This window comes from Enterococcus sp. AZ071 (genome assembly GCF_050499065.1).
Taxonomy (GTDB): Bacteria; Bacillota; Bacilli; order Lactobacillales; family Enterococcaceae; genus Enterococcus_A; species Enterococcus_A ferrettii.
Genome location: NZ_JBIPAS010000002.1, coordinates 115343 through 173013 on the forward strand (window position 1 = coordinate 115343; position 57671 = coordinate 173013).

General features: G+C 39.6%; 47 protein-coding genes (1 of these 47 cut by a window edge). 11 read left to right on the top strand and 36 right to left on the bottom strand.

Features of this window, described 5'->3' with window-relative positions; translation table 11 throughout:
- On the bottom strand, nt 1–187 hold the 5' portion of the coding sequence (locus tag IGI49_RS19185; RefSeq protein ID WP_207701722.1) for a PadR family transcriptional regulator. Its footprint begins 140 nt before the window's first position; only the first 187 of its 327 coding nucleotides appear in the window; it begins with the start codon at nt 185–187; its stop codon lies off the left edge, out of view.
- A gap of 146 nt (nt 188–333) precedes the next feature.
- Between IGI49_RS19185 and IGI49_RS19190 the strand changes: the two genes are divergently transcribed.
- Entirely contained in the window at nt 334–1431 is a 1098-nt protein-coding gene (locus IGI49_RS19190) for an NAD(P)/FAD-dependent oxidoreductase (protein ID WP_429965964.1), read from the top strand.
- Nucleotides 1432–1693: 262 nt separating this feature from the next.
- On the opposite strand, the gene IGI49_RS19195 is transcribed toward IGI49_RS19190, so the two are convergent.
- Both IGI49_RS19195 and IGI49_RS19200 read right to left on the bottom strand, forming a co-directional pair.
- Nucleotides 1694–2329: a DUF421 domain-containing protein gene (locus tag IGI49_RS19195; RefSeq protein WP_429965963.1), complete on the bottom strand. Its 636-nt coding sequence runs from the start codon at nt 2327–2329 to the stop codon at nt 1694–1696.
- Nucleotides 2330–2340: 11 nt separating this feature from the next.
- Complete coding sequence (locus tag IGI49_RS19200) at nt 2341–2784, bottom strand: DUF3290 domain-containing protein (RefSeq protein WP_207701725.1); 444 nt, start codon at nt 2782–2784, stop codon at nt 2341–2343.
- Between the two features lie 133 nt (nt 2785–2917).
- Here IGI49_RS19200 and IGI49_RS19205 point away from each other — a divergent pair, with 133 nt between their 5' ends.
- Complete coding sequence (locus IGI49_RS19205; protein ID WP_429965962.1) at nt 2918–3439, top strand: dihydrofolate reductase family protein; 522 nt, start codon at nt 2918–2920, stop codon at nt 3437–3439.
- An 8-nt stretch (nt 3440–3447) separates the two neighbouring features.
- Here IGI49_RS19205 and IGI49_RS19210 read toward each other — a convergent pair whose 3' ends face one another.
- The 6 genes from IGI49_RS19210 to IGI49_RS19235 all read right to left on the bottom strand — a co-directional run bounded on the left by IGI49_RS19210 (nt 3448) and on the right by IGI49_RS19235 (nt 8830).
- On the bottom strand, nt 3448–4095 hold the full coding sequence (locus IGI49_RS19210) for an HAD family hydrolase (protein ID WP_429965961.1): 648 nt from the start codon (nt 4093–4095) through the stop codon (nt 3448–3450).
- Between the two features lie 151 nt (nt 4096–4246).
- Nucleotides 4247–5278, bottom strand: coding sequence for an ABC transporter ATP-binding protein (locus tag IGI49_RS19215; RefSeq protein ID WP_429965960.1), 1032 nt, complete (start codon nt 5276–5278; stop codon nt 4247–4249).
- Nucleotides 5259–6116 (bottom strand): ABC transporter permease, encoded by an 858-nt coding sequence (locus IGI49_RS19220; protein ID WP_429965959.1) that lies wholly within the window; start codon nt 6114–6116, stop codon nt 5259–5261. The genes IGI49_RS19215 and IGI49_RS19220 overlap by 20 nt, the downstream gene beginning before the upstream one ends.
- Nucleotides 6113–6919 (bottom strand): ABC transporter permease, encoded by an 807-nt coding sequence (locus tag IGI49_RS19225; RefSeq protein WP_207701730.1) that lies wholly within the window; start codon nt 6917–6919, stop codon nt 6113–6115. Before IGI49_RS19225 ends, IGI49_RS19220 begins: the two co-directional genes overlap by 4 nt.
- 5 nt (nt 6920–6924) lie before the next feature.
- Nucleotides 6925–7749, bottom strand: coding sequence for an alkaline phosphatase family protein (locus IGI49_RS19230; RefSeq protein ID WP_429965958.1), 825 nt, complete (start codon nt 7747–7749; stop codon nt 6925–6927).
- Entirely contained in the window at nt 7739–8830 is a 1092-nt protein-coding gene (locus tag IGI49_RS19235; protein ID WP_429965957.1) for an ABC transporter substrate-binding protein, read from the bottom strand. Before IGI49_RS19235 ends, IGI49_RS19230 begins: the two co-directional genes overlap by 11 nt.
- A 174-nt stretch (nt 8831–9004) precedes the next feature.
- On the opposite strand from IGI49_RS19235, the gene IGI49_RS19240 reads away from it, so the two are divergent.
- On the top strand, nt 9005–9790 hold the full coding sequence (locus IGI49_RS19240; RefSeq protein ID WP_207701733.1) for a PHP domain-containing protein: 786 nt from the start codon (nt 9005–9007) through the stop codon (nt 9788–9790).
- A gap of 32 nt (nt 9791–9822) precedes the next feature.
- Entirely contained in the window at nt 9823–10809 is a 987-nt protein-coding gene (locus tag IGI49_RS19245) for a peptidylprolyl isomerase (protein ID WP_429965956.1), read from the top strand.
- A gap of 80 nt (nt 10810–10889) precedes the next feature.
- Here the strand turns inward: IGI49_RS19245 and IGI49_RS19250 are convergent, their stop codons facing one another.
- The 5 genes from IGI49_RS19250 to IGI49_RS19270 form a co-directional block, all read right to left on the bottom strand.
- On the bottom strand, nt 10890–11663 hold the full coding sequence (locus IGI49_RS19250) for a glycyl-radical enzyme activating protein (RefSeq protein WP_429965955.1): 774 nt from the start codon (nt 11661–11663) through the stop codon (nt 10890–10892).
- Nucleotides 11645–14044, bottom strand: coding sequence for a glycyl radical protein (locus tag IGI49_RS19255; RefSeq protein WP_429965954.1), 2400 nt, complete (start codon nt 14042–14044; stop codon nt 11645–11647). The genes IGI49_RS19250 and IGI49_RS19255 overlap by 19 nt, the downstream gene beginning before the upstream one ends.
- A 393-nt stretch (nt 14045–14437) precedes the next feature.
- Nucleotides 14438–16459: a CocE/NonD family hydrolase gene (locus IGI49_RS19260; protein WP_429965953.1), complete on the bottom strand. Its 2022-nt coding sequence runs from the start codon at nt 16457–16459 to the stop codon at nt 14438–14440.
- Between the two features lie 13 nt (nt 16460–16472).
- Nucleotides 16473–17765 (bottom strand): MFS transporter, encoded by a 1293-nt coding sequence (locus IGI49_RS19265; protein ID WP_429965952.1) that lies wholly within the window; start codon nt 17763–17765, stop codon nt 16473–16475.
- 230 nt (nt 17766–17995) lie between these two features.
- On the bottom strand, nt 17996–18901 hold the full coding sequence (locus IGI49_RS19270; protein WP_429965951.1) for a helix-turn-helix domain-containing protein: 906 nt from the start codon (nt 18899–18901) through the stop codon (nt 17996–17998).
- Between the two features lie 165 nt (nt 18902–19066).
- Between IGI49_RS19270 and IGI49_RS19275 the strand changes: the two genes are divergently transcribed.
- The 4 genes from IGI49_RS19275 to rarD all read left to right on the top strand — a co-directional run bounded on the left by IGI49_RS19275 (nt 19067) and on the right by rarD (nt 23942).
- Nucleotides 19067–20110 (top strand): galactose-1-epimerase, encoded by a 1044-nt coding sequence (locus tag IGI49_RS19275; protein WP_429965950.1) that lies wholly within the window; start codon nt 19067–19069, stop codon nt 20108–20110.
- A 2-nt stretch (nt 20111–20112) separates the two neighbouring features.
- Entirely contained in the window at nt 20113–21282 is a 1170-nt protein-coding gene (locus IGI49_RS19280; RefSeq protein ID WP_429965949.1) for a galactokinase, read from the top strand.
- A gap of 192 nt (nt 21283–21474) precedes the next feature.
- Nucleotides 21475–22923: an alanine/glycine:cation symporter family protein gene (locus IGI49_RS19285; protein WP_429965948.1), complete on the top strand. Its 1449-nt coding sequence runs from the start codon at nt 21475–21477 to the stop codon at nt 22921–22923.
- 116 nt (nt 22924–23039) lie between these two features.
- A complete protein-coding gene (gene rarD, locus IGI49_RS19290) occupies nt 23040–23942 on the top strand; it encodes an EamA family transporter RarD (protein WP_429965947.1) in 903 nt (300 codons plus the stop codon).
- 355 nt (nt 23943–24297) lie between these two features.
- Here rarD and IGI49_RS19295 read toward each other — a convergent pair whose 3' ends face one another.
- The gene (locus tag IGI49_RS19295) at nt 24298–25035 is read right to left on the bottom strand and encodes a hypothetical protein (RefSeq protein WP_429965946.1); all 738 of its coding nucleotides are present in this window, start codon (nt 25033–25035) and stop codon (nt 24298–24300) included.
- 111 nt (nt 25036–25146) lie between these two features.
- Entirely contained in the window at nt 25147–26919 is a 1773-nt protein-coding gene (locus tag IGI49_RS19300; protein WP_429965944.1) for an oleate hydratase, read from the bottom strand.
- A 400-nt stretch (nt 26920–27319) separates the two neighbouring features.
- Between IGI49_RS19300 and IGI49_RS19305 the strand changes: the two genes are divergently transcribed.
- Complete coding sequence (locus tag IGI49_RS19305; protein WP_429965943.1) at nt 27320–28198, top strand: MurR/RpiR family transcriptional regulator; 879 nt, start codon at nt 27320–27322, stop codon at nt 28196–28198.
- 236 nt (nt 28199–28434) lie between these two features.
- Here the strand turns inward: IGI49_RS19305 and tnpB are convergent, their stop codons facing one another.
- Nucleotides 28435–29577 (bottom strand): IS200/IS605 family element RNA-guided endonuclease TnpB, encoded by a 1143-nt coding sequence (tnpB, locus tag IGI49_RS19310; RefSeq protein ID WP_429965942.1) that lies wholly within the window; start codon nt 29575–29577, stop codon nt 28435–28437.
- A gap of 438 nt (nt 29578–30015) precedes the next feature.
- On the bottom strand, nt 30016–30690 hold the full coding sequence (locus tag IGI49_RS19315; RefSeq protein ID WP_429965941.1) for a Crp/Fnr family transcriptional regulator: 675 nt from the start codon (nt 30688–30690) through the stop codon (nt 30016–30018).
- An 89-nt stretch (nt 30691–30779) separates the two neighbouring features.
- Between IGI49_RS19315 and IGI49_RS19320 the strand changes: the two genes are divergently transcribed.
- Both IGI49_RS19320 and proC read left to right on the top strand, forming a co-directional pair.
- Nucleotides 30780–31007 carry a hypothetical protein gene (locus IGI49_RS19320; RefSeq protein WP_429965940.1) on the top strand — a complete coding sequence of 76 codons (228 nt, stop codon included), beginning with the start codon at nt 30780–30782 and terminating at the stop codon, nt 31005–31007.
- 97 nt (nt 31008–31104) lie between these two features.
- On the top strand, nt 31105–31884 hold the full coding sequence (proC, locus tag IGI49_RS19325; RefSeq protein ID WP_429965939.1) for a pyrroline-5-carboxylate reductase: 780 nt from the start codon (nt 31105–31107) through the stop codon (nt 31882–31884).
- Between the two features lie 104 nt (nt 31885–31988).
- Here the strand turns inward: proC and alsE are convergent, their stop codons facing one another.
- The 18 genes from alsE to IGI49_RS19415 form a co-directional block, all read right to left on the bottom strand.
- Nucleotides 31989–32660, bottom strand: coding sequence for a D-allulose 6-phosphate 3-epimerase (gene alsE / locus IGI49_RS19330; RefSeq protein WP_429965938.1), 672 nt, complete (start codon nt 32658–32660; stop codon nt 31989–31991).
- 16 nt (nt 32661–32676) lie between these two features.
- A complete protein-coding gene (locus IGI49_RS19335) occupies nt 32677–33414 on the bottom strand; it encodes an SDR family NAD(P)-dependent oxidoreductase (RefSeq protein WP_429965937.1) in 738 nt (245 codons plus the stop codon).
- A gap of 11 nt (nt 33415–33425) precedes the next feature.
- On the bottom strand, nt 33426–33980 hold the full coding sequence (gene hxlB / locus IGI49_RS19340) for a 6-phospho-3-hexuloisomerase (RefSeq protein ID WP_429965936.1): 555 nt from the start codon (nt 33978–33980) through the stop codon (nt 33426–33428).
- Nucleotides 33964–35016, bottom strand: a complete 1053-nt coding sequence (locus IGI49_RS19345) for a galactitol-1-phosphate 5-dehydrogenase (protein ID WP_429965935.1) — start codon at nt 35014–35016, stop codon at nt 33964–33966. Before IGI49_RS19345 ends, hxlB begins: the two co-directional genes overlap by 17 nt.
- A gap of 12 nt (nt 35017–35028) precedes the next feature.
- Nucleotides 35029–35859 carry a PTS system mannose/fructose/sorbose family transporter subunit IID gene (locus tag IGI49_RS19350; RefSeq protein WP_242704324.1) on the bottom strand — a complete coding sequence of 277 codons (831 nt, stop codon included), beginning with the start codon at nt 35857–35859 and terminating at the stop codon, nt 35029–35031.
- On the bottom strand, nt 35860–36618 hold the full coding sequence (locus IGI49_RS19355; protein ID WP_242704325.1) for a PTS mannose/fructose/sorbose/N-acetylgalactosamine transporter subunit IIC: 759 nt from the start codon (nt 36616–36618) through the stop codon (nt 35860–35862). It lies immediately after the preceding gene.
- A 32-nt stretch (nt 36619–36650) separates the two neighbouring features.
- Complete coding sequence (locus tag IGI49_RS19360; protein WP_429965934.1) at nt 36651–37127, bottom strand: PTS system mannose/fructose/N-acetylgalactosamine-transporter subunit IIB; 477 nt, start codon at nt 37125–37127, stop codon at nt 36651–36653.
- On the bottom strand, nt 37120–37545 hold the full coding sequence (locus IGI49_RS19365; protein ID WP_429965933.1) for a PTS sugar transporter subunit IIA: 426 nt from the start codon (nt 37543–37545) through the stop codon (nt 37120–37122). Before IGI49_RS19365 ends, IGI49_RS19360 begins: the two co-directional genes overlap by 8 nt.
- Nucleotides 37546–37729: 184 nt before the next feature.
- Nucleotides 37730–40255, bottom strand: coding sequence for a sigma-54-dependent transcriptional regulator (locus tag IGI49_RS19370; protein ID WP_429965932.1), 2526 nt, complete (start codon nt 40253–40255; stop codon nt 37730–37732).
- A 134-nt stretch (nt 40256–40389) separates the two neighbouring features.
- Entirely contained in the window at nt 40390–40953 is a 564-nt protein-coding gene (locus tag IGI49_RS19375) for a helix-turn-helix domain-containing protein (RefSeq protein WP_429965931.1), read from the bottom strand.
- Nucleotides 40954–41177: 224 nt separating this feature from the next.
- Nucleotides 41178–43298, bottom strand: coding sequence for a glycoside hydrolase family 65 protein (locus IGI49_RS19380; RefSeq protein WP_429965930.1), 2121 nt, complete (start codon nt 43296–43298; stop codon nt 41178–41180).
- 69 nt (nt 43299–43367) lie between these two features.
- On the bottom strand, nt 43368–44783 hold the full coding sequence (locus IGI49_RS19385; protein ID WP_429965929.1) for a PTS transporter subunit EIIC: 1416 nt from the start codon (nt 44781–44783) through the stop codon (nt 43368–43370).
- Between the two features lie 15 nt (nt 44784–44798).
- A complete protein-coding gene (locus tag IGI49_RS19390) occupies nt 44799–46232 on the bottom strand; it encodes a glycoside hydrolase family 1 protein (protein ID WP_429965928.1) in 1434 nt (477 codons plus the stop codon).
- A gap of 146 nt (nt 46233–46378) precedes the next feature.
- Nucleotides 46379–47233 (bottom strand): AraC family transcriptional regulator, encoded by an 855-nt coding sequence (locus IGI49_RS19395; protein WP_429965927.1) that lies wholly within the window; start codon nt 47231–47233, stop codon nt 46379–46381.
- A gap of 114 nt (nt 47234–47347) precedes the next feature.
- Complete coding sequence (locus tag IGI49_RS19400) at nt 47348–48874, bottom strand: ABC-F family ATP-binding cassette domain-containing protein (RefSeq protein ID WP_429965926.1); 1527 nt, start codon at nt 48872–48874, stop codon at nt 47348–47350.
- A gap of 426 nt (nt 48875–49300) precedes the next feature.
- Complete coding sequence (locus IGI49_RS19405; RefSeq protein ID WP_429965924.1) at nt 49301–51430, bottom strand: leucine-rich repeat protein; 2130 nt, start codon at nt 51428–51430, stop codon at nt 49301–49303.
- A gap of 53 nt (nt 51431–51483) precedes the next feature.
- Nucleotides 51484–54846 (bottom strand): MucBP domain-containing protein, encoded by a 3363-nt coding sequence (locus IGI49_RS19410; protein ID WP_429965923.1) that lies wholly within the window; start codon nt 54844–54846, stop codon nt 51484–51486.
- A gap of 79 nt (nt 54847–54925) precedes the next feature.
- Complete coding sequence (locus IGI49_RS19415; protein ID WP_429965921.1) at nt 54926–57571, bottom strand: LPXTG cell wall anchor domain-containing protein; 2646 nt, start codon at nt 57569–57571, stop codon at nt 54926–54928.
- Nucleotides 57572–57671 lie beyond the last annotated feature (100 nt).

Sequence of the window (57671 nt, forward strand, 5' to 3'; positions counted from 1 at the left end):
GTTGAATCAGTCCGTTCTTTTCTAGACGATTGAAGGCCGAATACAAAGTCGTCTCTTTGATTACATACAGCTCTTCAGTTACTTCACGAATACGTTTAGAAATCTCATAGCCATAAGAATCCCCTTCACTCAAGACCGACAAAATGATCACATCATTGTAACCGCGAATGCCATCGCTTGAAATCATTTTGCCACCTCCAAAAATTACTTCATCTGTCGTTGTAATCAGTATAGCGTAATTACTACGACAGGTAAAGTAAAAATACAAACTTTTTTCTGTTGTTTGTTTGATCAATTTATGCCAGAATGAATAATCAGAGAGAAGGGATTAATATGGAAAAAATTGCCATTATTGGGGGCGGCATTATTGGATTAACCCTAGCTAATTATTTGGACAATAAGAAATTTGACGTCACCCTCTATGATCAGTCCACCGGACAAGCAACTGGAGCTAGTGCCGGCATCATTTCTCCTTGGCTGTCCAAACGACGTAACAAGCAATGGTATGCCTTGGCCAAAGACGGAGCAAACTTTTTCCCACAGCTGATTCAAGACTTTGATCTGGATGACAGCATTTATCAGCGTTCCGGGACGCTGCTGCTGCGAAAGCAAAAGCAATTAGAAGAACTCTACGAATTGGCTAAAAAACGTCGAGAAGAAGCTGCAGCAATCGGCGAGATCCGTTTATTCACAGAAACAGAAACAGCTGAGCATCTTCCTTTATTAAAACCAACAGCTGCTTTGCATATTTCGGGTGGAGGACGTTTGGATGGTAAAGCCTACTTGCAGCGGTTACGTTCGCTGGCGAAAAATAAAGGTATTCGATTGGTTAACCAATCGGTAACACTAAAACAAACCGCTTCATTAGAAGTGGTAGTTGATAAGCAGACCGTAAACTATGATCGAATTATTTTAACACCTGGGCCTCATTTGAAAAATCTGCTAAAGCCCTTGGGTTATCACACGGACATTCGTCCCCAAAAAGGACAATTATTGACATTTCAAACAGATTATACTGAATCAGCCAACTGGCCGGTTGCCATGCTGGATGGTGAAGCAGATTTGATCCCCTTTGCTGAGGGGAAAATCTTATTGGGTGCTACTCATGAAAATGATGGCGGCTGGGATTTGACTGCTACCAAAGAAGCTTTTCAGCAATTGACCTGTGGGGCTTCTGAATTTTTAGCTGATCCAGCCAGGCTGTTTTCAACGCCTTATAATTATCGAATAGGAACTCGAGCCTATACTTCCGACTTTGCACCGTTCTTCGGTCTGCTTCGGAACGAGTTACTTGTCGCCAGCGGTTTAGGCTCTTCTGGATTAACTACTGGCCCTTATATTGGGTATCTAATAGCAAACTATTTGAACGGCGAAACAATAACTGACTGGTCTGCTTATCAGAAACCTTTAGAAAACTATATTCATCGATAAAAAGAGGGTATACAAAAAGTATTTAGTTTCTCATCCGAGAGGTAAGCCGAAAACAGCTTCAGATATTTTTATGATTATCCGGTCTATTTCTAAGGAATTGCCTCAGTTACACCGATTACTCATTAAAAAGGCTGCGACGTTTGTCACAGCCTTTTCAGTATAAAATTATCCGCTTGAACCACTCTTTTTTATGGAACAATAGCAACCAATTATTTACTTAATCAAAACATTCTACTCCTGCACGATAAGATCAGGTCAATAATTATTCTTTATATCCGCTCAAACGCAATTCTCCTGAAACATACTCCCCTAAATAAATGGCTGAAACACCTGCAAACTCCCGCTTCTTGACCTCCTCATCCAGCCAATTCTGATCCTTGCCAATTAATTCCAGCACATCCTCATTTGACTGACCATCCACAATAATTGGGTAACGAATGTTCTCATCACCGAACTCAATAATCGTCAGCTGACCATTTTGCTCCAAAATTGCCCGCTTAACCTTTTCTACTTCATAAATTCCGTTGCTGCGCAATTTAAACATCAATTCATTGGCAGAAATCCCGTGCTTTAAACATTCCTGAACATCTACTTGTCCGTTTTGAATCAAATTCACTGGCTTGCCATCGATCAATAATTTCACATAGCGATTATGCTCCTTCATAAATTTCAGCAGCATTACCAAAAATGTCCAAATGACTAGTACCAGTACAAATTGTAAAACCGTAATCGAGTCGTTGTAAATGACACCACCAATAATTCCACCGAGCACATAATTTTGTACCGCATCCATCGCTGAGGATGGCGCCAAGTTGCCTTTTCCCGAGATATTGATTTGAAAAATCAAACAAATGATACCTAATGCAAATTTTAAAATGACTGGATAATATGCTGCCATACTCTGCCCCCTTACTTACTAATCTCTACTTGTGTATTCATTAAATAGGTTTCGGTCAGTCGGTAGGAGCTTTGATCTGCACTCAAATTAACCGTGTAATAAGTATCTTGGATCTTCACTACTACCCCATCAGTTAGTTGAACCGAGTTTACCAAAACATCTTCTTGGTCAATGGCAAATTCATTGGCCACTTCTTTGACAAAGGCTACCATTTGCGACGACTGTGTATAGCGACTTTGATTTTGTGCATAATCGGAATATTGAACCCCCAGCATAAATACCAGCAGTAAGAATAGCATAATACTTAAATCCCGATACTTGGTTTGAATTCGATGACGCATGTACAAGCTGAAGGCCACAATCATAAAAATCAGCGCCAGAAAAATAATGCCATATTTAATGTAGTCGTTTAAACTCGTTTGGTTTTCGATGTAATTAATCCCATAAAAAGTCATCTGCCTTCCTCCTCTCCTTTATTTTAGCGGTTTTCGCTACTTTCAGCAAAAGACTGCTCTTTACTTTTAGGCAGAAAAAGACGAATGTACTAGATGCTTTGCTATACTTATAACTAGCAAAGGAGCGGATAATATGGGAAAACTTGTCTTTTATGGTGCTATTAGTTTAGATGGGTACTTGGCCGGAAAAAATGAAAATTTGGATTGGCTGCTGCAAACACAAGTAGGAGATCACACCAGCTATGAGGAATTTATAGAAACGATTGGAACCGTGGTTATGGGACGAATTACTTATGAAGAAGCCTTGCGGTTAAATGATAATCAGCCGCTGTACGCGGATCAAAAAATCGTTGTTTTCTCCCACAAGCACCAGACGGTTGATGGTCAACTCACCATTCACGAAGATCCCGTCAATTATGTACAACAGATGAAGGCACAAGAAAAGAACGATATTTGGCTAGTAGGTGGTGGTACGTTGTTGCATCCCTTATTAGAAGCTGATCTTATCGATGAATGGTTCATCCAAATCGCTCCAGTTTTGCTGGGTGAAGGTAAACAATTATTTGAGCCTCATGGTCTGGCTGCTCGATTGGAGTTTATAGAAACCCGTCAATTTGGCGAGCTGGTCGAACTGCATTATCGCAAAAAAGCTTGATCGATTGATCAAGCTTTTTTGTACTGGTGGTTAAATAATTCCTGAACTTGTCGAAACTCCCTTACCTCAGGCGGAAAAGTCATTTCTTTTGTCAGTTTATTGGGATAAACATAAGTCTCTAATCCGGCCGCTACTGCTGCCTGTGCCCCTACCGGACTATCCTCAATTACAACAGCGTGCTCAACCATTAATCGGTTTAAACAAAGTAAGTAGCCCTCAGGATCCGGTTTACCTAACTGTAGATCGTCAATTGTAACGAATACATCAATCTGCTTCTTAATCGTTGGATGTGAATCAAAGTAATAAGCTAATTCCAGCATTTCTGAATTCGAGACCACCCCGATTTTCCATTGCTGTTGACGAGCCAACTCTATTAACTCACCAATTCCTGGCCTTAGCTTAGCCTCGGCATAATTTCTTTTCTGATCTACGACAATTTGCTGAGCAAAGCTTTCATCATCTATCGGCTGACCAATATCTTGGCTAAGCCTTTCATAAAAAGAAAGCTCTGCCGCCGTACCAACTCCCTGCTGGTATTCTGCAAAAGGAATTTGGTAATGAAACTGTTCCATTAAATAATTATTGATGCTCTCGTAAAACAACCATTCACTGTCAATCATCGTTCCATCAAAATCAAAAATAAGTGCTTTTGTCATCTACTTCTCCTTTCACCAATTGTACAAACAACAGTGTTCATGCCTGCGTCACTTTTCAACTCTACAGCTTCAGCATAAAAATCACGACTTGAAAAGTCAATGGTAAAAGAAAGCTTTCTACAATAAAACAGTATTCATTATTCTTCTGGGACTAGCTCTGCTGAGCAAAATGCTGAGCATCAATCTCTACAGGAATAGCTAGAATGTCCTTCAGTTGGATATACAAGGCCTCACCAATTGTTTCTTCGTGATCATTCAAACGATCCACCAAAATTTCTTTGCCTTCCAGTGTCTGGAAAACATACCGTTGGATATTGCCTAAAATAAACGATTCCTTCAAATGAACCGGAATCTTAACCCCCTGAGGAATCGGTTCAAACTGAATTAGTTCTGGCCGTAAATAATAAATATAGCGGTTGCCCTTAGCAGAAAATTCACGGGTATACTGATCCAGCTCATACCATTCAAAACGATTATAGTTGCCAATAAATTCAGCCACAAATCGACTCTGAGGATTTTGATATAGCTCCTTCGAATTAGAAACCTGAGCCACCCGTCCGGCTTCCATCACAAAAATCCGGTCACTGATACGCATTGCTTCTTCTTGGTCATGAGTTACAAAAATCATGGTCATACCCAAAGACTGCTGTATGTTACGTAAATCCCGCTGCAACTGTTTTCTAATTCGTGCGTCTAAAGCACTTAAAGGCTCATCCAGCAGCAATACTTTAGGCTCGGTAACTAAAGAGCGGGCCAACGCGACTCGCTGCCGTTGACCTCCAGAAAGAAACTGGACATTTTTATCAGCATGTTCGGTCATATCAACCAAAGCCAGAATTTTTAGTACCTTTTCATGAATTGCTTCAGCACTCAGCTTCTTAACCTTTAAGCCAAAGGCAACATTCTCAAAAACCGTCATAGTAGGAAACAACGCGTAATTTTGAAAAACGAAACCAATGTTGCGATCCTTTGTAGGCTTGTCAGCAATATGCTCATTGTCCAACACAATCTCGCCGCTTTTTGGTTGTTCTAATCCAGTGATGCAGCGCAGTAGGGTTGATTTCCCGCAACCACTAGGTCCCAAAAGGGTTACCAGCTCACCTTTTTCAATCTGGATTTCGTTAATATCTAAAATTTGTTTTTCATCAAAAAACAGCTTAAGATCATGTATTTCTAAAAACATTTTCCGTCACGACTCCTTTAATATCTTCATTTCCAGACTGCTTCACCTCGGTGTTCTGTTTAACCGTTAACCGTTGCTTCTGTCGGTTGGTCAGCATAAAAGTGGTCAACGCAATTCCCACCATAAACAGCAAATATAAAACCATTACAGCACTTGCCAAATGGCCATTCTCGTTCATCCGCCGCAGCATGTAAATCCGCACTGTTTGAAAGCGACCCCCGATTAGCAGATTCGTCAGCATATACTCTCCGAAAACGGAAGAAAAAATCATCAAGGAAACTAACGTCGCCCCGATACGAATATTGGGAAAAAGCACACGGAAGACGATTGTGGATATTGGTGCACCTAAGGTTTCTGCTGCATCTACTAATTCCTTCAGATTGATCAAGCGCATTTGATTATTAAGACTCAGAAACACAATCGGCAAAGCCGTAACGAATAAGGCGCCCACCAGCACAACGAACATCGGGATTCCCGTTTTGGCATAAGTTCGCAGCAAGGCAGTCACCAAAATCACGCCTGGCAAAGCATACGGCAATAGTACCAGCTTTTCCAGCCAGCGGTTCAATCGAGGAAAATACAAATGAATCCAAATAATTGTAGGAATCATTAGCACTAAGATCGTTAACAACACCACTCCCGCCAGTAAAATCGAACGACCTACAGCAGCAATAAACTCCCCATCCGTCAGCAGCTGCTGGAACCACTTCAAGGTAAAATCACTGGGTAGAATCGTCTTTGACCATTTAGTGGAGCTGGCATATAAAATAGTGCCGATAATTGGCAGAAAATAATAAAGACCAAAGCAGGCCAAAATCGGTTTAACTAGTTTTTTCACGATTGAACCACCTTGCCCTTCTTTTGAATAATCAACATTGCTGTTACCAGCAGTATGCCTAACACCACTGCCAATGCACTACCTAAATTGGGTTTAGCAAATACATCCCCAGACACCAAAGCCGCAATTCGAATCGTTAAAAGGTTAACATTACTGCTAGTCAAGGCATAAGCCGTCTCATAGGTACCCATGCCATTTGCAAACAAAATAACAAAGGTACTAGCAATCGAAGGACGTAAGAATGGTAACGCTACTTTAGTCCAAGCGTAGGTTGATGAAGCGCCCAACAATTGCGCGGACTCCAACCATTCCTTTTTCACTTCCTTCATGCTGGGATATAAGAATAAAACTCCCAATGGAATTTGGAAATAAGTATACGTAACGGTTAATCCCCACCAAGAATATAAATTGAAGTCCGCCAAAAATGGCAGAACCATTTTCAACACACCGACATTTCCCAACAAAATAATGAAGGAAAAGGCCAGCGGTATTCCGGCAAAATTAGCCGCCAAGTTGGAAACAAAAGTAATTTTCTCCTGCAGCTTAGCAGATAAATTCATCAGGCACAGACATAGAATAAATGTACCGATCAAACCAATAATGCTAGAGCTGACAGCAATCAGCACACTATTGACGAAAGCTTGAGTATAGTATGCGTTACTGAAAATATCGCTGTAATTTGACAAGGTCCATTGATTCGTCAAATCACTGCGCAAACTGCCTAAAATCATAAAAATTAAAGGCAGTAATAAAAAGGCACAGAAAACAAAGGATGCCGGAATAAGAATCAAGCGTTTCTTCATCTATTTCATCCTTTCATTAGCACTTGAATGTCCGACATTTTTTCAGACGGTGCAATTCCTAATAACCAGCAAAACAACGGAGCAGCCATCAGTTGCTGAAAGTGGTCTTCTTGCAGCTGCTCCCGTTTGTTTGAAATTAAATAAAAAGGTACTTCCCGATGTGCTGCTAGGGTTCCACCATGCAACCCGTGCTCATCCATCCCATGATCAGCCGTCACTACTACTTGATAGCCCTTTTGCAGCCACTCTGGAATGCAAATAGCCAGTAAGCTGTCCGCCCGATTGACCGCTGCCGAATATTCCCGAGAATCAGCCGTAAACTTGTGACCGACATCATCAATATTCATAGAATGTACCAACAAAAAGTCTGGCTGATACTGATTGACTAAATAATTAGCATCCGCAAATAGATGGGAGTCGGGATACGTATCCTCACTATAAAAAATGCCATGCTGAATCAGTCGTTCCTCCTGGTGCTGAATTCGATCAACCAAAATATTATAGGGGGCTTGATTGTACAACTCGCTGTACCAGTGGTAAGCAGCAGCTCCTGTTTTACCGCCAGCTTGCTTGACTAACTCAAACAGCGACCACTCTTTGGATCGCTGGGCATGGTAATTGCTATAAATGCCATTCTCATAAGTAGGTACCCCCGTCATCAACACTTCATATAAGGGACGGGAATTGCTTGGCATTTCACTTTTCACCTTCAGTAAGCTTGCTTGTTGATGCTCTACTAAGTGATTCATGAACCCAAGTTGGGCGACGGCTGTGTCGTAACGGCAGCCGTCTAAAATAACCACTACTAGTTTGTCTAGCTTACTTTGCATGAGTCAACACCTCGGCCTGCCAAAGTTCTGGAAGTTCTACTGAGGTTTTGTCCCAAGCTTCATTGTCTTCAACCGGCACAGCTGCTTCATAGGCAGAATCCGGTAATAGCTTTTCTGCTACTTCCTTCGGTAATTCTACCTCACGAATTGGTCGTGCATAGCCCTTTGCCAAGTTAATTTGACCTTCATCAGATAAAATATATTCCCGAGCCAATTTTGCAGCGTTTGGATGAGGTGCATTCTTGTTAATCAAAGTAGTGTAACCACTAATGATAGAACCATCCGTTGGTACTGTCACTTCGAAACGTTCTGAATCAATTTGATCGCGATAATTTAGGCCGTTAAAATCCCAAACGACTGCTACATCAATTTCACCCTTTTCCAGATTAGCTACACTAGCATCGACTGTCGATATGCGGCCATTTTCAGCCATCTTTTTGTAGTAATCTAAACCTGGTTGGATATCCTTTTCGTCACCACCGTTAGCAATAGCCGCAGCCAATACAGCGAACTGTGCTTGGTTAGCAACAGTGACATCACCAACACTAACTTGATAATCCCCTTCTTGCAGTTCTTTCCAGCTAGTCGGTGCTTGCTTCACATTATCTTTGTCCGTAATAAAAGAGATCGTTCCAGTATAGCTTAACAACCAATCCCCATTATCATCTTTCGCCCAATCAGGAATCTCTTCCCAGTAACTCGTCTTATAAGGCATGGTCAGCTCTTTGCTTTCTGCCAAAGGTCCAAAGCTGATTCCAACATCCCCAATATCAGCTGTCCCGTTTTTCCCTTCGGATTCAAATTTTGCTAATTCTTCCGCGCTAGACATGTCAGTATCTACATGACTTAAACCATATTCCTTTTCAAGGTCCTCCCAGGTTCCTACCCAGTTGGCCCAAGTATCGGGCATTCCTAAACTGGCTACTTCCCCTTCTTCCTTGGCTTTTTCAATAATCGTATCTAAAGAGTCATCCTCAGCAGCTGATTGCTTTTCGGCTTCACCTGATCCACAGCCTGCTAGTATTACACTTAGTGTTGTCATACAAATTAAACCCATTGTAATGTTACGAAATTTTTTCATTCATCTATCCCCTTTCGATAATTCCACTCTAACAAAGCTTTGTAATAAAAGAATCAATTTCTTGAAAAGTTCTTGTGAACAATGTAAAGGTTGTATATGGTTTGTAAATTTCGGCGAATTTCTGTTAACCTTCCTTAACTTTTAAGTTATGATAATAGAAAAAGGAGGTCCAACATGCAGTATTATGATCAGCATCTTCATACCTATTTTTCTTTTGATTCAGAAGAGCAATTTGAAAGCTATTTAGCGTATCAACCGGAGTTTTTTGTATCCACTGATCACTTTGACCTAAGTAATCCTTCCACTGGAAAGAATGATATTCCCGATTATTCGGCCTACGTAAAAAAACTAGAGCAATTAAAAGCAAGCAGTGCGACCAAATTTTTACGAGGGATCGAGATCGGTGTTGTTCCAGGACAAGAAGATCAGATTATCGCGTACCTTAACCAACATCCGCATGATCTTAAACTGATAAGCATTCATCAGAATGGTCGTTTTGATTACATGGATGACGTCGTTTTAACTAAGGACCCCATCCAAACGACCCATGAATATTTTGATCAAATGCTGAAAGTATTGATGCAATTTCCTGAAGGAGATATTTTGACCCACTTTGATTACGGCCTGCGCCGTTTCACCTTCACTCCCGAAGAACTTGCTGAACATTTTGAAACTCAGCTGATTGCTATTTTCAAAAAAGTAGTTGAAAGAGAATTGGCGATGGAATTAAATGCTAAAAGTTTTTTGAAGTATGGCAATGAAGATCTCTATCGGTATGCTGTCCCGCTATACCAAAGTGTTGGCGGAAAGCTTTTTACTTTAGGTTCAGATGCTCATGTAGCTGAAGACTATCAGCTAGGCTTCAAAGAAATGGGACAGCTCTTAACTGACTGCCAAGTAGAAAATTTACTAGTTGTTCAAGGAAAAGAACGTTACCTTACTCCATTGCCAATTTTATGATCACTATATAATAGAAGAAAGTGGGGAAAAATTTGAGTACACTACGTGACTATAACCAAGAAGCGCCGATCAACCACCTGATTGCCCGGCACTGGGATACTATCGAAATAAAGGAAGTCTGCCAAGGATTGCTATCGGCCATTCCCCAAGGTAATTTGATGGATTACCTAGTGTCTGACAGTTTACAACGAGAGCAGGTATTCGCGTATTTCGCAACCTTTGAGAACCAACCGCTTGATTACCTGCATAGTGAATTTCATCTATTTTATCAAGTGGCTGCACCAGATGACTACACTGATTTACGAGGACAACTACAATTGACTTTTCAAGCTGGAGAAACAGCTTATACTGTTTTGTTAGGAATGGCTCGACTTGGGGATCAAGCTGAGCTTCGCTGGTTAATCTATGATATTCTTTGGCAGGATCAAGGCGTTTTGGTAGCGGCCGTTCCCTTGATTCAATTGGAAGAACCTGATCAGGAGGAAGTTTGTGTTTTAGTGACGGATTTCGGGGGAATTCGCCTACGTTTGTTTCCAGAACAAGCGCCGTTAGCTGTGGCAAATTGGCGGACCTTAGCTAAACAAGGTTTTTATGACGGCACACCATTTGCCCGTGTGATCAAGGATTTTGTCATTCAAGGTGGGGCGCTGGACGGTTCTGGAGATGAAGCAATTTCTAGCTATGAGGGCTTTTTCGCTGACGAAGTTCATCGCGGTCTTTATCATTTTAATGGTGCCTTGGCTTTAGGCAATCATGGTCCTCATACCAATGGCAATCAGTTTTTTATCGTGCAAAATACTAAGGTAAAAACGAATCAGCTGCCTAAACTTTCGCTTCCAAAGAATGTAAAGCAGGCTTATTTGGATCTAGGCGGATTGCCGGAACTGGATGGTCGCTATACAGTATTTGGACAAGTTTATGAAGGAATAGATGTGGTGGAAAGAATTGCTGCACAAGCCACAGATCCCGAGGATTCGCCTGTACATCCCGTATTTATCCAGCAAATACTTTTTGACTAATCGTTAGAAGCTTTATACATGACTTTTTCTGCATACTAAAAAGCTGTAGAGACCTTAAATTTTAGTCTTCTACAGCTTTTTTAATAGATAAATGTTTGTGCCAAGGTGGTAACTGGCAAATGAGGAACGGTTCGAGCCAGCTGATCTGCCAATTCAAACATTTCCGCAAAGGAAGGCGAAGGAATATCCCCCAACGGGTACTCCCGGCCTAAAGTTTGGTAACTATGCATGCCATAACGATGATACGGCAGCAACTCCAACGGTACAAAGTGATCAAGATCTGCCACAAAACAAGCAATCATTAACAACTCTGTAACGTTCATGTTAATTCCTGGGATCACTGGAATCCGAATCCGTACTTCACAGCTTGGGTATTCAATTAGAAAGCGGCGAATATTGGTCAAAATACGTTGATTGCCTAATCCTGTCCATTTCTTATGCAGCTCATCTGTGAAAAACTTTACATCCACGAACAAAGTATCTACATAAGGAGCTACCTTTTTAATTTCACTGTAAGGAACACAAAAGCTTGTTTCCAACGCCGTATTTATACCAATATATTTGGATTTCTGCAAAATTTCTCGAGTAAAATCAGCCTGTATTAGTGCTTCGCCTCCGCTAATAGTAACCCCACCGTCTGAATGAAAGTAAAAGATATCATCCTTTTCAATTTCATCCATTACCTCGTCAGCAGTCATCCGCTGGCCGTAGACTTTTTCAATCAATTTGCTTTGTGACTCAGGAGTAGAACACCAGGCACAACGCAACGGGCAGCCCTTTAAATAAACAACTGTACGTAAACCTGCACCATCATACAAAGCACCCTGTTCTATTCTTAATACTGTTCCTTCCATACTTCACCTGCCACCAAACCTCTTTGCGGGGTTCGGTTAATAATCTCATTTTGAACTTCCTGACTCAAATCAACAAAATAGGTTGTGTAGCCTGCTACACGAATTAATAAGCCCCGATACTCCTCGGGAGCTTCCTGCGCATGCAGCAGCATATCCCGATCCACTACGTTAAAGTGAGCATGGAAAATGCCCAACGAACAAATTGATTTCAACATAGCCATCATTTGAGTAATTCCCTTTTCCGTACGGATTAGTTCTGGAGCAATTTTCATATTCAACAATGTTCCCTGAACAAAACGGTCGTGGGGAATGTTCGACACCGAACGCAAAATTGCATTGGGACCGAGATAATCTGTTCCTCCACTTGGACTAACACCATCTGCTAACGGCGAAGATGCTTTACGACCTGAGGGTAGTGCTCCTACGGATAAGCCAAATAACGTATTGACCGTTACTGGCAGAATACCTGGTGTCATCTTTCCGAATTTACTCCGATAAGATTCAATTTCATCAGCAATAAATGTAAACATTTCGCTGGCAATCTCATCGACTACTGGATTGGCATTGCCGTATTTTGGAACGTCTTCACATAAACAGCGAATAGTTTCATACCCGTCAAAATCATTCTCAATGGCCGTCAGCAGTTCATCCATTGTCAAACACTGCCTGTCATAAACCAGTTCCTTCACCGCCGCCAGCGTATTGATTAAATCAGCTACTCCAACAGAAGTAATTCCGTTGCCACAGGTATATTTAGCGCCGCCTCGTGAATAATCTAGCCCCTTTTCAATACACTCGCGATGCGTCAAGGACAAAACTGGGACAGGTCGTTCCATTGAGAGCTCGTCAATCACATGACTACCCTTCACACAAGCTTCAATCACATAAGTCATTTGAGCCTTGACCGCTTCTTTAAACTCGTAATAGCTGCCAAAGACTCGTGGATCACCGGTTTCAATCGAAATTTTTTCGTTGGTTTTAGGATTTTTTCCATTGGTTAAAACTAGTTCACAAACACTGCCTAAGTTTATGTCCGCCAATGAGGTGTATTGCTTCATTCGCCCCTCTAAACTCGTTTCCACACACCCACAAGGATTCCAGTCAAAGGCCTCTTTCAACGGAACGCCTTTATTCATCAGCATCCGCACACCTACATCATCATTATGGAATGCTGGGAAGCCGGTTCCTAGTTTAATCAGCTCAACAATCCGCCGCAAAAAACGATTGGAATTTTTTGCCAAGCTGTAGCGTACTGATAAAGAAGGTTGAGACAAACGAACCTCTTCTGTAGCCTGTAAGATCAGATAGGAAAGCTCATTCACTGCATCACGACCTAAGCTATCCACTCCACCAACACAAACATTCTGCAAAGTTGGGTAGCCTGCTACAAAGGTTGATGTCGCCTTATCCTGGAATAAACAAACCTCATTTAATTTCACCCATAAACAATCTAGAAGCTCTTGGGCACCTTCATCTGTCATTCGTTTAGAGCGGATATCTTCTTGGTAGTAAGGATACAAATACTGATCCATCCGTCCTGGATTGTATCCTTCAGCATTTTGTTCTATGAATAAAGACATATGATAAAAATACAGAGACTGCAAAGCTTCGTGGAAGGTTCGTGCCGGATATTTCGGTACCCGTTGACAAATTTTCGCAATTTGCAGCAGCTCAGTTTGTCTTGTACAATCGTTTTCAATTGATGCCAAGCGCAAAGCTTCCTCTCCATAACGAGCCGCTAATATTTCCAACCCTTCCAAGGTAATCAACAAGGCTGACAAGTAGCAATCCTGCTCATACGCTCCTGGCTCGGTCAGATTTAATGCTTGTTTACGAAGCAAGACATGCTTTTTGATCCCAACTAATCCTTCATCAATGATCTGCTTGTAACTAGCAGTCACTTCACCCGATCCTCGCATCAATCGTTTATCGATGAAAATCACACCATTGTCTCGCAGGATTTTGGTATCCTCTGGAATTTGTTTCACCCAAGCGTCATAGGCTGCTTTGCCTTGCCAATAAGGTTGAATTTCTTCCAGAAACATTTTTTTATTCTCTGGACTTAAATAAAAAGGATCCTGAGGCCGAGTACTGATTGTTTCTAATTCATCTGCTAATACTGACCAGCAAGTATCTACGCTTACAAGTCCGCCGCGCAATTTACTACCAGGACAGCCGACAATCAATTCATCCTGAAAAATCTCAATCGTTTTTTCTTCACATTGCGCCTTAAAAGCCTTGGCCTTGCGGACTGCCAATGGCTCCCCTGCTGTTTCCTTGAATACTCTGGTTAAAATTCGGGCATTTTCCAAATCTATTTCTGGTTCAGTCCTTCTGAGTCTCTGCTTCATTCGTTCGATTCTACGAAAATAGTCCTTCATTAAGACAAGCCTCCGTTCATAAACTGCTATTTGTTTCCATTTTACGCCCATCCATTAAAAAAAACAAAAGATATCATTAAAAATTGCGCTGTTTCAATTTGTTTTTTAGGAAAAACAGTCGGTAAAAGCCCATGCTAATAGATTAATTCATACTTTTCCTTGAGCTTAATAAAATGAGTTCTCAATTATAAAAAAACTTTTAACCTTTCATATATATAATTATATTCTATAGTGGTGAACATTTAACTATAGTAACCTTCTATCCATCCGATTCTCTCATATTTATAATCTTTTTCATTCTTAAGATAGTCTTAGCAACAAGAGCTCCCTTAACGTAAAAAATCTTTCCTCTGATACACAAATACTGTATCAGAGGAAAGATTCCATAAAAGATTACATCCCGTTGCGTTTGATTTTTTGATCCCAATTTTTCGTATAAATAGGCTGCTCGTTTTCCGACACATCCATTTGACCGGTAATATAGAAATAGTCTTTATCCGAGGTTTGTGTCGTCGTAATATCCGCATTGGTCCACCAGCCCTCACGACCAATTCGCATATTTTGAGTAATCACGTAATGAGCGGACAATGGATCTTGATTCGATAAGGTCAATTCGCGCTTCAAATTGTGTTCAACTGTCACATCCACTTCATCAAAACGATAAATTCCTTCACCGAACACGCCACCAATTCCATTCGTCATACAAGTCCAGGTATCGTTAACTAAATCGTAGGTAATTTCTCGTTCCACCTTACCTTCTGATAAAATAGTCATTGGTGTCAATGGAGCAGATTGCGCTTCTGGATCTGGCCCCGAAATCTCTGCACCATGGAAAATCGGCAATACAAAGCGAGCATCTTTCAAATTAAGAGTTAAGCTGTAGTCCTCTGGCATTGTCCAAAACATCGGCCAAGCAGTATTAGCCAAAGATAATCGAATTCGATGCCCTGCCTTAAAGCGATGGCCGCAACAATCTAAGCCAACAAAGGCTTGAACCTCTTCACCCGGGGTCAAATGAACCACCTTGTCATGTCCTTGTAAGTGCGTTAAATTCATCACTCCATAAGAAACCCGAGTAGAAGCCCCATCTGGACCAACATCACATAAAGAAGCATAAATCATAGCATTGGGCTTATCGCTGGATAAGTTGATTTCAACCTTTGGATAACCAAAGATTTCCAAATCCTCTTCCAGTATTTCTGAATCGAAGGTCATAGACAAACCATTATCTAAACGCTGGTCCCCCGGAGATTCTCCCGGCACACCAGCACCCATCCATTCATTAGCCAGCAAAGTGTGATTCAATGGGGTATGCAAAACAGCCTTCTCTTCCTGATCGCCCCGTTCATGAACCAAACGTCTATAGGTTAAGCCATAAGCTTTTGAAGTAACTTTTTTTGATGGCCAGTCCTCTAACCCAACCCATCGACCTTTACTTACCGGCACATGAGTAGACGGAGGCATGCTGTCCTCGATCCAAGCTTGAACCATCGGACCGTCCATTGCTCCATTGTCTTTCCCCTTAAGCCAATGATCCCACCACTTCACGCCTTCACCTAAGAAGTTAATCGCTGGTTCTGGTACACCATCGTGGGAATAGACATGAGCCCATGGCCCAATAATTCCTTTTTTCGGCACACTCAACCCCTTCAATAAACTTAATACGGTATTAGTATAAGAATCGGCATAACCATCTATACAGAAGACCGGCACCTGAATATCTTCATAGTTTTCGCAAACCGAACCATGCTTCCAGTAGTCATCCCGCGTTTGATGCTCTAGCCAGTTTGCCATCCACAATGGCATATTTTTCAAGCGATCCAGCCACATTTCTCGCCAGCGATCACCCACAACATTGGGATCAATCGCTCGTGACTGATAGCCCAGCATAATTGCGCCCCACCAAAAGCTGTCATTTAAAATTAAGCCGCCCTTGTAATGGATATCATTATTGTAACGATCATCGGTGTAACCAACCACCATAACTGCTTTTAAAGCTGGCGGTTTGCGGGTAGCAATCTGCAGGGAATTAAAGCCGCCCCATGACTTACCCATCATTGCCACTTGACCATCACACCAAGATTGTGTACTGATCCACTCAATAATCTCCATCGCATCGTCTTGTTCCTGTTTTAAATACTCGTCTTCCAGCAGGCCATCTGACTCTCCCGTTCCCCGCATATCCACCCGAACAACGTTGTAGCCATGACCCGAGAAAAAACCATGCATAGGATTATCTCTTCCCCGAGTCCCATCTGTTTTACGATAAGGCAGGTACTCAAGAATTGTTGGCAACGGCTCTTCTGATTCTGGCAGCCAGATCCGATAAGACAAACGCGTTCCATCAGATAAAGTAAACCACTCATTTTCGATTACTTTTACCTGATAAGGAAATTCTGTTACGATTTTTTTCACTATTGGTTCCTCCTTATTGTTGCGCTTCTTTTAGTTTCTGTTCTTCCTTATATTTCTTGCCATAGGTTCTGCCCCAAATGATACACAGAACAGCTCCAATTACTGCCATCGCAATCATTAAACTAAAGTAAATAAAGTATCCGGTATTTCCTTTAAAGCGATCCAAAATATTTCCAGCTACTAATGGCGCAATAACCTCTGGTAAATAGCCTAGTGTACTAGCTAAGCCGATAGCAACTCCCGATAGTCTTAAAGGAATACCTCCTTCTGACATAAAGGAGAAGAAAATCCCGTAGTTTGAATACATCGCCAAGTAAACCATACTTGCAGCAACAATCAATAGAACCACCTGGATTTGCCCGCTCATTCCTGCAATTGAAACCATGAGCAGTGTGCCTAATCCCATTACCACAAACCCCGCCATCATTACCGTTGACTTACTAATTTTATCAGCCAAAAACCCTCCAATCGGAGCTGCTACCAGCCGACAATATTGGGCCAAAACTGTCACTATTGCCGCAAAAACTGCGGATGTCCCGATAATATTGGAGGCATACGGTGTGAAGTAATAAATCGACATATTGAAAATATAGCTTGTGAACATCATTCCAACAATCAACCAAATCGCTGGCATTTTCAGCACATCCAGTACATCCTTGAACTTAAATTTCTCTCCCGATACATCTTCAACCGAACGTGTCGGCTCTTTTACCAAGAACAAAAAGGCCAAACCGCATAGAATCGGAATGACTGAATAAAAGATAATAATCCAGCGCAACCCAGCCGCCTCAGTTAGAGCTTTTTGGAAAAAACCAAAAATAGCTGTAGCAATCGCCATATGAATCACGTTGGTAATTCCTCGCGTCCCTTCAAAAATGCCATATGCACGACTTTGTTCATCATCCGCTGCTTGCATGCGTACAATTTTTAGCAAAGCTGGCCAGAAAGTCAAAAGAGAGGTCACACCCCATAAAGCATAAATAAGAAAAAGTGCAATAAAGCTAGTAAAAAAGAGGTGCAAAAAGCCCCCTAATCCAGTTGCAATCAGTGAGAACACCAGCAATTTCTTCGCCGCAAAACGATCGGCTAAAATTCCTCCTATTAAATAGGAAACAAGTCCCATAAAACCATAGGCACTTCCCAGTGATCCCATTTGTGTGTTAGTCAACCCGTAGGTCGCAATGTAAGCATCATAATAATACAAACGAAAATAGGCCAAACCATAAATAATCGAACCTGCAATTGCCAACAAAACAACTGTAAAAAAATTCTTTCGTAATCCCTGCTTCACATCTGCCGTATCCATCATAACTCCCCCTTTTTTTCTCATAATCGTTTCCGTGCTTGCCGCTCATCCTATCGCACTGTTTGATCGAAGATTCACATGTTTTTAACTCCTAAGAAACAAACATTTCGTTTTCTTACAACAGAATAAAACATTGTGGTGTTCTAATAAAATTTTAACATGAAAATTTTATTAGAACAATGTCTGATTGAACGCTTACATGCTTAAAAAACCTAAGGACATAACTGCCCTTAGGTCGCTCGTGGAACTACTGCCTGCCTTTTAAGCTGCTCCTCCACATCAGTAAATGTTTGTTCATCCAGGGGATTATTTCGCATCCGTTTCCGGTATTCCGTTGGTGTTTCACCTGTACTTTTCTTGAAGGTTCGACTGAAAACAATCAGGCTGTTAAAGCCCACCTGAACGGCAATTTCCTCTACCGATTCTTGCGTATACGCCAGCATAAAAGCCGCTCGGTTGGTGCGGACTCCATTTAAATATTCCTTAATCCCCATATCCATCTGCTTGCTGAAAACTCGCGATAAATGACTACGGTTCACAGCCAAATATTTAGCAATAGCTTCAACAGTTATTTTTTCTGCATAGTGCTGCTGTATGTATTCAACTGTTGCCAAAGCCAATGGTGAAGACAGTTCTTCAGCTGAAGCATTGATTTTTCCCCCATCCTTAAGCAAATCCCCTAAGAAATGATAGGTTTTTTCATTCAAAGCTATTTCATTCAGCAAACTGTCTTGACTAAACGTAAGACAGTCCTTGATTATCTCTACATATTGATGGGTATTAGAAGAAATCATAGTAAAGCCCTCTTCTCCAAAAGCCGAATGGCGAATAATTTCTTCCGTCGTCTCACCACTAAAAGCTAGCCAGCCATACAACCAAGGCTCCTCTGCATCAGCACGATAAAAAGTCGTCAATCCAGGACGAATGAGAAAAAGATCTCCTTTTCTTAGTTGAAATTTTTGATCCTTAACATGGTAAGTCCCCTTGCCCTCCAATACTACGTGCAAAACGAAGCATTCCCGGATCGCTGGCCCAAATGAGTGATAGGGCAAGGTTCTAGAAATCCCACAAAATTGAAACTGCAAATCACCAGAAAGATAGTGCTGACCCTTTTTCAAAAATAATGCCTGCTCCATATTTGCTCACACTCCCTACTACCAGTATAATAAGATGCAACAAAAAGTTAAATAGTAATCACAGAAGTAAGTTAAAAAGGAAGCGTTTTTTTGATACTATTTGGTATATAAAAGCCGATATTGGATCAAAATGCTCATTCAGAGATATATGAAAGGATGTTTATAGTGAAAATTAGTAATACAGATTTTGGTGGAGGCTATCGATTAATTACTTTAGAAAATGAACAAGGCATGCAGCTTGCGGTTTCCGATTTAGGGGCCCGAATTGTTCATTTAAGTTTTCCAGCTGCTGGAAAACAACGAGAGCTGATCTTAGGCTTTGATTCAGCTGAAGAATATTTAGTCAAAGATCCTTACATCGGTGCCAGCATTGGGCGAACCGCTGGACGAATTGAAAATGGTGTCTTGGAGCTGAACGGGCAAACGATTCAAGTCGACGTCGATAAAACCACCCACCATTCACTGCATGGCGGGCAACCTGGCTTTGAAAGTAAAAAATGGACCTATACAATTATCGAAGGTCATAACGAAGCCTCTGTTTTGTTTTCCCTAATCAGTCTTGAGGGCGAGCATGGTTACCCTGGAACTTTAGACATAGAAGTCAGATATACGCTAACTGCTGATAATCGTTGGCGCATTACAACTCGAGGAATCAGCGATCGAGACACTTTATTTAACCCTACCAATCATGTGTATTTTAATTTATCTGGTGATTGTACGGAGGCAGTTGATCAGCACCATCTTTGGCTAAATAGTTCCTATTTTGCAGAACTGCGGCAGGATACTATTCCTACAGGTAAAAAATTGCCTGTTGCCGGAACTGCCTTTGATTTTACTAAAAAGAAAGCTTTGGCTGAGTTGTTCATCAGTAATTTTGACCAGAAGCAATTAGCTGATGGGATGGATCATCCCTTCTTTTTAGATCAAGCAGACTTGAACGTCCCAGCTGCAATTTTAACTAGTCCTGATGAAAAAGTGGAACTAACAGTCAAAACTGACGCGAGCAGCGTGGTTTTATTTACTGCTAATTTTGGCGACAATACTCCCGAAATGCATGGACAGAAGATGGCAAACCACGGAGGAATTACTTTTGAAACTCAAACAGCTCCAGGAGCAGAGCAATTTCCAGAGTTTGGATCCATCCAATTAACTGCTTATCAACCATTAACAACGATTACTGAGTTCAAGATAGAAGGAAAAGAGGAATAATTATGGAAATGAATAGAAACTTAATTACCAAATTTGCGGAGGTCTTTGGACCAAGGGAAACCAGTCATTACTTCTCGCCTGGCCGGATCAACCTAATTGGTGAGCATACCGATTATAATGGCGGCCATGTTTTCCCTGCCTCCATCACTTATGGAACTTACAGTGTCGCTAGTCCTCGCGAAGATAAAAAGGTTTTGGTTTACTCAACCAACTTTGATGAATTAGGCGTCATCAGCTTTTCTTTAGATGATTTATCTTTTGACAAAAATGCCGATTGGGCGAACTATGTGAAAGGAATGATTCTTAAAACTAAAGAAGCCGGCTTCACAATTGATCACGGGTTTGAACTGCTGGTAGACGGAACAATTCCTAATGGTGCGGGTCTTTCCAGCAGTGCCTCATTAGAATTATTGGTGGGTGTCGTTTTAGAGGACCTTTTTCAGCTCGATATCGACCGCTTAACCTTGGTCAAGCTGGGACAAAAAGTCGAAAATGAATTTATCGGGGTTAACTCAGGTATTATGGACCAATTTGCTATCGGTTTTGGTGAAAAAGATAAGGCCATTTTACTCGATACAAATACTTTAGAATATGAACTGGTGCCAGTAGAACTTGACGGTTACGCAATCGTTATCATGAATACCAATAAACGTCGTGAGCTGGCTGATTCAAAATACAACGAACGTCGCGGCGAATGCGAAGAAGCTCTTTCTCGTCTGCAAAAGAAATTGGATATTGACTCATTAGGTGATTTGGACGAAGAAACCTTCGAAGCTAATCTTAATTTATTAGGTGATGATATTTTAATTAAGCGCGCCCGCCATGCAGTGACAGAGAACCAACGAACATTGATTGCTAAACAGGAATTAGTTCAAGGCAACTTAACCGCTTTTGGACAATTATTGAATGATTCGCATACCTCTTTGCGTGATGATTATGAAGTTACCGGATTAGAATTAGATACCTTAGTTGCAGCAGCACAAAAACAATCTGGTGTGTTAGGTGCACGTATGACCGGTGCCGGCTTTGGTGGATGCGCGATCGCTGTCGTTGAAGAATCAGCGATTCCAACCTTCAAAAACAATGTTTATGACGACTACTTGAACACCGTTGGTTACGCACCAGAATTTTATGTCGCTCATATCGGCAGCGGCACTACAAAATTAGGATAACTTTAGTTAACGCCAGTTAATTCTGGCGTTTTTTTGTTCTGCATCCTGAAACATCTCTAATAAATCACGTGCGGCCCCTTGAATATTTACTTCAAAAGCGAACATTACTAAGTAAAAACGAATCTTTTTTCACTTTTTTATCACTACAAGCGCAGTTTTATGATAAAATGGCAACAAAATAGGAGGGGTTGGATGGACGCATTTTTAACGAATTTTAATTCTATTATTTGGGGAGCACCGATGATTTTTCTAATTTTGGGAATCGGAATTGTGCTCACCGTAGGTTGTCGAGGCATCCAAATTCGCCGTTTGCCATTAGCTTTAAAGTATATGGTGAAAAACGAAGAAGGTGGTCAAGGTGACGTAACAAGTTTCCAAGCCTTATGTACGGCCTTATCTGCTACAATCGGTACTGGTAATATTGTTGGGGTGGCAACAGCGATCGTAGCTGGCGGGCCGGGAGCTTTGTTCTGGCTGGAGCTGGCCGGATTATTGGGAATGGCAACGAAATACGCGGAAGGCTTGCTGGCGGTAAAATATCGTACCTTTGATGATCATGGCAATGCCTTGGGTGGCCCCTTTTACTACATTGAAAATGGTCTTGGGAAAAACTGGCGCTGGTTAGCAAAAATGTTTGCTTTCTTCGGTGCAATTGCTGGATTGATCGGAATCGGAACGCTTACTCAGATCAATGGGATTACTTCAGCTGCTGAAACATTCTTTGATCCGAACCGATTGAATACCGTTAGTCTGTTTGGCAATGAATATACTTTAGCTACTATCATTTCAGGGATCGTAGTAACTATTTTAGTAGCAATCGTTTTAATTGGCGGTGTGCAGCGGATCGCCCGAGTCTCTGAAATTATTGTTCCATTGATGATTGTCATCTATGTTGGTCTTTGCTTGTTCATGATTATTTTGAATATTGGCAAATTGCCAAGTGTTATTGTAGAAATTATTCAAAGTGCCTTTGGTTTACGAGCTGTTTCTGGTGGTGCACTGGGTGCTATGATGATTGCCATGCAAAAAGGGATTGCCCGCGGGATTTTCTCTAACGAATCTGGTTTAGGTAGTGCACCTATTGCTGCTGCTGCTGCCCAATCAAAAGAGCCGGTTCGTCAGGGTCTTGTATCTATGACCGGAACTTTTATTGATACACTTATCGTCTGTAATATGACTGGGATGGCAATTATTCTTACAGGTGCTTGGGAGACTGGTTTAGAAGGGTCAGCTGTAACAATCTATGCTTTCACTGAAGCTTTACCTCTTTCCCAGACTATCGCTTCATTATTGCTAATGATTTGTTTGGCATTCTTTGCTTTTACTACCATTTTAGGCTGGAACTATTATTCTGAACGCTGCTTAAGTTATCTAACCAACGGGAATACGAAATTCTCTTCTGCTTTCCGAATTGTTTACATTGCAGCAGTATTTATCGGCCCTTACTTAACAGTAACAGCTGTTTGGACCATTGCCGATATCTTCAACGGCTTAATGGCCTTTCCAAATATTATCGCACTGATTCTTCTAAGTCCGGTAGTATTTAAGGAAACAAAATCTTATTTTGCTCGTTTGAAAGAAGCAAACGGTGGAGAACTTCCTTCTGTGCCATTATCTGGTGTTTCTATAGATGAGGAGTAATAAAAAATAAGAACTGAAGGGTATCAATCATCCGATTGGTGCCCTTTCTAGCGATTTACTTAATAAAATACTATGATTATCTTAAACTCGAAGATACATAAGAAAGGAGGATCAGTGTGAAGAAAAATTCAGGACTGCTGTATGCTTTTAGTGCATACATTTTATGGGGCTTTATTCCCCTTTATTGGAAACTGCTGCCCAATGTTGGTGCAGTAGATATATTGTTTTATCGAATTATTTGGTCACTGGTCTTCATGATTATCTATTTATTGTTCACTCGGAAAGTACCAATATTTCTCCGTGAAACAAAAGAATTGTTTAAAAATCCTAAGGGGACCCTCGCTATTGTTGCTGCTGCGATTTTTATTTCTATCAATTGGGGTGTCTTCATTTATACTGTAAACTCCGGTCACGTCCAGCAAGGAAGTCTGGGGTACTATATTAATCCTCTATTTAATGTATTGGCCGCAGCGATTTATTTGAAGGAACCCTTAACTCGTACTGCTAAAATTGCCACCTTTTGTGCTTTTATTGGAGTGGTTCTATTGACGGTACAAACCGGGGAGTTTCCTTGGGCTTCGATTATCTTAGCTGGCTCTTTCTGTCTGTATGGACTGACTAAAAAAAGCCTTAAGTTAAGTGCCGTAACCAGCATCACCTTAGAAACCTTGATTATTGCTCCATTTGGTTTGATCTATTTGTTCTTCTTTTCGGACGCAGGTTTCTTAGGCTACGACACTACGACTAATCTTTTGGCTATGGGTGCAGGTATCGTTACTGCGATTCCGTTGCTGCTATTTGCCAATGCAGCAAAGCAGTTATCCTATGTAACCTTAGGCTTCGTACAATATATTAATCCCACAATCATGCTGGCTCTGGCAATTTTCTTGTTCCACGAACCCTATGGTCTGCCACAGTTTATTGCCTTTTCCTTCATTTGGTTAGGCATTCTGGTATTTATTGTCGGCAATCTTTTGCAAGCCAAACGAATATTGAAACAACCTGCTAATGATCTTTAACTACAAATAAACCCAGCCGTCTCCACTAAAAGGGAAACGTTGCTGGGTTTTATTTTTCTATTAGCCTTTTTTCTCATTTGAAAACCAACTAATTGGTTGCGGAACAAGTATTTCTCAAAAAGAAATTACTGATTTATCTAAATAACTGCTCACTTAATTGTTTATCACCTAAAGAAATATCCTACCTGGTTTCACTCCTCTTGACTAATACAACTTTCTTCACTTCCCAGATCGTGTACATCTATTCAAAAAATTCCGCCCTCTGCTAAAATATACTTTTCGTAAGCGAAACTATTTTTCAATTCATAAATAAGACTAGCCACTGCTACCTTACAATTAATTTGCTAATTTTATCTCATTTTGGCGCATAGTCATCCGTTTTGAACAAATCCTCTGGAATCGTTTGTGAAACGTTACTAATGATAAACAGCTTTTGTTCCTCTTCAGGTCTGTTAATATTACTAATCCCAACTCCGTAAAGTTGTGGGGCCTCATCTAGATAAAGTTTAACCACTTTTCCCTCACTATTTTCATATTGATGATAGCGAACCTTCAGATCATTGGGCAATTTTTCATTTCCGCCGTTTGTTCGTTGGAAACCCTTTAAATTAAGATAATTCATTATTGGTACACGATGCCAACGGCTGTTAGCCAACTGCTCGTCCGTTGAAAAAACTATTTCTCTATTTGGAACAGCAATTGCCCAAAAGGTTCCATCCTTGACGACTTCCTTGCGGTCAATTTTATTGCTTATTTTTTTAGCGATTGACTCCATCTCGTAGGTTACATGAACCGCCGCAGATTTTTGCGGATTATAAACATATGTACCTCGGGTGTTATTCTCTGTCGAAACAAACTTATTGTACTGATCAACCGTAAACTCTTCATAATCAAAACAAAAAGCTTCATCTTGGTATATCCACGCCAAAAGTGTACCTGGATAATCAGCAGCCAGCTGATCTCCTTCTTTTTTTTTACTCATGTGACTACTTTGCTTTTCCTCATTTTTTGGTTGTCTAGCTGCATCCTTTTGAGAACAAGCACTAAAAAAAATTATACTAAGTATTAGCATGATTCGACTGAATTTCCCCATTGATTACTCCCTTTTTTACCCTTTAATTCATTATACATCGCTCACTTTACTTTATGTAGCTAAAAAATACGGGAAAACCGATAGAATCAGTCTTCCCGTATTTTTCTTTGCTTAAATTAAATGGTTATCCTTCAAAACGTCACTGATATAGGTACCTTCAACCTTCTTTACAAAACGCTCTACTAACTTGCGTTCTACAAATGGCATATCCATCTCAGTCAGTTTCTTTTTATCCGTTAAATAGTAAACAGAATTTGCTAGCGTTCGCAAATCATAGGCTGAAGCAAATACCTCTGGTACCCCACGCTCGACATCCAGCAGCTGATATACAGCCTCCATCGCTGTACGTACCGAATATTCTGTAGTAAAAACAGTATCCCGCTGCGTTTCAGCGAAGTTTCCAATAAAGGCCAAATTGGTTGAACCGTTAGGAATAACTAGTGGACGATCGCCAGGTTCCCGCAACATAAAGTAAGAGGTAATAAACGGCATATAAACTGGAACGACTCTGCAAGATTCTTCTGAAAAACGTTGAATATCTTCCTCTGGTACTCCAAGATGGTACATCAGTTCTTGAACAATCTCTTTACCAGAACATTCTTCAATCGGCTTCTTAATATAATTACCCGGAGTATTGGAAAGCAATCCATACACCCACGTAACCGTTTGCTGGTCCTCTTGTTCTTTAAAATGAGGCTGACGATGGGTTGCAAAGCTCATTAACCAATTAGAATCCTTGATGGTAATAATTCCGCCAGTAACAATCCGACCCGTCCGCAATTTTCTTTGGGTTAACCGACTAATATAAGGTTCAATATCAAAGTTCTCCCAAGTAACAGTTGCTGAAACAAACCAGCTCTCATTCGGTAAATTATCACAAAATACTTCAGGATGACCAAATTCAGATGACTGTTGGGCTAAATTTTTCCAAAGCTTCCAACTACCGCCTAAATCATGTGTTATGGGTGCAGGTGTATAATGATCCCCTTCGGTTGAACTTTCTGTAATGGAGCCATTGGTAACAAAAACCAAATCTTTTTGAGTTAAATCAATGGTTTCGGCTTTACCCGCTTTGGTCAAAACAATTTTTTTTGCTGTCTTGCTGTCAGACTGAATATCTACTTCAATGTTCTCGATTTTTGTTTCGTATTGAAAATCTACTCCTTGATCCTTTAAGAAGCTTAATAGTGGTTTGACTAATGATTCGTATTGATTGTAGCGTGTAAATTTCAAAGCTGTGAAATCAGGTAGTCCTTTAATATGATGAATAAAACGCATAACATAGCGGCGCATTTCAATTGCAGAATGCCATTTTTCAAAGGCAAACATTGAGCACCAGTACAACCAGAAATTTGAGGCAAAAAATTCTTCACCAAAAACATCCTCAATCCGCTTACCAATTAACTGATCCTCCGATGTCATAAATAGTTCAACCAATTCTCGTTGAGCCTTTTTCGATAATGTAAATTCTCCATCATCAGCAGCACGTTCGCCACGATTATGAATGATTCGACAGTTAGACGAATTAGGATCATCGTGGTCTAGCCAATAAAATTCATCTAAAACTGATGCATCGTCAACTTCTAAGGAGGGTACTGAACGAAACAAATCCCATAAGCATTCAAAGTGATTTTCCATTTCCCGACCGCCACGAGTAACAAATCCATCATGAGGAATAAACTTGCCATCCAACGAACCTCCAGAAAGAGACAACTCTTCAAAAATGTGAATATGCTCCCCCTTCATGTGTCCATCACGAATTAAGAACACAGCTGCTGCCAATCCAGCCAGACCTGCGCCTACAATATAAGCACTTTTATCCTCTACGCCCTCTGGTTTTCTGCTTTTAGCAAACGCTTCGTAATTCCCATTTGTATACCTCATTAGTAAAGTCCTCCTTCTTTTTATGACTCTCTTAAAGGGTAGCAGTCTCCTCAAGTTTAGACAAAAATTTGAGCTCCAAATTAGTATGTTTTTTCGCATAATAAAAAACAACCAAAATCAATACCTAAACCTCGAGAGCTGCTATCTTTTTGTGTCTTCGTTACTCACTGACCTCACCACATTATTATTACCACCGGTCTCAGTAAGTTAAACTGCTTGCACAAGCGATTTCCCTGCTCTTTAAATTAACTATTTTTGTTTAAAAAGGTTCTTCTGTTCAACTTTTTTCAACACCAAAAGTATTTATTTCCCCTTCTTTATTGTTTATTTCCCTACTCATATTGTGTTCGTCTCAGCAATCACCTATACTTTTAAGCAAAGAAATAGAAGAGGTGACCTGATGTTATTAACTGACAGAATGAAAGAATATCCTTTTTCTCCCAATGAAAAAGTCGTTATAGATTTTATTTTAGAGAAGAAGACTTTAATCAAGGATTACTCTGTGAAAGCTATCGCTGCGGAGACCTTCACTTCCCCTTCGATTTTAGTGCAGATTGCTCAAAAACTAGATTGTGCCGGCTGGGTAGAATTCAAAGAAAACTTCTTAACAGAAATCAATTACCTGAAAAAATATTTTCAATCCATTGATGCCAATCTTCCCTTTTATGTCAAAGATCCAATGATGACAATCATTGAAAAAATGGGACAACTGCATGTGGAAAGTATTCAAGATACACTGTCCCTGATTTCTCATGATGACCTTCACCAAGCCGTTCGGATCATGGAGAGAAGTAAAAAAATTCGGATATTTGCGGTAGATCATTTGAACTATGCAGGAGAAGAATTTGTTTTTAAACTGGGACGAATTGATAAAGAGGCTGAAATTACTCTCATCTCTGACAATCAATTTCATGCTGCTGCAATGGCTTCTCCCGATGATTGTGCCATTTGCATTTCTTATTCTGGCGATACACCAACCTTATTAAAGACAGTTACACTTTTACAAGAGAATCAAGTGCCGATTATCGCAATCACCAGCATCGGCAATAATCGTCTAGCTGAGTTGGCTGATGTTGTCTTGAATACGACGACTCGAGAAAAATCTTACTCTAAAATTGCTGATTTTTCTTCATTGGCTTCGATCAATTTTATTTTAGATACTTTGTATGCCTGCTATTTTTCATTGAACTACCAGCAGAATTTAGATCACAAAGTCAGAATCGCTGAAATAATCGAAACAAATTACGAAATCGAAAATGCAGCAAGTAAAAAAGATTAGCTTTCGCAATAGAACCTTGAGTAAGAAGCTCCATAGGTTAAGTACAAATTGCTTTCTTCTAATGGCTCAATAGATATTGAGTGAACTACCCGCCACTTAGCTAAACCTATCAGTTCTTCATGCTTGAAGTGGGAGCTTCTTGGGAACAGAGCTTACTTGCAAGAGTATGTCTTTGTTTGCAGCGGCTTCTCTTTTTTACCAAGCTATCCCCGTAGTTCCTACGGTTCTTGATTTGGTTATACGAGGGCTTGCAGTCGAAGTCCCTCGTTTAGAATGTTGATACTGGCATTGATGTCTCGATCATGGTGAGCCTGACAAACCGGGCAGGTCCACGCTCGAATCTGAAGTGGTTTCTTACCATCCTTGTGTCCACATTCGGAACAAAGTTGACTAGATGGATACCACCTATCTACCTGAAGCATTTCTCGTCCATACCAGTCGGCTTTGTACTGGAGTTTCGCCACAAAGCTGGACCAAGAGACATCCGAGATACTTTTGGCTAATTTATGATTCCGCAATAGACCCTTCGTATGTAAGTCTTCAATACAGATCACATCGTGGTTTTTGATAAGATCGGTACTCAACTTATTTAGAAAGTCGTGGCGTTGGTTTTTGACTTTTTCGTGCAATCTTGCCACTTTGCGTTTTTGTTTTTGGTAGTTCTTGGCTTCACTTAGCTTTTTACCTGCTTTCTTAGCTTGTACAGCTCGACGAGAAAGCTTTCGCTGTTCACGTGTTAACTTCCGTTCCATTTCGGCGGTAAAGCGATGGTTGTCAATCTTCTGTCCATCCGAAAGAATGGCAAAGTCTGTAATCCCCAGATCGATGCCAATAACCGAATTCGTTTTAGGAAGCTCGTGAATGTCTTCTTTGCACAACAAAGAAAGGTAATATTTACCGCTTGAATGATAAGAGATTGTTACGGATCGAATATTTCCTTTTGGTTGGCGATGGCGTTTTATACGGACAAGGGATTTTAGCTTTGGTAGTTTGATATAGTTGTTTTCCACTAGAGAAATGGTACCGTGTTGATTATTGGTAGTGTAACTTTGAACCGGACTGCTTTTGCTTTTGAATTTAGGGAAACCGACACGTTTATCGCGAAAGAAGTTGTTGTAGGCCTTGTCCAAATTCAACTGAGCATTCGCTAAGGCAAGACTATCAACTTCTTTCAGGTAGGGATAGTCGTTCTTGTATTTGGCTGGGGTAGGCTTTTTCAATTTTTTGGAAGGATCATTCTTCATTACCGCATAAGTCTTTATCCGCTCATCCAGCATCAGGTTGTAGACTTTTCGAACACAACCAAAAGTCTTGGCAAAGAAGATTGCTTGTTGTTCTGTTGGATAGATGCGGTACTTGTAAGCTTTTAGTTGTTCCATGATATCCACCCCTTTTGTCAGTTCCAAAGAAGCGAACGTGCGTTCTTTTAGGTGATTATATCATGCGAAGAATAGCGTAGCAATAGCTTTTTATCTTTTTTTAGTTGCACCGTCCCCCTAAACAAAAAACGGCATTCATCACCCACCTATAGAGGATGGGCGACTTCTGCCTGAAGTTCTGTTAAATGGTTTTCCATCAAGGCAAACCCTCGTAACTGGCACAAGCTTGAATAAAACTCTTTTTATGTATGTTTACTTAAAACAGATATGCCGACTTCGCCTGCCAGACTTCGTAAACTCTTAATTGACCAATGCGCTAATAACAAAATTTTATAAACTGCAAAAAGCAGGACTGGCAAAAAAACGACTAATGGATTTGTATCGCCTCCAAAAAATTAGACCAAAAATCTAATTTCTGGAGGTCGGTACATTACTCCACTAGTCGTTTTTCACTTCTTCCACAGCTTCAGAGGAACGAGCATGCAACTCTTCTTCATCTAAAATTAGAAAGCTGTGATTTTCTCGCTCCATTAAGCCTTCTTCACATAAATTTTTCAGCAAACGAAACATATGCCGATAGCTCATGCCAATTGTCGCTGCTACATCTGTCAAATTATCTTGAAAATAGCCTTTGTATGCTCCCTGCAAAATATACGAGCACAAACGCTGTTCGCCTGTATAAAGAGCTGTAGAAACATAGTTTTGCGAGCTTAACAATAATTTTTCCGACAAGCCGCGAGCCAAATGTTGAACAAAGGTGAGATTTTGCAGCAAAAAATTGCGCTGGTGTTGATAAGGAATCACTAGGCACTCTACCTTAGACAAGGCTACAACTGATGCAGTACCAATATCACTAGTACTTGCCAATTCCATATCACCGATTAAACCACCAGATAAGTAATAGCTTAGTACTAAATCCTTGCCGTTTGAAGCTGTCGTACAGACCTTAGCCTTGCCGGAAACAACCATGATTAAATGCTGATAAGGTTCTCCTTCATTATGAATTGTTTCTCCTGCCTTATACCAGTGAATAAAACAGTTGGTATCATGATCCGAAAGACCATACTTTCTCAATAATTTCCGATGAACATCGGTGAGTTGATAATTTTCCATCTTTTTTCTCCATTTTTTTCTCAAGTATGACATATGTCCTACTTGAATTGCAAACAATCATCTACAATAGGGTCATGGAGGTGTTCAATATGTTTTATTTACTAGGATTATTGTTGCTAGTCGCCTTGATTACCTGGAGATATCAAACAAACCAAACGAAAAAAAATGCTTATTTCCAACAAATTGATGCTTATGAAAATAAAAGAAAAGAAGCCATTTTAGAAAGAGCCAAGATTATGGCTGTCGGCAATAAGGCGCAAGCACAACACACTAATAGCAACTACGTACAAGCTGCTTCACTAAAGAAATCAGCTTAGCTGAAGCAGCCTTGCTATCGTAAAAATCAAAAGTAAAGCAAACCCCTTAGCTTTCCTCCCCTTTCTCGTTATAATGAGAAGGAGGAGGTTTTTTGTTATGAAAATTGGCTTTTTTGGTGCTGGTCATATGGGCAGCGCAATGATTCAAGGTTTAATCGCTTCAGGGAAGATTCCCGCGCAAGATATTTTAGTTAAAGGGGGCCGAAGTCAAACAGCGAAGAAACGGCAGAAAGAATTAGGCTTTACTTTGGTTGATCAATTAGAGGACTTAACTGAAGCTTCTTTATTAATCGTTGCAGTGAATCCGGCTGGGGTCCTGCCGATTATCCAGTCTTTACCTGCTGCTGTTACGGATAAGAAAATTCCATTGGTTTCAGTAGCGGCTGGGGTTGATATTGCAGAAATGACTGAGGTCTTAGGATCAGATTATCCCTTGGCTCACTGTATTCCCAACACTCCTGTGTCAGTAAATGAAGGGGTCTTAGGCATCTCCTATAGCGAACAATTAAGTGCTGCTGACAAAGAAATAATTGATCAAAGCTTGCAGCTGCTAGGATCACTAATTGAAATTGATGAGTCCTTGTTAGGCATTGTAGGTTCTGTGGCTGGTTGCGGACCAGCATTTGTCGATCTGTTTATTGAAGCATTGTCTGATGCCAGCGTTTTTTACGGTCTAAATCGTGAACTTTCTTATCAAATTGCCGAACAAATGATTAAGGGAGCTGCCGAGTTGGCTCTCCAATCCAAGAAGCATCCCGGTGAATTAAAAGATGGTGTCGCAACCCCCGGCGGTACAACAATTAAAGGTGTTGTCGCTCTAGAGAAACACGGCTTTCGCAATGCAGTGATTGAAGGCGTTAAAGGAACCATAGAGTAAAAAACTCAAGAAATATTTGCATAAAATGATACAAACCGAACGACCATTCAGCTAAACCCTTCTATTTCAAAGGAGTTATCGCTAAAGGTCGTTCGGTTATTTTTTTAAACTATGGCACTTGCTAAATGGTCATTTAGCATTGCGACAGCTTTTTTAATGTCTGAATCTAAGCTGAACAAACCACTGGAACCAATAATAAAAATATCCGCTCCCGCATCCAGCATGGTTTGATAAGTTTTCTCGTTGCAAGAACCGTCGATTTGAATTAAAAATGATTGATTATTTTCTTCTCGATAATTCTTCAGCCAACGAACCTTATTCAAACTCTCTACAATAAATTTCTGACCGGCAAATCCAGGATCTACTGTCATCACCGTTACAATATCAATTAAATGCAAATAGTCTAAAATTAACTCCATAGGTGATTCTGGGTTTAGGACAACGCCCATTTTTTTATCTTGCGCTTTAATTGCTTGACTCACCCGAAATGCATGTCCATTTAAATGTTCGGCATGAATACTAATTACTTCCACCCCTAGATCTAATAGTGGTTCTACATATTCGACTGGATTCGTTACCATTAAATGCGCATCCAACGGAACGTCAGTATGGGCTTGTAATTGTTGAATAAACCATGGTGATAAAGTCATATTGTTTACGTAGTGTCCATCCATGATATCAATGTGGTAATAGTCCATCACCGTATTCAAGTAGGTAATTTGTTCACTGAATTTGCCTAAGTCCATACACATCAGTGAAGGTGATAATTGTACCATTCGCGTTCCTCCTTAATTAGTTAACCGATTGTCCACCATCAACAACCATTTCAGCACCGGTCATAAAGCGTGAACCCTCTGTAGCCAAGAAGACTACTGCGTCGGCAACTTCTTCAGCAGTACTGATTCGGTTGTACAACGGAATACGCTGCCCCATTTCTTCCATTGTGCGTTCGGTCGCTTGAGCAGCATGTTCTGCCATTTGAGTTTTGATATAGGCGGGATGTACAGAATTTACCCGAATACCTCGCGGCGCTAATTCGATTGCGGCAGCTTTAGTTAGTGAAGCCACGGCTCCCTTGGAAGCTGCATAAGCAATGCGGTTTTTAGACCCCAAGAAAGAGGCGATTGACGCAGTATTAATGACACTGCTGCCTTCACTTAATAAGGGAAGCATTTCCTTAATTCCTAAAAACATACTTAACGTGTTCACCGCCATGGTCTTCTCCCAAAGCTCAACAGTTGTATCCTCAATCGTATCTATTTTAAAAATTCCAGCATTATTAAATAAAACATCTAATTTCTCAAATTTTTCCTGTATAGTTGCTGCCGCTTTCTTCCAAGCAGCTTCTTCCGTAACATCAAAACACATTGGGTAAACACTGTCGGTACCGTATGCTTCTACTAAGACATCCAATCGTTCTTGATTATTGTCGTTAACAAATACCATAAAATTTTGATCAACTAATTTTTCTACCACAGCCCGACCTAAGCCGCCAGCTGCTCCAGTAATCATTGCTGCTTTCTTTTTCAAAACATTTCCCTCTATTCTAAATTTGCATGATTGGCTTTCAACTCTTCAAAGCTTATTCCTTTTTCTTCCATCAATTGCAAGGTCAAAACATCATGGAACAATAGCAGAGCTTGCTCGAACACAGTAGTCATAGGTTGAATAGATGTAAAAACCCGCGAACTTTTCGATGGGCTCTCAAATTGAACAATGACGTCCGCCAATTGAGCAATAGAGCTTGTTGAATTGGAAGTTAAATGAACAATACGAGCATCAAACCCTTTAGCTTTTTTGGCAATTTCTAAAGGAATCACTGATTCCCCTGAACCGCTGCCTACTACTAACAAATCATTCCTAGTAATCGGCGGCTCATTCAAATCTCCAACCATGTGACAATGAATGCCCAAATGCGTCAAACGTTTTACGGCGGCTTCCAGCGCTAGCCTCACACGTCCGACACCGATAAAGAAAACTTGTTCTGCTTGCAAAAGCTCCACTGCATAACTAGTTATCTGTTCCTGAGAAACTTTGCCTAACAATTGACCTAATTCTTTCATCACTGCTTGAGTATTTTCATAATATGTCTTCATGCAGCATCAACACCTTGTTGTAGAATTCTTTTTTCTCGTGAACCATATTAAATGCCTCGATCAATTCCTCGATTGCTACTTTATGAGTAATCAATGGTTCTAAAATCAGGGTTCCAGCCGCAATGGCTTGCGCAGTTACCTGCCACTCATTTTTAGGAATTTTATCGTAAATACTATTAAACATACCGACAATCGTTCCTTCCTTACGCATGAACTGATCATAAGTCTTCTGTTTCAGCATCATGTCAGAGTGAGGATTGCCCAGCAATACCACCCGACCAAACGCCCGCATCGACTGGACACATTGATCAAAGGCTGCACTGGAGCCAGTTGCTTCCACTGCCACATCAGCTAGCTTTCCATCTAAGGTCTGTTTAATGAACTCTTCGATTGGAATTTCCCCGCTGTTGCAAACAAACTCAAAGCCTAGCTCTTTGGCAAAATCAACTTTTTTCTGATCAATGTCAGCTAGTAAAACCTTGGCTGCCCCATTGATCTTAGCCCACTGCGCTACCATCACTCCAATTGGTCCAGCACCGAAAACAACAATTGAATCTCCTAGTGTTAATTGTGCCTTATTGATAACATGCTGGGCAACTGTAGCCGGCTCTACCATAGCCCCTTCCTCAAAGCTTACCTGATCTTCCAATAGAACCAAATTGAATAACGGAACAGCTAAATATTCTTCAAAACCACCATCGGTTCGTGAACCAAAATAATTATAATTTGTACATTGGGCATAATTTCCTGATCGACAAAATTCGCATTCGTTACAGGGCAGTAACGGAAAAACGGCAGCTTTTTTACCTAGATAGTTTTCCGGAACCTCCTCACCCAAAGCAACAATTTCCCCCGAAAACTCATGACCTAAAACCGTTGGAAAATGGTAAGATCCTGTAACAAAGGTTCGCGGAATATCCGACCCGCAAATACCGCAAGCCATGATTTTTAACAGCACCTCGCCTTTTTTCGGCGAGGGCTTTTCTTTTTCTACTAATGTCAATTGACCAATTGAGACTAATTCAACTGCCTTCATCAAGTCCTCCCTCTAGCCTTTAGGAACTCCCAGCACACCAAGGTAAGCCAACGTAATTCCTAAGACAAAAATGATTAGAATAATCAAATTGATGTTCACTTTCTTACGAACTAACCAGTACACCAGCATAGTTATCCCCAAAGGCACCAAGCCTGGCATCAAGGCATTTATTACCTGTTCTTGAACATTCAGCTCCACTCCTTTGATATCTAAGATCAATGGAATTTCCACATTTACTCGCGAAGCAGTCATACAACCGACTACCATCAAACCGATCATACTGAAAATTTCTGTCAGACGAGCAATTGTGCCTTCCCGCAGCATAGTTAAAATAAACGATTTCCCTTTTTGATAACCCAACCGGTACATATTCCAACCGAAACCAATTAAACATGCTTTATAGGCAATCTCAAAAAAGATTGGTCCTACATAGCTGCCGTCAATCGCCAATGAGCAGGCAATCCCTGCTAGAATCGGGTAAACAATCCCCTGACTGACTGTGTCTCCAATCCCAGCGATCGGTCCCATCAATCCCGTGCGAAGGGAGTTGATTGTTTCATCTGTGATGTCTTCGGCACCGTTAGCTCTTTGTTCCTCCATCGCTGCAGCTACACCTGGAATCATGGTTCCTATAAAAGAAGGCTCCGTATTGTAAAAAACAAAATACTTTTTCAATTCCTTTACTTGTCTTTCCTTGTCATCAGGATACAGCTTGCGAATTACCGGAACCATGGCATTGGCTTGACCTAGAGCCTGCAATCGTTCATAGTTATAGGCGGTTTCACTAGAATAGGTTAAGGCCCAATTCTTTAACATCTCTTTTTTAGTTAATTTTACTTCCATCTATGATTGCTCCTTTCCAGCTGGTTTCATATCCAAGAAACCGGTGTTGTAGAATACAAAACCAAGAATTGCAGCAATTGCAGTGATTGCCATAACATCCAATTTCAAATAAACGGCTAAAACAAATCCTAAAAAGAAGAAAGGCATGATTTTTTTGTTTCCCATGAAGCTGATCAACATAGCAATTCCTAATGCTGGCATAATTGCCCCGACTACCTGCATTGCTGTAACAAAAGAATCAGGAATCATATTCAATAAATTCTGCATCGGTTCAGCGCCAAAATAAACTAAGATGAAAGCTGGAATTCCAGTAATCACAAAATTCAAAATTCCTGAAGGAACATAATTCATCATTCGCATGGCACGAATATTGCCATTGTCTAAAAATTTTTCTGCTTGGTGAACCCATAATGCATTGATAGACATTGTTAGCTGGAAGGTCAAAATTCCGAACAAGCTAAATGGAACAGCGAAAGTTACTGCCAAGCTTGGATCTGCACCAGACAGAATAGTCATTGCTGTACCAAATACTGCCGCCACCGGCAAGTTTCCTGGCATCGTTCCTCCTGCAGTAATCCAGCCCAGGTAAGCCAAGTTGATGTACGCTGCCGCCTGCATCCCTACTAGTGGCTCTCCCATTGCCAAAGCTACCAAGAAACCAGACCAAATGGGATAAAGCCACGATCGAGTGATCAAGTGACTAGGCCACCAGTTACAAACTGTCGAAATAATGGCAACTAAAATTGCAGATATTAACATTTTTTCTCCTCCTTTTTTTGCTGCTGGAAATTTTAAAGAAATTTAGAAAGGTCCGTTTCCTTCTGATCAGGGATAATATGAATCATCACTGGAATATTGCGATCGATCATCCGTTTGAATACCGCCCGTTCCTCATCTGATGCTGAGATATTTTTATACAAGACACGTCTTTCTGCTTTTGCTCCCATACCACCAACAATTAACTTATCAATTGCTATACCACTTTCTAGCAGTTTTTCAATCACAGCTGGCCCTTTGACTAAAATGATCAAGCGCTTGTTTTTATCCCCTTGCTGATTTAAAAAAACTACTGCATCATCTAATCCCTGCACAACGATGTCAATTCCATTGGGGGCTGACATTTTTAATACTTCTCGCATAAATTCATCTTTGGCAACGTCATCGTCAATAATCAATATTTGATTCGCTCTTGTTTTCTTTACCCACGCAGTCATCACCTGGCCGTGGATCAAGCGGTCATCAATTCTGGTTAGTACAATTTCACTCATGTTGTTCCTTCCTTCCCATTGTCTCAAATAATTCCTTAATACCCTCTTTGCCCACAGTTTGAATATATTGAGCCAGCTGATCCAGCTCCATGGTTTCACGACTGCAAATTGCTTCGATCACCATCGGTAAATTTACGCCCGTCACTGAACGATAATTTACCTTCCCTTTTAACAGATGATAATTTTGTGCAGTCACGTTGTAGGGACTTGCTCCGAAGATGTCGCAAAAAACTAAAACACCTTCTCCCTGATCCAATGCCTGTATTTTTTCAGCCGCTGCATCCTTGAATGCTTCAATACTTGTTTCATGAAATAAGCCCAATGAATCAATATTTTCTGCTTTTCCTGAAATCAACTCCGCTGCTGACAAATAGCCTTTTGCCAGTTCACCATGAGTAAGTATCAATAATCCAATCATCCTTTCACCTCCTCACCTCTCTATAAAGCAAGCCCTGTGCCAACTTTGTGAACTGCCTAAAAAGAGCCGCAAAACAACCTTTTACTTAATTGGTTGTCTTGTGACTCTCACTTAATTCGTCTTTTTACTTCATGTGTGCTGCACTGTTTGGTTAGTGTGCTGTCGATTATTCACTTGTGTGCTGTTAAACTGTCATTCCAGAATTTACTTCAATCAACTCCATTAAAAAGCTGACTTCACTTTCTTCAATTGAAATCGCAAACCGATTCTCAATCGGTATGAGCATTTCCCGTAAATAGGCGTGCAGGGCGGGGTTCTGTTGAATAATTTGCTTTGTTTCCTCTCGTAAAAACTGTTCTTTGCGAATTGCTCGCTCCAGCATACTGCTCGTGTGAAACAAAAACTTGATCCAGAAATCTTCATAATGATTAATCTGGTATTGTTCACAAATTTGCTTCGCTTCTACCTCTAACAAATCATAAATAGTGGCTCCATCTAAGAAAATTAGGCTTTCTTCCAAAATACAAATGATCTTACCTCGACGATCCTCTCCAAAAATTTCACTGCCTTCCTCCAAATTCTTCTCCTGAAATTCTTGCACACTATTTCCGATATAGCCGCTCTGCTCAACAATATCTTCAGCCAATTTTCTCAATGTCATTTTGGGCAGTAGTGATTTTCTTGTTGCCTCAATTGCCATAGGCGTCGTAACCATCTTTATCGTTTCAGTTGTAATTCCGGTCTTTTTAGTGATAATATCGCCAAACATATTCAAAGAGCCCATGTCACTAAGAATGACTACACCTTTGCCTTGATCAATCTTTTGAACAATCCCTGTTGCTTTTTCCAAGGTTTCACCCACAGATTGAGAGAGTGGCATGTTGAGACCTACTGCGTGTTCAACATTCAATAGCTGATTAGCCGTTGCCGCAAAATCTGTCGCAGCAGCATTGCCATGAGTCAGGATTAGCACGCCTATTTTTTTCTCCGTGTATTTCTCATTCATCGCCTTCAAATATAGCGAGATAAAATATTTTTCACTCTCAGGCAGTTCAACCTCCAGCTGTTTGGAAATTTCTTTGCAAATATGCTCAGCTACCTCCAGCTCCTTTTTCAGTTCAAAATCATTTTGACGTTTGTGCTCCAGAAACGAATTGTCCCGAAATGAATAGCCTTCAGAAATTTTTTCGATTAACGTATCCAAATGCAATGCCAAACTTTTAATATTACTTTCGTCCAGATGATAGTGATTGACCTGTGCGATTTTTTTCAAAATATTAACAGTGACCTCATAGTTTTTTCGTGAAACTATTTTAAAAATAGGCTGCTGACGATTTTGCTGCTTTTCCGCCAATTCTTGAGTCTTGCCATGAATAATCGTTTTTAGAGGCGACAGCGAGCCCTTCCCTTCCAGATAACGTTGATAGGTTTGTAGAACATCGTGAGAAACACTCTCTTCCTCATCCACTAATAAAAACGGATTTGTATTCTTTTCCTGCTGCGGCGTAAATACCAGTTCATCAATTTTTAACAGCTTCAACTTTTCCCGCATTTGCTGATCATTCATTTCATTAGAATGAGCATAGTAAAACTGATCAATTAAATAGGTAGACAGATGGGAAAGCTTCACCTGAACGATCTCTTGTTGATTGGAAATGCTGTCAACTAAAGCATTGGCACACAATAATTGCACATCATTTTTAATCTGTCCAATATTTCCAACCGGATCATATTGCAAAAAGAAACGAACCACATCTTCATTAACCTGCAGTTTTCGATTAATTTTCTTGGATTCCTGCTCGAAGCAAAAATAAATCAGTTTGATTTTTTCTGTTAGTCCTCGTTCCTTCACACTAGGCATATTAATTGTTAAAGGAATTCGCCGTAAAAAGGTTGCCAAAATTGTTCCTTGAATTTCTTCAGTGGTCGCCCCAATAATTAATACCTGGACTCTGCGCGACTGTGTTGATTCTCCTAAACGATAATATTCCCCTCGATCCATGATAGAAAAAAGCATTTCCTGCCCTTCTGGCGCCAGGCGATGAATTTCATCCAGAAACAAGATCCCCTGATCTGCTGTCTCAATCAAACCTGCCTTATCAGTCTCTGCACCAGTAAAAGCCTGCTTCACATGGCCAAACAAATGATCCAGCAGCAAATGCGGATTATTGGAATAATCCGCACAATTGAACACTACATAGGGGGCATTTTCAGTTAAGGTTCCTACCCGCTCAGCATATTGGTACATAAAACGAGCAAACGTGGTTTTTCCTGATCCAGAAGGCCCGGTCAAAAGAGTATGCAATCCGTTAGGTGGATAGAGCAATGCTGCTTTTGCCTGTCGAATGGCATTTTCTAACGAACCATCGTAGCCAATTAACTCAGTAAACGGATAATCAACCGGCAAGCTTCCTTCCTCTGACAAAAGCTGCTTGCTCAACTCATTAAAATCAAGCACCTCGTCGGTAATAAATTTATGCCCGGTTGCTTCCTCCACCAGCTCTTTAGAAAGAAAATGAACAGGGCGACCAGAAAATTTCAAAACCTTCCCTTCCTCAGCTAACCTGTTCAAATCACGACTAACGTTATAGCGTGCAATATGTAATTCTTCAGAGATTTGTGTAGAATCTAGCTTTAGGTCTTTTTCTCCTGCAACAAATTTCCCGGTTTGTTCAGTAATAAAATCAAAAATCAGTTCCTTTCTCCCCATAAAGCAACCCCCTTTTATTACCCACATTGTACACAGTCACGTAAGCACTTTCAACTCTATTTTCCTCCGTTACAAATTGTTCAGCAGAAAAAAGTTCCCTCTAGAACCTTTTAGAGTCTGTTTGTTCTGCAGCTTTACAGTAGAAAACGAATGATCCCCATATAATTTAATACCGTCAAAACAACACAGCCACTAGTGACACCCAATGAAACTACTAAGAATACTTGAATAATTCGATGAATTGATTTTTGGATGTGGTTATCGACTTTTTCATAAAAATTTTTGGTATAAATAATAATCATCCAAATTACCACAACCACAGCAGCTAATTGCAGCAAGACATCTGCAGAGAACACGATCATTCCATTATTCATTTGTAATCCCTTTAAAGGAAGTGACAGTACAGAAAATAGCGAGGCTGTTAAACAAATAATCAGTAAAAAAATCCCCTTTGAAATCATTTGATTCAGAGTCGTATCCTCTTTGATTTTTTTCATCAGCTGTGGATCTCCTTTTATTAAATAGTCCAAAGAGAGGTCAAAAAGCACACTAATTTCAAGTAACATAGAAACATCTGGCAGGCTTTTGCCAGTTTCCCAGTTGGATATCGTTTGTCTTGAAATATGAAGCTGATCGGCAACCTGCTGTTGGGTCATATTCAATATCTTTCTCTGGTCTTTCAATATCTCTCCAATCATTCCTATCCCCCCTCTCCTACAATCATAAAAGCAAAATCCTGCATTAGCTAGCAATTCTCGTTTGCAATTGCCTTTTTTATGTCAAAAAGCGTTGACATCTTCTATTTATTCTGACGGTTGTAGTAAAAGTAAATGACCCTTTTACTGGTAAGACCTTAATAAAAAAGACAACCTGTCAAATGGGTTGTCTTAATATAATCATTGATTCATCTTACAAAATCAGCTCAGAGCGATGTAATTTCATATACATGGTGGTCCACAAAAATTCGATATGATTGATCTTTGAATTGCGTCACAAAACAAATCGACCGTATTTCTTTCGGTAAATTGGGGTCCAAAACTAGTTGGTCATTTATTATTTGCAAATTACAAAAACCATAAACCAACGCCATAAAAGTACCACCCATTGAAGCCGTGTGAATCCCATCTTTAGTATTCTTATGACTATTGTCTAAGTCAGTTCGAGCATTTTCTAACAAATATTGATAGCCCTTCTTAGTACTACCTAACCGACTATAAACAGTTGAAAAAATCGAGTAAGACAACGAAGAATCATGGGTCGTTACATGATCATAATAAGCAACACTCTTCCGAATCGTTTCTTGGTCAAACTGATCTTGAAACAGCATTAAGGCTAGTACAGCATCTGCTTGCTTTGCTATTTGATAACGATAAATAGTTAGAGGATGGTAGTTTAATAAAAGCGGATAGTGGGTTTCCTCTGGTGAATACGGCCATTTACTTTTGTTCAAAAAGTCTCGATCCTGAGCTATGATGCCCAGCTCTTTTTCATAAGGCAAAGCCATTATTTCCGCAAAAATTTGAAAATCACTTATTTCTTCTTCCTCGAGGGAAAGCTTTTTAGCCAACTCTTGCCAGGCACCTGGATCACTCTTTTGAATAATCTTTCTTAGTCTTGCAATCCATTCAAATTGATAGGCGACTAACTTGTTGGTATAGTAATTGTCATTAACCAAAACTGTATATTCATCCGGTCCAGTAATTTTATCAATATGGAATTGATGATTCTTTATATAACCAATTTCAGCAAAAATACGAGCTGTCTCAACCATCACCTCAAATCCACAATCGATCATAAACGATAAATCATCTGTGTAGCGATAATAACTGATAAAAGCATAGGCAATATCAGCATTGATGTGATGCTGGGCAGAACCGCCTTCAAAAAAAGGCGAGGACTCTGTGCCTGAAATAGTTCGCCATGGATAAAGTGCCCCTGTTCGATAGCCGTAAAGTTCTCGATTTTCTTTGGCTTTTCCTAAAGTATGGTAACGAAATTCAAGCAAGGCCTTGGCCAGTTTAGGCTTCAAATGCAGAAATACCGGGAAAACGTACATCTCGGCATCCCAGAAAACATGCCCTTCATAACCACTTCCACTTAATCCCTTGGCAGCGATACTACTTTTTCCATCAGTTCCTAATGACTGCAGCAAAGCAAAGGTGCTATAGTTTACACTTTCTTCCAACTTTTCCTGGCTATCAATCTCAACCTTGGCTGTCCGCCAAAATTCTTTTAGATAATCTTCCTGTAAAGCAGCCAGCTCGTCGAAGCTTTTTTCAATCCCACTATGATTGTCGGTACGAAACTTGTAACTTAAGTTCTTTTGATAACTGTTACCTTCTAAAGACGAAAATACAGTGATTCTTTCTGCTTCGATGGTTTGTTCCAGCTTGCCAGTAATTGACCATTTTAATTCCGCTGTCAGATGTGATTGTTTTGTTCTGAAACGACAGGTTCTTTCAGCTAAATCGATCTTTCCAATTTGAATTGTTTGAAAATCATGACTCATTCTAGGATCATTTTTGTCGATAGTCCGAATTGGATAGAAATTCAGATGTGTGGTCAGTTCTATCGGCTCATTATGATTCAGTCGATCAAAATCAATTTTCATTGAAAACAGATTTTTATGAATAAAGGAGGCTAAACGAGAAATTTTGATTTTGGTTTTCAAACCTTTTGGTGAGCTCCAAAGCAACTCACGTACGGTCAAGCCTTTTTCCATATCCAAGTAACGAACTGATTGACTAACTTCTCCTCGTTCAATCGAAAACGGCTCTCCGCCAATAGTTATTAAAGTTGTTTGACCATCGATAACACTGATCATCGTCTCACCAGTGGGAGTAAAACCAAACATTTTTTCTGGATAATGAATGTCCTTGGTTTCATAAAAACCATTCATATATGTTTCACGGTTGGTAGCAAATTGCTCGTAATAAGCTTCTTCTAAATTCCCTCTCAGACCAATTGAACCGTTTCCGTTAAAAAACAAGCTTTCTGCTTTTTCTAACGTTTCTTGATCGTACTCATTTAGAAAAATTTTCATCTTTAGTTCCTCTTTCCTATAAAAAATTGTAGAACAGACCCATACGATCTGTCCTACAATTCCCATTTATTAAGTATTTGCCGCTAAGTTCTCCGTACTTTCCGTGGTGGCTGCTTCACCAGTTTCCTCTTTTTGAAGAATCAAAGTCAAGACAAAGGATAAAACTACTGACATTGCCATCATAACCAACCCGGCAATTACGTTAGAGGTCCCTTTTTCACCAGAAAAACCTAAAATCGCCATTAAGCTATTTTGAGGTACATACAACGTTACATGCATCAATCCAGCAAAACAGCCTGAAATTCCCGCACTAATACAAGCTGCAATTAATGGTTTTTTGAATTTCATAGTGATCCCATAAAGAGCTGGTTCGGTAATTCCCATGATCGCCGAAATTCCAGCGGCCGTTGCAATCGATTTTACATTCTTTTGTTTCGATTTCACAGCTACTGCTAAGGTAGCCCCTCCTTGGGCCAAATTCGCACAAATTTGAGCGACTAAAATCAACGATTCAGTACCAGTTGCGGCAAACGAAGCAACAAAAATCGGCGTCAGCGCATGGTGCATCCCTGTCATAACGATAAACGGCATGGCTGCTGCTAATAAAGCAACCATTATGAAGCCCAGCTGTCCTTGCAGCAGATTGATTACCCAAGCTAAACCTTGACCAGCATAATTGCCTAAAGGTCCAATCACAATTAAAGCTAGTGGTGCAGTGATTAACAGAACTAACGTAGGGTTCAGTAAAATCTTTAACGATTTAGGCGTTACTCTATCAACAGCCCGTTCGATATAGGACATTATCCAAATTGTTAACAATGCAGGAATCACTGATGCCGCATAAATGACCCCTTGAATCGGCATCCCTAGAAATGAAATCGGATCTCCTGAAGCAACCCAAGAACTAAAATTAGGATGCAGGAAAACGCCTACAACAATAATTGCAATTGAGGTGTTGACTTTGAATTTATTTGCTGCGAACACGGCTAGTAAAATAGGCATAAAGTAAAACGCACCGTCACCTATAAAATCTAATACTCGATACGTGCTAGATTCGTTGGACATCCAATTAAAAGTCGTTGATAAGGACAGAATAACCTTAATCATCCCTGCAGCGGTTAGTGCAGGAATCATCGGTGTCATACAACCGGTAATCGTATCCACTACTTTACTGAAAATGCTTGCTTCCTTTGAAGAAGTCGCAGCGGTTGTTGCGTTCTCTTCACTATCTCCATTGGTAATCCCCTGACGAATAACCTCAGCAAACACTTCCCCTACATGACTGCCAATAATTACCTGTAATTGAGTTGTTGTCGGATTAACTCCAACCACTCCCTCAATGTTCCTTAATTGTTCTTCCTGAACTAGTTCCGAATTTTTCAGGTTGAAACGTAATCGTGTAGCACAGTGCACCGCAAAATTTATATTATCCTTTCCCCCAAGACTTCGGATAATCTCTCTTGATAATTCTTCATACTTTCTCATTTTATTTACCCCTCTCTATTCAAATGCATACTTTCCATCCGTCGCAATCACTTGTTGATAAAAATAGAAGCTGTCCTTTTTGTATCGTTCGTGGCTGCCATTATTTACATCATCTTGATCTACATAGATAACGCCATAACGTTTACTGATTTTCCCCTCACTAACACTTGGCAAATCGATGATTCCCCACATTAAATAGCCGATTACATCGATGCCATCTTCTTCAACAGCAAGCACTAGACTTTTTACATGCTCCTTCAAATAATGAATTCGATAATCATCGTGAACTTTGCCTTCAGAAAATTCATCTTGGGTTCCGATTCCGTTCTCAACAATAAACAACGGTTTTCGGTAGCGATCATGCAGCTGATTCAAGGTAATTCGCAATCCCAAAGGATCATCCTGCCAAACACTTTTACTTTTTGGCAGATATGGATTTCTCAGGGTGGTGTCCCCGTTCGTTGCAACTCGATCAATGCCTGTTTCTTCGGCGGCTGTACAAGCACTGGAATAGTAGCTGAATGAAACAAAATCTACTGTATTTTCTCGTAAAATTTCTTGGTCTGCTTCACTGATTTCCAGAGAAAGATTATGCTGCTTACAATACGTAGAAAAGAATCTAGGATATTCGCCGAAAACTTGAACATCTGAAAACAACAGATTTTCTCTTTCCTGCTGCAGTGCTGCAAATACATCTTTTGGATCACAAGTATATGCATAGGTTTTTCCAGCAGCCAGCATAGCACCAAACTGCATTTTAGTATCAATTTTTCTACCTGCCTTGATGGTTAAAGCATTGGCTAGAAGCTGATGATGTCCCGCCTGATATTGAGTAGACAAATTGTCCTTACCTTCTTCGAACAAAATACCGCCACCAATATATGGGATGTGCAGGACCATGTTCATTTCATTAAAAGGAATCCAACGAGTAATTCTCCCTTTAAAGGCTGTCATGACTGTCTCAGCATAATGAACAAATAAATCCACAACCTTCCGATTTCCCCAGCCATTGTATTTTTTTACCAAATGCACAGGTAATTCAAAATGGGAAAGCGTTACAATTGGTTCAATCTGATAATTTTCCAACTCCGTCAGCAGCCGATCATAGAAGGCCAACCCAGCTTCATTTGGCTCCTGTTCCTCACCTGTCGGAAAAATTCTTGACCAGGAAATAGAAAAGCGAAAGCTGTTCACTCCTAACTCGCTAAGCAGTTTAATGTCCGATTGGTACCGATTAAAAAAATCATTGCCAAAGCGTCCTGGATAAACCTCACTCCCCTGAGTCTCAAGAAGTGAAGACTCCTGATTCTTATATACTGCTTTCAGTCTACGCTCATCCAAAGGTAGATAATCAAAGTTTGATGGCAACCTTCCCTCTGCTAAATAATTCCCTTCACATTGAGCAGCTGATACTGCTCCTCCCCACAAAAACCCAGATTCTTTTTCCATACCTCGTTACTCTCCTTTATAAAGTATCCGTTTTCAAAACTCTCTATACTTTTATTATAGTCAGCAAAATTTATTTTCATTCCCCTAATTTTGTTCATTTATTCTCAAAAATTGTCGAAAGGCAACTACCTTTCTCGGTAATTGCCTTAGTCAATCTTCATTCGATTACGATATTCCAAAGGAGCAATGTCCATTGATTTTTTAAATAGCCGGTAAAAAGTTTTGTCACTTTCAAAACCAGTCCGAGTAATAATTTCTGAAACAGAATAATCACTGTTGATCAACAGCCACTTAGCTTTATCAATTCGATAGTCATTTAAAAAGGTCAAAAAGGTTTTCCCAGTATTTCGCTTAAAGAATTTGGTAAAGTAAAATGTACTATAGCCGGAAACATCTGCAATGTTTCGCAAGGTGATATCTTCTTGGTAATAGTCTTCAACATAACGAAAAATTTTGTCCAGCTTTTCCAGAACATCCTTCGTAGCCAGTTTGTTCATCTTCTTCGATTGTTTGGTTTGTTTTGGAATATCACGAATCAACAAGCTGATCAGCTGAAAAATGGCTGCCTTCACTACAAATTGATACCCAGTCTGCTGAGTGTCCATTTCTAATTGAACCGACTTCAACAATTGTCGAATAATCTCTTCCTGCTGTTGTTTCCAATAAAGACTAACTGGAACTAATTCGGAAAACAATTTCTGCAAATCAAGATTTTCTTTATTTAACGATGCAAAATAAGAAAGATCAAACTGATAAACCAATCGTTCACTGCCTGGTGAGGCTAAAACGTAGTGAATCAATCCACCACTAATAAAAGCAATCTCCCCTTCTGATAATTTGTAAGGGATATCATCAATTCCCAAAGAAATCGTTCCTTTGGTTACATAAATTAATTCAACCTCACGGTGCCAATGAGGCGTGGTTAAAATATTGCCATCATTGATCAATGTTCGAAAAGGAAAATCTTTGTCTAGCTCCGGCATTTCCAAATAAATTGCCATATTCCTCACCTCGGTTTCATTCTGACGGATAAATCATAGAAAGTAAATGTTCTTTTTTGACTTCAAATCAAAAAGGACGATCAAGTAATAATGACCGTCCTTCCATTTCATATGCTATTCTTCACCTAAAACAATTACGCGATCAACAAAATCTTCGTAAAAACCATTTTCGTGGGAAACAACTACCACAGTGCCTGGGAATTTTTCTAAAGCCAGCTGTAGATTTTCTTTGGTTGCCTGATCTATGTGGTTTGTTGGTTCATCGAGAATTAAAAAATTACTCTTAATCATCGTCATATCAGCCAGCTTTACTTTGGTTTGTTCCCCACCACTAAGGGTTTTCAAGCTTTGTTGAGCTAGTTGGCTGCTTAAGCCTGAACGAGATAACTGACGACGCAGTTCTTTGTTATTGGCCTTTGGATAACGATTGCTCAAATATTGGAAAGGAGTTTCCAAAGGATTTTCCCAAGCTAATTCCTGAGAAAAATAATTGATTTTCGTATGGTTAGGAAAATGGAAGCTGCCGCCCAACGCTGGAATCTCACCGATCAACGTTTTGATCAATGTTGATTTACCAATGCCATTAAAACCACGCAAAGCAACTTTTTCGCCATAACGGATGGTTAATTGTAATGGTGCTAATAATGGTTTCTCATAACCGACTAACAATTCATCAGTTTCTAAAGCCAAGGTCGTCACTAATGGTACTGGTTCAAATACGATATTAGGAGTTGGTGCGTCCGATGGTGGTGTTAGACGTTCTACCTTCGCCAATTGCTTTTCACGGCTTTTCGCCATAGTTGAACGAGAACCTGCTTTGTATTTCCGAATATATTCTTCCGTTTTCTTGATATGGGTTTGCTGTGCTTCATATTGACGCATGTACGTCTCCGCCCGCAATTCCTTTTGCTTCGATGCTTTTTCCAAATTCCCGGTATATTTCGTCAACTGACCAAACTCTATATCCATAATATGCGTAGTTACAGCGTTTAAGAAATCTTGATCGTGAGAAACAACCAAGAACGTTCCCGGAAAATCCTTCAAGAAGTCCGTCAACCATTGCACATGATCATCATCCAAATGGTTCGTCGGTTCATCCAGTATCAACAGATCTGGTTTTTCTAGCAACAATTTAGCCAAAAGAATTTTCGAACGCTGACCACCACTCAAGTTTTTCAAGCGACTATCCATACCAAGAATGTTAATTCCAAGTCCGGTTGCCAATTCATCAATCAAGGTATTCATTTGATAAAACTCGCCCTGGTCTAGTTCATTTTGCAGCTTGCCGGCACGTTCCAACAGCTTATCATTCATATCAGTGGCATAGTCTTCGTACAACTTGATAATTTCTGCTTCCTTAGCAATATCCTCGGCGAAAGCCGTTTGCAGAAATTCTTGAATCGTTAACGTTTCATCCACATTAACATATTGGTCTAAATAGCCGACATGAAATTTAGGCGAAACAACAATTTGTCCTTCATCTGGCAAAATTTCACCCGTAATAATCTTGATCAAGGTACTTTTCCCAGCACCATTCCGCCCAATTAGGCCAACATGCTCGCCTTTATTAATCTGTGCATTAATTTTTTCATACAGCAGCTTGTCGCCAAACTGTTGGGTAATATCTACTAAATTCATCATAACTTTTCTATCTCCTTATTTACTGTTTCATTCTAGTATAGGTAAACATCAGCGATTTTAAACAAAAAAACCGCAGACAACAGCAATTGTCTGCAGCTACAACGTCTTTTTCCAAATCGAAAACACCTAAGCAAGACAAATAAACCTGCCTACTCCGGGCATTTTCGATGAAGTCTCAACCTTTATTGTATGCCCCTAACAATGCTTCATCGTATCCATTTGTTAAGAGCTGATTTTCTTGTAAATCTAAAATAATAATCGTATATCATCCGATGTTCCCTCTTTCGCCAAGAATCATAACATGTTAAAAGGAATGTGTCAAAAAGATGAAAAAAGTTTCTGTAAAACTAAAGTATATATACTTAGCGAGCCTTCATAGTAGAGTTATAGTTGATTCTATTAACTATAGTATGATTAATCAGATTACTAATTGCCAATCTTTACTAAAACATTCTCATCAAAACTATTAAAGTTCACTTCCACTAAAGGATTTGGGATAGATACCTCCGATAAATGATTCTTTTCAAATGCTCCATAGCCAATAAAGCTAACACTTGGTGAAAACAGCACTGTTTCTAGTTTATTTTGACTAAAGGCATATTGACCGATAGAAGTAACCTTTCCAGGTATTTTAACAGTCGTTAATTGATTGTTTTCAAATGCGTAATCACCAATACTCGTTAGCTGACTTGAAAGGACAACCTCTGTTAACAAATTATCACTAAATGCATGCCACCCTACAGTCTCAATCTTATCAGGGATAGTTAGCGCATTTAGTTTATTTTCAGTAAATGCTTGATCCCCTAAGAACGTTAAAGTGCTTGGAAGAGAAATCTCTTCCAGATAGTTATCTGAAAAGGCCCCATCTTCTATAGATAGCAATCCTTCCGGCAGTTCAAGTTTTGCTATTGAGTTCGCATAGAATGCTCCTTGCTCAATTACTTTGATATCTTTAGGTATTTTTAGTTCAGTAATCAGATTCTTTCCAAAAGCAAATTCTCCCATACTAGTAACAGTATCGGGCAGCTCAAGGGAGGTTATTGAATTATAATCGAAGGCTCCATCTCCTATAGAAATAACCCCCTCTGGAATAGTGACTTCACTTATATAGTCATCCGTAAATGACCATTCGCCGATTGTTTCCAGACTAGCCGGAAATTTAACAGACCTCAAATTTCTACATGCTCGAAAGGCTCTATCACCAATCGAAACGAGTCCTTCAGAAAAAACTACTTTGTCCAATTCAATTTCATTAAAGGCATCGTTTCCCACATGTTCAACCGAATACGTACGTCCATCTCTTTCTGTTTTACTTGGAATAATCACTTCAGAGTGTTTACTTCCAGCTGTAAAACCTGTTACTGTCGCAACATCACCTTCAAGAGAATAAGACAAATAATTTTCAGTGTATCTAAATACTATTGTTTGATTCTGTTTTACATTGGAAATAACTAGTTGTCTATCTCCAGTAATATCATATCCGTCAATGTTAGGGGCTGTAGCAGTAAAATTGCTTCCTTCTTTAGGAAATTCAGTTGTTATATTCTGAATGTCATTGCCATCAAGATCTTGATATTTGATAGTAATCTCATAATTCGGAATCGGAATATACTGTTTCTCATAAACAAAAATTATCGTGCTATTTTTGTTCACATTGCTAATGGTTTGACTTGCACTTTCAAGTACAAAATATTCTTCTATTTCTGGTGCAGCAGCCGTATAGCTGTTTCCTTTCTCCACTTGAGTAACCAAAGATTTTTGAATTTCTCTATTTTCAGTATCTACGTATTTTACTGTAACAGTAAATTTTTGTGTTTCTGGTTTAGCAGTCTCTTTCAAACTGCAAAACGCCTTTTGCAAAGCTGACTTAGCATCGTCTACTTGTTTTTGGGTTGCCTTTTTATTATCAATTGTAGATTTCGCATTTTTTAAAGCAGATTGGAATGTATTCCAAGTTGCAGAAGTATAAGTTCCTTTAGCTGTACCTTTGTACTTGTTGTACAAATTCTGCAAATCCGTTTTCTTCACAGCTGCGGCAGGCTTTTCATCCCCACTTCCACGATGAGTCCCATACCAAGCTAACCCTTCATCCTTCCAACCAGCTCGTATAAGCATATCTTGTTCGGCACCATTGACTGTATAGTTGTGGCTACCTGCTTTTGCATTCGGATTATAGGCACGATAAAGTTTAATTGTTTTCCTTGTATCTGAGAACCAGCCCACACCTTCGTAACGCCAACCAACTTTTACCAACATATCTTTTTCATTATCGTTTAAAGTATAGTGGTGATCTCCGGCGTTGAGATTGTACAAACGATAGACTGGATCTCCCTTAGTTGGGGCATACCAGCCGATACCCTCGTCTTTCCAGCCAACTTTTTTTAACATGTCTCGTTCTGCACCATTCTTTGTGTAGAAATGTTCTCCACTATTTGGATTGTAGAGACGATACATGTCATCAGTGGCAGCCTCTACTTCTGATGACAGAGTAAAGATTGCTACAATTGATACCAACAAAAATACAATCGCTTTTAAGCTTATTTTCATTTTTTTCATGAGTTTTACTCCTCAATATATTTTTAAATCCTTCGCTAACCGTGACAGCCTTCCTAATATTCCGTTAAACAATATCTTGACCCATCCCATTCAAATGTCTCGGCTCTATCTGTTGCAAAAACCGTGACTTTATTTTCCAAATTGTAATTTAGATTGCTAAAATCCAACCACTTAACCCCATTATCATCTTTAATCATATTAGTAAGATCGTCAGGAATACTAATATTTGAAATAGGATTGTTCTTGAAAATACAATCAAGATAGTACGTGTATGGTAATCCTTTATTTTTAGTGAAATCCAATTCCTTAATCCTGTTCCTTTCACAATTTAAGGTTCTCAAATTAATGAGCTTCTCTAAGGGAAGATATTCAAGTTGGTTGTTACCTACATTCATATTCATTAAATCAGGACAATTTTCATAATTTAAACTTTCCAATTTGTTATTCGAGCAATCTAATGATATAAGGTTAGAAAGATTACCAACATCCAATGTTTTAAGTTTATTTTCATGCAACATGATATCTTTTACATCGTTCAATCCTTTTAAATTAATTTGCTCTAAACTCCCCCAATTCATCCAAACAGATTGTAATTTTTTGTTTTTAGTTAAATCAACTTTCTCCAAATTGTAATTTCCCCTAAAGGATATTTGTGTCAGATTTTTAAATTTTTCTATCCCTGTAATATCCCTAGTCAGCGTTTCACCAAGGTATAAAGTAGAAACTTTATCAGCTTGTATTTCTCGATACATAAAATTACCTTCTGAATCATACTTATATCGAATCAAATTGTCTAAACCCGGATGTAAATTATTTCTAAAATGTTCATCTGGAAAATTTGATGCTGTTAGTGGCAACCAAGCTTCACTTTCCTCACCCGGATTTTCTCCTCCAGGTGTTTCTCCACCACTTTCTTGGCCCGTACCTTCACCTTTTGGCTCTTCAATGTTCTTTTCCCACAACACCCATTCTTTTTGTGGGAATATATCTTGCTCCCAACCAATAAATGGAACTTCTGCATCTACTGATCCAAAAGCAGATATTTTTTGGTTAAAGCTGTTTGTCTCGGACTCGCTGGATAGACTCGCCTGACAAGAATAACCTAATCCTGTTCGCCCATTAATTTTTGCTATATCCATTTGTAAGACGTTTGCAGAGACTGATGCTTGAATACCAAGTTTGGCATCAAATGATCCTTCAAAAGAAAATTTTGGTGCTGGGACTTTTATCATATCTTTCATTTCTGGATAGACTTGTATGTCATTTGATTCTTTCGCTTTGCGAATACCCGCGGATTCGATAACACTTGCATCAAATGCTAAAGTTGCTTCACCATCTACATTTACCAATAAATAAACTGGGATATTTACTGTAACTGTTGGGATCGGTGTAGGTACTACAATTTCCCCTAAACGAAGTTCTTCTTTAGAATCATAACTTCCCTTAATATTAATATTCCCATGCACTCGTTGAGACAATGTAGCTTTCACATCAAACTTAGTGTAAAAGCCTGAAAGTTCCCACCCAGCTGCTGCATCGATATCAATTTTTCCACCGAAATCCATGAAACCAGCCATTTCAATAGAGCCATTCTTAATTTGTTTCCCAAGAGAAATTTGAGTTTCTAAATTTTCTTCAATATTCCCTTCAATACCAAAGGCTTTAGCTTGTTGTGGTGGGTTTTCTATAGTAACTCCTTCTGCTGGAATAAATGTTGCTTGATCAAGGCGGATACTCGCTTCCCCTTCTAATGAATCTATAACCTCCTCTAACTTAGGTTGCTCAGTTTTTAAAATAGTTTTGCCAGAAGTTGAAATTACTTCTGTAACCTTTAATGCAACACCACTAGGATATTGTTCAGAAGGTGATGTTACAAAGACATCATCTTTTTGAAGTTCTACTTCACCATCAAAAACTACCTCCGAAAACCCTTCATCAACTTTGCTAAGTGAAGATTCCTCGTCAGTAAGATAAACAACAGATGGTTTTAACGAAGATTCTCCTCCATCATTAACAAGTTCTCTACCCAGAAAGATATTTCCTTTATTAACTTGGGTAGCAAAATCATTTAAACCATTTGCAATGATAGTAGTCTCAAAGTCTTTTCCGTTTAATGTATATGTTCTCTTCAGTATTAAATGAGTATAGAAATAACCTTCATCATCAGTTGAAAGGGTTTCAATCACTTGATTATCAAATGAAACAGCTATTTCACTATTTTTTAGCAATTGATTGTCAAGTGAATATGCACGACCAGTAAAGGCTATTTTCTCCAGTTCCTTAAACGTAAATGTGAATGTTTGATCAGAGAAAACAGCATCAGTAGTTTTTGTCCCTTCACTTTGTAATTCATATCCTTCAATCTTTGGCGCAATAGCAGTATATTTTTCGCCATGCTTCACTTGAACAATATCGACTTTCTTAATCTCTTTTTGCTCAGTGTCAACATATTTTACTGTAATAGTGTACTGTTGAGTTTCTTTCTTCAAACTAGTGTAACTATTTTTAAGTGCATCTTTAGCTGTATCTACCTGAGCTTGAGTTGCTTTGCCACTGTCTAATACAGACTTGGCACTCTTTAAGGCAGCTTTGAATTTATCCCAGGTCGCCGTTGTGTAGCTGCCTTTTGCTGTTCCTTTGTATTTGTCATACAAAGTTTGTAAATCTTTTTTATTAGCAGAAGGAGCTGGTGTACTTTCTTTTTTCAACCCATTAAAAGCTTTTTGCAAAGCTGACTTAGCATCGTCTACTTGTTTTTGGGTTGCCTTTTTATTATCAATTGTAGATTTCGCATTTTTTAAAGCAGATTGGAATGTATTCCAAGTTGCAGAAGTATAAGTTCCTTTAGCTGTACCTTTGTACTTGTTGTACAAATTCTGCAAATCCGTTTTCTTCACAGCTGCGGCAGGCTTTTCATCCCCACTTCCACGATGAGTCCCATACCAAGCTAACCCTTCATCCTTCCAACCAGCTCGTATAAGCATATCTTGTTCTGCACCATTGACTGTATAGTTGTGGCTACCTGCTTTTGCATTCGGATTATAGGCACGATAAAGTTTAATTGTTTTCCTTGTATCTGAGAACCAGCCCACACCTTCGTAACGCCAACCAACTTTTACCAACATATCTTTTTCATTTCCATTTAAAGTATAGTGATGATCCCCAGCATTGGGATTGTACAGTCGATACACTGGATCGCCTTTGGTTGGTGCATACCAGCCGATACCTTCGTCTTTCCAGCCAACTTTTTTTAACATGTCTCGTTCTGCACCATTCTTTGTGTAGAAATGTTCTCCACTATTTGGATTGTAGAGACGATACATGTCGTCGGTGGCTGCCTCTACCTCTGATGACAGAGTAAAAATTGCCACAATTGATACCAACAAAAATACTATCCACTTAAACATCTTTTTCATTCTGCGTTCACTCCTTTTAATAATCACTAAAAGTAAAATGGACTCTCTTTGAAACCAAAGAGAGCTCACATTTTTACTATTAATCAAATTTCTTCCGACTCTTCAAAAACATCCCTGTCAAAACTACACCAAGGGTTGAAATACCCATCAACGTTAATACGAAAGATCCTTCTTCCCCCGTCTGAGGAAGTCCTTTAGTTTCCGTTGCTCCTTGTGTATTAACCTGACTGTATTTATCTACATTTACAGTTTTTACTTTTCCATTATTTGATTCTTTGTCAGTATTTTTTGGTGCTGAATTATTCTGACCGCCATCATCTGTATTTTTGTTATCAGAATTAGTATCTTTATCTTTTGTTCCATTATTGTTAGCGTTGCCTGCATTGTTATTGGTTCCGCCATTATTACCTGCTCCTGAGTTGTTTCCATTATTTGATCCGTTGTTGTTTCCAGAACCATTATTACCGCTATTTCCATTATTACCACTGTCGTCTTTTTTGACTAGTTCACTCATTGCTGTCTGTAGTGTTTCAGTCAGCCAGTCTAGCCATGATTGACTAACTTCCTCTGGATAAGTTCCATCAATTATCGCTTGCAAAAATTCATTGACAGGCGTTTCACCAATTGCTTGATCTGCAAGGATTTGCTGCATCTTCTTCCATGATTCTGGTGTATAATCGGCTTCCTTCAGTCCATTAAACTGATTCATCGCTTCTTTTGCTTTTGAAAAATCTTCTGCTGGTTTTTCTCTTTCAAGAACTGAATAGCCGCTGCCTGTTTTATACCCTTGATAAGTGATTTCAATATCTCGACGACCTACACCTTTAAAGATAATACCCTCTTCGGTAATTACATCCTGATCATTTCCAGTAGTAATGACGTAATCATTTTTATTGAGATAGAGATTTTCATACGAACCATCAGAATAACTATGCTGAATCATAAAATTCGAAAATGGTGCAAGCTCTCCGTCAAATGACAGCCCTGGATAAGGAACCAGATTTATGCTGAATAAGTTTTTGGTGCCATCATTTCTTACCAATTTTCTGCGAGCATCCACCATACTTTGATAAGCTGTGAATAATTCCCTTTCATAGACACCATGATCTCTTATTTCTTGTTCTAATAGTGTTTTTGTCTTCAAGTATTCTTGATCAAACAACTGTTTGGAGGCACTAGTATAGCTAGTTGTATCTTGATAAATGTCTTGCAGTGAATCAAAAATCTCTTTGATACGATGTTGTATTTTTTCTCCATACATAAAGTAATGGTCAACAAAATTCAGGTGCATTCCCCCTAAAGGTTGTGATAAAAAATCTATTTCTTTCTGAGAGATATCTGTACGATTTCGAATACTCAAATAATTTTGATAAATGTCATTCCATGCATTCCAGTCATCCCACCAATAGAAATGATCATAAATATCTTTTAATTGAACATATGCTTCATAACCTGCAAGAGAAGCATCATACCTAGACCAATCTAATTCACCTGCTTCAAAAACAGCTGTTAAGGTTATATCTTGATGTATTTCCATTCCGTAACCAGCAAGCCACTCTTGGTTTTCTTTTCGCCATCCAACAAACCGATGTCCTGCAGCTGGAGTAACCCCAGGTAATTCATCGTAAGATAAATAGTAGCCTGTTTTTCTTTCAATTGGATTAGCATCTGACAACAGTCCATTTCCCTCAACTGCAAAAGAGATCGTCGAATAAGTAATCGGAGCCCGTTGATCAACAATTAGTGTGATGTTGTATTTTGCTTCGCCTATTTCATAAACAAGTGGTTCTCCACTTCGTCCGCCGTTTCCTCCTACAGAATAATCGTAATCAAGATCCCAAGCAGACCAAAAGAACTCATCGGAATCCTCATCTGGAAATGTACAAGTAATAAAGCCTACATGCCAATCTTCTTCATCATATATATTAAAGTTATAGTTTTCCCCATCAGAATTTAAAAAGGGGGTTATCTCACTCGTATGGAGTGTAGCAATATAATCCTTTAATACAATTTTACGATATCTGAATTGAAGATTAATCGTTTTGTTTGCTCCTGCTCCAGAGGGAGTTACGGTATACGTTTTATCGTGATGATTAGTTGTTACCATAGAATAATCATCACCAATAGGGGGTAATGTATCAGCCACTGCATATCCCACTATTTCCGGTGCAGTAATAATTTTTGACTCATTCAATGATACTTGGATTGTTTCCCTAGATAAAACATTGTTTTTGTTGTCGGTACATTGTAAATTTATATTCACCATACCAGCCTTTACTGGAGCTTCTTCTGTTTCTTCATCGTCATCAAATCCGCTTTTTTGAATTTGTATAGTCGATTGCATTCCAGTAACCTCCTCAACTGGTTTTAAGTCTTCCGTTTTACTAGTTGCTGTTTCTGAAACGCCCTCATTGATTTCTTCCCTTTCAGAATTAGTATTTTCTGGAACAGTCACCATTTCTGATTCTTCCGATTCCGTTAGTGTTTGTGAATCCAATGTCTCAAGTGAACTTGGATTTGCACTTGGCAACGTACCGTCCACAAAATTTACTGTATCAGTAGTTGCTTTTGCTGCTGGGACAGTTTCTTCAGCCAGTACCCCTACTGATCCTAATACCATCGGACAAAGTAAGGTAACAACTGTGGTTACTTGATAGAAGTATTTGCCTCGTTTGTTTTGTATTAACTTTTTTTCATGATAACGCATCATTCGTGTATTTTTCATTTCTAACTCCTTTTTAGTACTTCATTTTTGTTTCAACAGTGTTTAACCATTTGGTCATTCGAGTGTTCTTTACCCTATTTACCACCATTTGTTACCATGC

Excerpts from the sequence above, each read along its gene's own strand:
- IGI49_RS19190 (WP_429965964.1), top strand. The coding sequence starts at position 334 with ATGGAAAAAATTGCCATTATTGGGGGCGGCATTATTGGATTAACCCTA.
- IGI49_RS19195 (WP_429965963.1), bottom strand. The coding sequence starts at position 2,329 with ATGGCAGCATATTATCCAGTCATTTTAAAATTTGCATTAGGTATCATT.
- IGI49_RS19200 (WP_207701725.1), bottom strand. The coding sequence starts at position 2,784 with ATGACTTTTTATGGGATTAATTACATCGAAAACCAAACGAGTTTAAAC.
- IGI49_RS19205 (WP_429965962.1), top strand. The coding sequence starts at position 2,918 with ATGGGAAAACTTGTCTTTTATGGTGCTATTAGTTTAGATGGGTACTTG.
- IGI49_RS19210 (WP_429965961.1), bottom strand. The coding sequence starts at position 4,095 with ATGACAAAAGCACTTATTTTTGATTTTGATGGAACGATGATTGACAGT.
- IGI49_RS19215 (WP_429965960.1), bottom strand. The coding sequence starts at position 5,278 with ATGTTTTTAGAAATACATGATCTTAAGCTGTTTTTTGATGAAAAACAA.
- IGI49_RS19225 (WP_207701730.1), bottom strand. The coding sequence starts at position 6,919 with ATGAAGAAACGCTTGATTCTTATTCCGGCATCCTTTGTTTTCTGTGCC.
- IGI49_RS19230 (WP_429965958.1), bottom strand. The coding sequence starts at position 7,749 with ATGCAAAGTAAGCTAGACAAACTAGTAGTGGTTATTTTAGACGGCTGC.
- IGI49_RS19235 (WP_429965957.1), bottom strand. The coding sequence starts at position 8,830 with ATGAAAAAATTTCGTAACATTACAATGGGTTTAATTTGTATGACAACA.
- IGI49_RS19240 (WP_207701733.1), top strand. The coding sequence starts at position 9,005 with ATGCAGTATTATGATCAGCATCTTCATACCTATTTTTCTTTTGATTCA.
- IGI49_RS19250 (WP_429965955.1), bottom strand. The coding sequence starts at position 11,663 with ATGGAAGGAACAGTATTAAGAATAGAACAGGGTGCTTTGTATGATGGT.
- IGI49_RS19255 (WP_429965954.1), bottom strand. The coding sequence starts at position 14,044 with ATGAAGGACTATTTTCGTAGAATCGAACGAATGAAGCAGAGACTCAGA.
- IGI49_RS19265 (WP_429965952.1), bottom strand. The coding sequence starts at position 17,765 with ATGGATACGGCAGATGTGAAGCAGGGATTACGAAAGAATTTTTTTACA.
- IGI49_RS19270 (WP_429965951.1), bottom strand. The coding sequence starts at position 18,901 with ATGGAGCAGGCATTATTTTTGAAAAAGGGTCAGCACTATCTTTCTGGT.
- IGI49_RS19280 (WP_429965949.1), top strand. The coding sequence starts at position 20,113 with ATGGAAATGAATAGAAACTTAATTACCAAATTTGCGGAGGTCTTTGGA.
- IGI49_RS19285 (WP_429965948.1), top strand. The coding sequence starts at position 21,475 with ATGGACGCATTTTTAACGAATTTTAATTCTATTATTTGGGGAGCACCG.
- IGI49_RS19295 (WP_429965946.1), bottom strand. The coding sequence starts at position 25,035 with ATGGGGAAATTCAGTCGAATCATGCTAATACTTAGTATAATTTTTTTT.
- IGI49_RS19300 (WP_429965944.1), bottom strand. The coding sequence starts at position 26,919 with ATGAGGTATACAAATGGGAATTACGAAGCGTTTGCTAAAAGCAGAAAA.
- IGI49_RS19305 (WP_429965943.1), top strand. The coding sequence starts at position 27,320 with ATGTTATTAACTGACAGAATGAAAGAATATCCTTTTTCTCCCAATGAA.
- tnpB (WP_429965942.1), bottom strand. The coding sequence starts at position 29,577 with ATGGAACAACTAAAAGCTTACAAGTACCGCATCTATCCAACAGAACAA.
- IGI49_RS19315 (WP_429965941.1), bottom strand. The coding sequence starts at position 30,690 with ATGGAAAATTATCAACTCACCGATGTTCATCGGAAATTATTGAGAAAG.
- IGI49_RS19320 (WP_429965940.1), top strand. The coding sequence starts at position 30,780 with ATGTTTTATTTACTAGGATTATTGTTGCTAGTCGCCTTGATTACCTGG.
- proC (WP_429965939.1), top strand. The coding sequence starts at position 31,105 with ATGAAAATTGGCTTTTTTGGTGCTGGTCATATGGGCAGCGCAATGATT.
- alsE (WP_429965938.1), bottom strand. The coding sequence starts at position 32,660 with ATGGTACAATTATCACCTTCACTGATGTGTATGGACTTAGGCAAATTC.
- hxlB (WP_429965936.1), bottom strand. The coding sequence starts at position 33,980 with ATGAAGACATATTATGAAAATACTCAAGCAGTGATGAAAGAATTAGGT.
- IGI49_RS19345 (WP_429965935.1), bottom strand. The coding sequence starts at position 35,016 with ATGAAGGCAGTTGAATTAGTCTCAATTGGTCAATTGACATTAGTAGAA.
- IGI49_RS19350 (WP_242704324.1), bottom strand. The coding sequence starts at position 35,859 with ATGGAAGTAAAATTAACTAAAAAAGAGATGTTAAAGAATTGGGCCTTA.
- IGI49_RS19355 (WP_242704325.1), bottom strand. The coding sequence starts at position 36,618 with ATGTTAATATCTGCAATTTTAGTTGCCATTATTTCGACAGTTTGTAAC.
- IGI49_RS19360 (WP_429965934.1), bottom strand. The coding sequence starts at position 37,127 with ATGAGTGAAATTGTACTAACCAGAATTGATGACCGCTTGATCCACGGC.
- IGI49_RS19365 (WP_429965933.1), bottom strand. The coding sequence starts at position 37,545 with ATGATTGGATTATTGATACTTACTCATGGTGAACTGGCAAAAGGCTAT.
- IGI49_RS19370 (WP_429965932.1), bottom strand. The coding sequence starts at position 40,255 with ATGGGGAGAAAGGAACTGATTTTTGATTTTATTACTGAACAAACCGGG.
- IGI49_RS19375 (WP_429965931.1), bottom strand. The coding sequence starts at position 40,953 with ATGATTGGAGAGATATTGAAAGACCAGAGAAAGATATTGAATATGACC.
- IGI49_RS19380 (WP_429965930.1), bottom strand. The coding sequence starts at position 43,298 with ATGAAAATTTTTCTAAATGAGTACGATCAAGAAACGTTAGAAAAAGCA.
- IGI49_RS19385 (WP_429965929.1), bottom strand. The coding sequence starts at position 44,783 with ATGAGAAAGTATGAAGAATTATCAAGAGAGATTATCCGAAGTCTTGGG.
- IGI49_RS19390 (WP_429965928.1), bottom strand. The coding sequence starts at position 46,232 with ATGGAAAAAGAATCTGGGTTTTTGTGGGGAGGAGCAGTATCAGCTGCT.
- IGI49_RS19395 (WP_429965927.1), bottom strand. The coding sequence starts at position 47,233 with ATGGCAATTTATTTGGAAATGCCGGAGCTAGACAAAGATTTTCCTTTT.
- IGI49_RS19400 (WP_429965926.1), bottom strand. The coding sequence starts at position 48,874 with ATGATGAATTTAGTAGATATTACCCAACAGTTTGGCGACAAGCTGCTG.
- IGI49_RS19405 (WP_429965924.1), bottom strand. The coding sequence starts at position 51,430 with ATGAAAAAAATGAAAATAAGCTTAAAAGCGATTGTATTTTTGTTGGTA.
- IGI49_RS19410 (WP_429965923.1), bottom strand. The coding sequence starts at position 54,846 with ATGAAAAAGATGTTTAAGTGGATAGTATTTTTGTTGGTATCAATTGTG.
- IGI49_RS19415 (WP_429965921.1), bottom strand. The coding sequence starts at position 57,571 with ATGAAAAATACACGAATGATGCGTTATCATGAAAAAAAGTTAATACAA.